The organism is Cryobacterium sp. Y11 (genome assembly GCF_002929535.1).
Taxonomy (GTDB): Bacteria; Actinomycetota; Actinomycetes; order Actinomycetales; family Microbacteriaceae; genus Cryobacterium.
In genome coordinates this window covers 56,314-113,984 of record NZ_PJJO01000056.1, presented here as the reverse complement: position 1 = coordinate 113,984, position 57,671 = coordinate 56,314, and the positions used below count along the sequence as shown (strand labels likewise).

At 63.7% G+C, this 57,671-nt stretch carries 47 protein-coding genes and 1 tRNA gene (2 of these 48 only partly in view); 9 read left to right on the top strand and 39 right to left on the bottom strand.

What is annotated here, in order from left to right; genetic code table 11:
• Positions 1-412 carry the 5' portion of a heme o synthase gene (locus tag CXY75_RS09825; protein WP_104082644.1) on the bottom strand. Its footprint begins 506 nt before the window's first position, so the window shows 412 of its 918 coding nt (coding positions 1-412); the start codon lies at positions 410-412; its stop codon lies beyond the left edge, outside the window.
• A 324-nt stretch (positions 413-736) separates the two neighbouring features.
• On the opposite strand from CXY75_RS09825, the gene tkt reads away from it, so the two are divergent.
• From tkt to pgl, 6 genes are all read left to right on the top strand, one after another.
• A complete protein-coding gene (tkt, locus tag CXY75_RS09820; protein ID WP_104082643.1) occupies positions 737-2,830 on the top strand; it encodes a transketolase in 2,094 nt (697 codons plus the stop codon).
• Positions 2,831-2,946: 116 nt separating this feature from the next.
• Positions 2,947-4,074 carry a transaldolase gene (tal, locus tag CXY75_RS09815; protein ID WP_104082642.1) on the top strand — a complete coding sequence of 376 codons (1,128 nt, stop codon included), beginning with the start codon at positions 2,947-2,949 and terminating at the stop codon, positions 4,072-4,074.
• A complete protein-coding gene (locus tag CXY75_RS09810; RefSeq protein ID WP_104082641.1) occupies positions 4,074-5,690 on the top strand; it encodes a glucose-6-phosphate isomerase in 1,617 nt (538 codons plus the stop codon). Before tal ends, CXY75_RS09810 begins: the two co-directional genes overlap by 1 nt.
• Before the next feature lie 120 nt (positions 5,691-5,810).
• On the top strand, positions 5,811-7,352 hold the full coding sequence (gene zwf / locus CXY75_RS09805; protein ID WP_104082640.1) for a glucose-6-phosphate dehydrogenase: 1,542 nt from the start codon (positions 5,811-5,813) through the stop codon (positions 7,350-7,352).
• Positions 7,349-8,311, top strand: coding sequence for a glucose-6-phosphate dehydrogenase assembly protein OpcA (locus tag CXY75_RS09800; protein ID WP_104082639.1), 963 nt, complete (start codon positions 7,349-7,351; stop codon positions 8,309-8,311). The genes zwf and CXY75_RS09800 overlap by 4 nt, the downstream gene beginning before the upstream one ends.
• An 8-nt stretch (positions 8,312-8,319) precedes the next feature.
• On the top strand, positions 8,320-9,102 hold the full coding sequence (pgl, locus tag CXY75_RS09795) for a 6-phosphogluconolactonase (protein ID WP_104082638.1): 783 nt from the start codon (positions 8,320-8,322) through the stop codon (positions 9,100-9,102).
• A gap of 116 nt (positions 9,103-9,218) precedes the next feature.
• On the opposite strand, the gene CXY75_RS09790 is transcribed toward pgl, so the two are convergent.
• From CXY75_RS09790 to polA, 17 genes are all read right to left on the bottom strand, one after another.
• Complete coding sequence (locus CXY75_RS09790; protein WP_092107849.1) at positions 9,219-9,587, bottom strand: RNA polymerase-binding protein RbpA; 369 nt, start codon at positions 9,585-9,587, stop codon at positions 9,219-9,221.
• A 154-nt stretch (positions 9,588-9,741) separates the two neighbouring features.
• Entirely contained in the window at positions 9,742-9,993 is a 252-nt protein-coding gene (gene secG / locus CXY75_RS09785) for a preprotein translocase subunit SecG (RefSeq protein WP_092340102.1), read from the bottom strand.
• A gap of 130 nt (positions 9,994-10,123) precedes the next feature.
• The gene (gene tpiA / locus CXY75_RS09780; RefSeq protein ID WP_104082637.1) at positions 10,124-10,924 is read right to left on the bottom strand and encodes a triose-phosphate isomerase; all 801 of its coding nucleotides are present in this window, start codon (positions 10,922-10,924) and stop codon (positions 10,124-10,126) included.
• Positions 10,915-12,129: a phosphoglycerate kinase gene (gene pgk / locus CXY75_RS09775; RefSeq protein ID WP_104082636.1), complete on the bottom strand. Its 1,215-nt coding sequence runs from the start codon at positions 12,127-12,129 to the stop codon at positions 10,915-10,917. Before pgk ends, tpiA begins: the two co-directional genes overlap by 10 nt.
• 10 nt (positions 12,130-12,139) lie before the next feature.
• On the bottom strand, positions 12,140-13,147 hold the full coding sequence (gene gap / locus CXY75_RS09770; protein ID WP_104082635.1) for a type I glyceraldehyde-3-phosphate dehydrogenase: 1,008 nt from the start codon (positions 13,145-13,147) through the stop codon (positions 12,140-12,142).
• Positions 13,148-13,261: 114 nt separating this feature from the next.
• Positions 13,262-13,888 (bottom strand): superoxide dismutase, encoded by a 627-nt coding sequence (locus CXY75_RS09765; RefSeq protein ID WP_104082634.1) that lies wholly within the window; start codon positions 13,886-13,888, stop codon positions 13,262-13,264.
• 100 nt (positions 13,889-13,988) lie between these two features.
• Positions 13,989-14,969, bottom strand: a complete 981-nt coding sequence (gene whiA / locus CXY75_RS09760; RefSeq protein WP_104082633.1) for a DNA-binding protein WhiA — start codon at positions 14,967-14,969, stop codon at positions 13,989-13,991.
• A gap of 93 nt (positions 14,970-15,062) precedes the next feature.
• A complete protein-coding gene (rapZ, locus tag CXY75_RS09755) occupies positions 15,063-15,938 on the bottom strand; it encodes an RNase adapter RapZ (protein ID WP_104082632.1) in 876 nt (291 codons plus the stop codon).
• An 88-nt stretch (positions 15,939-16,026) separates the two neighbouring features.
• Positions 16,027-17,928: an excinuclease ABC subunit UvrC gene (uvrC, locus tag CXY75_RS09750; RefSeq protein ID WP_104082631.1), complete on the bottom strand. Its 1,902-nt coding sequence runs from the start codon at positions 17,926-17,928 to the stop codon at positions 16,027-16,029.
• 14 nt (positions 17,929-17,942) lie between these two features.
• On the bottom strand, positions 17,943-20,810 hold the full coding sequence (gene uvrA, locus CXY75_RS09745) for an excinuclease ABC subunit UvrA (RefSeq protein ID WP_104082630.1): 2,868 nt from the start codon (positions 20,808-20,810) through the stop codon (positions 17,943-17,945).
• Between the two features lie 182 nt (positions 20,811-20,992).
• Positions 20,993-23,056 carry an excinuclease ABC subunit UvrB gene (gene uvrB / locus CXY75_RS09740; RefSeq protein ID WP_104082629.1) on the bottom strand — a complete coding sequence of 688 codons (2,064 nt, stop codon included), beginning with the start codon at positions 23,054-23,056 and terminating at the stop codon, positions 20,993-20,995.
• A gap of 29 nt (positions 23,057-23,085) precedes the next feature.
• Positions 23,086-23,751, bottom strand: a complete 666-nt coding sequence (gene coaE / locus CXY75_RS09735) for a dephospho-CoA kinase (RefSeq protein WP_104082628.1) — start codon at positions 23,749-23,751, stop codon at positions 23,086-23,088.
• A gap of 205 nt (positions 23,752-23,956) precedes the next feature.
• Positions 23,957-25,411, bottom strand: a complete 1,455-nt coding sequence (rpsA, locus tag CXY75_RS09730; protein WP_092107815.1) for a 30S ribosomal protein S1 — start codon at positions 25,409-25,411, stop codon at positions 23,957-23,959.
• A gap of 194 nt (positions 25,412-25,605) precedes the next feature.
• Complete coding sequence (locus CXY75_RS09725; RefSeq protein WP_104082627.1) at positions 25,606-28,269, bottom strand: multicopper oxidase domain-containing protein; 2,664 nt, start codon at positions 28,267-28,269, stop codon at positions 25,606-25,608.
• Positions 28,266-29,471, bottom strand: coding sequence for a hypothetical protein (locus tag CXY75_RS09720; protein ID WP_233201833.1), 1,206 nt, complete (start codon positions 29,469-29,471; stop codon positions 28,266-28,268). The genes CXY75_RS09725 and CXY75_RS09720 overlap by 4 nt, the downstream gene beginning before the upstream one ends.
• 78 nt (positions 29,472-29,549) lie before the next feature.
• Positions 29,550-31,223: a DUF885 domain-containing protein gene (locus tag CXY75_RS09715; protein ID WP_104082626.1), complete on the bottom strand. Its 1,674-nt coding sequence runs from the start codon at positions 31,221-31,223 to the stop codon at positions 29,550-29,552.
• A 141-nt stretch (positions 31,224-31,364) separates the two neighbouring features.
• A complete protein-coding gene (gene polA, locus CXY75_RS09710) occupies positions 31,365-34,043 on the bottom strand; it encodes a DNA polymerase I (protein ID WP_104082625.1) in 2,679 nt (892 codons plus the stop codon).
• 52 nt (positions 34,044-34,095) lie between these two features.
• On the opposite strand from polA, the gene CXY75_RS09705 reads away from it, so the two are divergent.
• Complete coding sequence (locus tag CXY75_RS09705; protein WP_104082624.1) at positions 34,096-34,521, top strand: hotdog fold thioesterase; 426 nt, start codon at positions 34,096-34,098, stop codon at positions 34,519-34,521.
• A gap of 428 nt (positions 34,522-34,949) precedes the next feature.
• Here CXY75_RS09705 and CXY75_RS09695 read toward each other — a convergent pair whose 3' ends face one another.
• Together CXY75_RS09695 and CXY75_RS09690 are read right to left on the bottom strand one after the other, a co-directional pair.
• On the bottom strand, positions 34,950-35,141 hold the full coding sequence (locus tag CXY75_RS09695) for a hypothetical protein (RefSeq protein ID WP_146069431.1): 192 nt from the start codon (positions 35,139-35,141) through the stop codon (positions 34,950-34,952).
• Positions 35,142-35,339: 198 nt separating this feature from the next.
• Positions 35,340-35,945, bottom strand: coding sequence for an ANTAR domain-containing response regulator (locus CXY75_RS09690; protein WP_035879545.1), 606 nt, complete (start codon positions 35,943-35,945; stop codon positions 35,340-35,342).
• Between the two features lie 38 nt (positions 35,946-35,983).
• Here CXY75_RS09690 and CXY75_RS09685 point away from each other — a divergent pair.
• Both CXY75_RS09685 and CXY75_RS19825 read left to right on the top strand, forming a co-directional pair.
• Positions 35,984-36,066, top strand: a tRNA-Leu gene (locus CXY75_RS09685).
• Positions 36,067-36,246: 180 nt separating this feature from the next.
• A complete protein-coding gene (locus tag CXY75_RS19825; protein ID WP_158251176.1) occupies positions 36,247-36,414 on the top strand; it encodes a hypothetical protein in 168 nt (55 codons plus the stop codon).
• A gap of 57 nt (positions 36,415-36,471) precedes the next feature.
• On the opposite strand, the gene pyk is transcribed toward CXY75_RS19825, so the two are convergent.
• From pyk to CXY75_RS09590, 19 genes are all read right to left on the bottom strand, one after another.
• Complete coding sequence (gene pyk, locus CXY75_RS09680; RefSeq protein ID WP_104082621.1) at positions 36,472-37,917, bottom strand: pyruvate kinase; 1,446 nt, start codon at positions 37,915-37,917, stop codon at positions 36,472-36,474.
• Positions 37,918-37,984: 67 nt separating this feature from the next.
• Positions 37,985-39,442, bottom strand: coding sequence for a glutamate synthase subunit beta (locus tag CXY75_RS09675; RefSeq protein WP_104082620.1), 1,458 nt, complete (start codon positions 39,440-39,442; stop codon positions 37,985-37,987).
• Positions 39,435-44,012, bottom strand: a complete 4,578-nt coding sequence (gltB, locus tag CXY75_RS09670; RefSeq protein WP_104082619.1) for a glutamate synthase large subunit — start codon at positions 44,010-44,012, stop codon at positions 39,435-39,437. The genes CXY75_RS09675 and gltB overlap by 8 nt, the downstream gene beginning before the upstream one ends.
• 161 nt (positions 44,013-44,173) lie before the next feature.
• Positions 44,174-45,190 carry a prolipoprotein diacylglyceryl transferase gene (lgt, locus tag CXY75_RS09665; protein WP_233201842.1) on the bottom strand — a complete coding sequence of 339 codons (1,017 nt, stop codon included), beginning with the start codon at positions 45,188-45,190 and terminating at the stop codon, positions 44,174-44,176.
• Positions 45,191-45,266: 76 nt separating this feature from the next.
• On the bottom strand, positions 45,267-46,088 hold the full coding sequence (gene trpA / locus CXY75_RS09660) for a tryptophan synthase subunit alpha (RefSeq protein WP_104082618.1): 822 nt from the start codon (positions 46,086-46,088) through the stop codon (positions 45,267-45,269).
• Positions 46,085-47,311, bottom strand: coding sequence for a tryptophan synthase subunit beta (gene trpB / locus CXY75_RS09655; RefSeq protein WP_104082617.1), 1,227 nt, complete (start codon positions 47,309-47,311; stop codon positions 46,085-46,087). Before trpB ends, trpA begins: the two co-directional genes overlap by 4 nt.
• Positions 47,312-48,082: an indole-3-glycerol phosphate synthase TrpC gene (trpC, locus tag CXY75_RS09650; RefSeq protein ID WP_199182426.1), complete on the bottom strand. Its 771-nt coding sequence runs from the start codon at positions 48,080-48,082 to the stop codon at positions 47,312-47,314.
• A 19-nt stretch (positions 48,083-48,101) separates the two neighbouring features.
• A complete protein-coding gene (locus CXY75_RS09645; RefSeq protein WP_104082615.1) occupies positions 48,102-48,332 on the bottom strand; it encodes a DUF6704 family protein in 231 nt (76 codons plus the stop codon).
• Positions 48,333-48,408: 76 nt separating this feature from the next.
• The gene (locus CXY75_RS09640) at positions 48,409-49,083 is read right to left on the bottom strand and encodes a Trp biosynthesis-associated membrane protein (RefSeq protein WP_104082614.1); all 675 of its coding nucleotides are present in this window, start codon (positions 49,081-49,083) and stop codon (positions 48,409-48,411) included.
• Positions 49,083-50,639 carry an anthranilate synthase component I gene (locus tag CXY75_RS09635; protein ID WP_104082613.1) on the bottom strand — a complete coding sequence of 519 codons (1,557 nt, stop codon included), beginning with the start codon at positions 50,637-50,639 and terminating at the stop codon, positions 49,083-49,085. The genes CXY75_RS09640 and CXY75_RS09635 overlap by 1 nt, the downstream gene beginning before the upstream one ends.
• Positions 50,636-51,001: a phosphoribosyl-AMP cyclohydrolase gene (gene hisI, locus CXY75_RS09630; protein WP_104082612.1), complete on the bottom strand. Its 366-nt coding sequence runs from the start codon at positions 50,999-51,001 to the stop codon at positions 50,636-50,638. The genes CXY75_RS09635 and hisI overlap by 4 nt, the downstream gene beginning before the upstream one ends.
• A complete protein-coding gene (gene hisF / locus CXY75_RS09625) occupies positions 51,001-51,762 on the bottom strand; it encodes an imidazole glycerol phosphate synthase subunit HisF (protein ID WP_104082611.1) in 762 nt (253 codons plus the stop codon). The genes hisI and hisF overlap by 1 nt, the downstream gene beginning before the upstream one ends.
• Positions 51,763-51,779: 17 nt before the next feature.
• Entirely contained in the window at positions 51,780-52,619 is an 840-nt protein-coding gene (gene hisG, locus CXY75_RS09620) for an ATP phosphoribosyltransferase (RefSeq protein ID WP_104082610.1), read from the bottom strand.
• 72 nt (positions 52,620-52,691) lie between these two features.
• On the bottom strand, positions 52,692-52,955 hold the full coding sequence (locus CXY75_RS09615; RefSeq protein ID WP_104082609.1) for a phosphoribosyl-ATP diphosphatase: 264 nt from the start codon (positions 52,953-52,955) through the stop codon (positions 52,692-52,694).
• Entirely contained in the window at positions 52,952-53,635 is a 684-nt protein-coding gene (gene rpe / locus CXY75_RS09610) for a ribulose-phosphate 3-epimerase (protein WP_104082608.1), read from the bottom strand. Before rpe ends, CXY75_RS09615 begins: the two co-directional genes overlap by 4 nt.
• A 33-nt stretch (positions 53,636-53,668) precedes the next feature.
• Entirely contained in the window at positions 53,669-53,815 is a 147-nt protein-coding gene (locus tag CXY75_RS19820) for a hypothetical protein (RefSeq protein WP_158251175.1), read from the bottom strand.
• 912 nt (positions 53,816-54,727) lie between these two features.
• On the bottom strand, positions 54,728-56,269 hold the full coding sequence (locus CXY75_RS09600; protein ID WP_104082790.1) for an RsmB/NOP family class I SAM-dependent RNA methyltransferase: 1,542 nt from the start codon (positions 56,267-56,269) through the stop codon (positions 54,728-54,730).
• Positions 56,266-57,183, bottom strand: coding sequence for a methionyl-tRNA formyltransferase (gene fmt / locus CXY75_RS09595; protein ID WP_104082606.1), 918 nt, complete (start codon positions 57,181-57,183; stop codon positions 56,266-56,268). Before fmt ends, CXY75_RS09600 begins: the two co-directional genes overlap by 4 nt.
• Positions 57,184-57,671: the 3' end of a hypothetical protein gene (locus tag CXY75_RS09590; protein WP_104082605.1), read on the bottom strand. Its footprint extends 1,624 nt past the window's final position; 488 of the gene's 2,112 nt are visible here — the last part of the coding sequence; its start codon lies beyond the right edge, outside the window — the gene reads right to left on this strand; the stop codon is at positions 57,184-57,186.

The following is a 57,671-nucleotide window of genomic DNA, read 5'->3' as shown; positions in this document are numbered from 1 at the left end:
CAACGTAGAGAAGAATGGCACCGAATGACAGCGCGGCGGCGAGCCAGTTGGTCAGCAATCCCAACCACACAATGGATGCTGCGCCGAGCGCCCATGCAAAAATCAAGGCTTCCCGGTCGCTCAGCTCACCGGTCACGAGCGGACGATTCTTCGTACGCTTCATCAGGCGATCGATATCGCGATCGAGGTAGCAGTTGAACGCCCCGGCCGACCCAGCGCTCAGTGCTCCTCCGACAAGCGTCGCGAGGATCAACCAGAGGCTGGGGATCCCCCGTTCCGCGAGCAGCATCGTCGGTGCGGTGATCACGAGGAGCAACTCGACGACTCGCGGTTTAGTCAGGGAGACGTAGGCCGTGAGCGTGCGCTTCAGCGTACGCGGAGTTCTCACGATGGTCTGAAGTGCGACGTCCATTAATCCTCGAATGCTAGGCAGTTCTTCTAATTCTAGATCACCGAACGACCCTGCCCTACAAATGACATGTTCCATCATTGAGCCCATCCGGGCGCATTCGTCTCTATACTTAACGTGCTCCCCACAGTGAATCAGTAGTTCGGTGAGCCCCCGGGTGGGAGATGGCCAGCTCAGCAGGCCAACTCGCTGGGGGTGACATTTCGCTTGTAGTTGTCGCGTGAAAAATGCGCCACACCGCCGGTGAGATGGCTACCGACACTTGCACAACTATAAAAGGATGGGTTGAGCTCAACCCGCCTTCGCTTCTATGAAGGGTTACGTGACGTGGCAGCTTTCCAATGGGATTCCGTTGACGATCAGGCGGTTAACACCGCACGCATTCTGGCGGCTGACGCCGTTGAGAAGGTTGGGAATGGGCATCCGGGTACAGCGATGAGCCTCGCTCCCGCCGCCTACCTGTTGTTTCAGAAGGTCATGCGCCGGGACCCGGCCGACAATGAGTGGATCGGTCGTGACCGGTTTATTTTGTCGGTCGGCCACAGCTCGCTGACGCAGTACGTTCAGTTGTACCTCGGCGGCTACGGCCTCGAACTCGAGGACCTCAAGGCCCTGCGCACCTGGGGATCCAAGACTCCAGGCCACCCGGAATACGGCCACACCGATGGCGTCGAGATCACCACCGGGCCGCTCGGCCAGGGACTCGCCTCCGCTGTCGGCTTTGCCTACGCCTCACGCTTCGAGCGTGGCCTGTTCGATCCGGATGCCGCCACCGGCGCCAGCCCCTTCGATCACTTCGTCTATGTTATCGCCGGCGATGGTGACTTGCAGGAAGGTCTGACGAGCGAGGCATCCTCTCTCGCCGGCCATCAGCAGCTCGGTAACCTGATCGCGATTTACGACAGCAACCAGATTTCCATTGAAGACGACACCAACATTGCCTTCACCGAAGACGTTGCCGCGCGCTATGCCGCATACGACTGGCACGTGCAGACGGTGGACTGGAAGAAGACCGGCTCCTACGTCGAAGACGTCGCCGAGCTAAATGCGGCCATCGAAGCGGCCCAACTCGAGACCGGCAAGCCGAGCCTGATCATTCTCAAGACGATCATCGGCTGGCCAAGCCCGAAGAAGCAGAACACCGGTAAGATTCATGGATCAGCTCTCGGCGCCGAAGAACTGGCCGGCGTGAAGACCGTTCTGGGCTTCGACCCGGAAAAGACCTTCGACGTAGCCCCCGAGGTCATCGCTCACACCCGCCAGGCCCTTGAGCGTGGCGCGGCACAGCACGCCGAATGGACCGTGCAGTTCGATGCCTGGGCCGCTGCAAACCCCGACCGCAAGGTTTTGCTTGACCGCGTTCTCTCCGGCGACCTGCCGGAGGGCGTCGATGAAGCCCTTCCGGTCTTCCCCGGCGGCACCGCAGTCTCGACCCGCGCGGCGTCCGGCAAGGTGCTCACCGCCCTCGGCGGCGTTATCCCCGAACTCTGGGGCGGCTCGGCTGACCTGGCAGAGTCGAACAACACCACCATCGGCGGTGCCGCTTCGTTCATTCCGAGCGAGCACTCCACCGGTGAATGGAGCGGCAACTCGTACGGCCGTGTGCTGCACTTCGGTATTCGCGAGCACGCCATGGCCGCTATTCTCAACGGCATCGTGCTGCACGGCAACACGCGCCCCTTCGGCGGCACCTTTCTCATCTTTAGCGACTACATGCGTCCAGCGGTGCGGTTGGCCGCGCTGATGAAGGCACCGTCGATCTTCGTCTGGACCCACGACTCCGTCGCACTCGGCGAAGACGGACCCACGCACCAGCCAATCGAACAGCTCGCCACCCTGCGTGCCATTCCGGGCCTCGACGTCGTTCGTCCCGGTGACGCCAACGAGACAGCTTGGGCCTGGAAGACCATTTTGGAACGCCGAAACGGCCCGGCCGGGATCGCTTTGACCCGCCAGAACATCCCGGTGTACGAGCGCGGCGAGGGCGCAGCATCCGCTGAAATCTTCGCCTCGGCCAAGAATGTCGCTCGCGGCGCCTACGTGCTGGCCGAAGCGGCCGGTGGAACGCCGGACGTCATTCTGATCGGTACCGGCTCCGAGGTGCAGCTTGCCGTTGACGCACGCGCCCAGCTCGCCCTGGAAGGCATCAACGCCCGCGTAGTGAGCGCTCCCTGCCTGGAATGGTTTGTAGAGCAGAGCAGTGAATACCGCGAATCCGTGCTTCCAGCTGCAATCACCGCCCGAGTATCGGTTGAGGCCGGCCTCGCGCTGACCTGGCGCGGCTACGTCGGCGACGCGGGCCGGAGCATTTCGATCGAGCACTTCGGCGCATCGGCTGACTACCAGACGCTGTTCCGCGAATTCGGGATCACCACCGAAGCCGTGGTTGCCGCAGCCCGGGAATCAATCAGCGCAGCCTGACGTTGTACCCCACGTACCGATCAGTACGGCGGGTAAGCGCAGCACTTCACCTTGTCTCTCCACTAGACCGCTACAGCATTGCCGCCTTCCGGTGGCACAATTAGGAGATTTTAACAATGACAACTCCCTCCCCCCTCGCTTCGCTGTCCGCCGCTGGCGTCAGTATCTGGCTAGACGACCTGTCCCGTGAGCGCATCAATTCCGGTGGGCTGCAGGATCTGATCGAGAACAGCAACGTCGTTGGCGTGACCACCAACCCCACCATCTTCGCCGGCGCCCTCGCCAACGGCGAGGCGTACACCGAGCAGGTGGCGACCCTCGCCGCTGCCGGTACGAACGTGGTCGACTCTGTCTTCGCCATCACGACCGACGACGTCGCAGCCGCCTGTGACATCTTCCGCCCCGTCTACGACTCGACCAACGGTCAGGACGGACGCGTCTCTATTGAAGTCGAACCGAGCCTCGCCCGTAACGCGGCAGGAACGGTCGCCGAAGCTCAGAAGCTGTGGGCCAAGGTCAACCGTCCCAACGCCATGATCAAGATTCCCGCGACCGTTGAAGGCCTCGAAGCCATCACTGCGACGACTGCCCTCGGCATCAGCGTGAACGTCACCCTGATCTTCAGCCTCGAACGTCACCGTCAGGTCATCAACGCCTACCTGGCCGGACTCGAACAGGCCAAGGCTGCCGGCATCGACCTCTCTACCATTCACTCCGTCGCCTCGTTCTTCGTCTCGCGGGTCGACTCTGAGATCAACACCCGCCTCGAAGCCATCGGAACCCCCGAAGCCCTCGCCCTGAAGAGCAAGGCTGGCGTCGCCAACGCCCAGCTCGCCTACCAGGTCTACGAGCAGGCCTTCAGTAGCGAACGTGCCCTCGGTCTGATCAAGTCCGGCGCCACCAAGCAGCGTCCGCTCTGGGCGTCAACCGGCGTCAAGGATGCCAGTCTTCCCGACACCCTCTACGTGACCGAACTGGTCGCCCCCGAGGTCGTGAACACCATGCCGGAGAAAACCATGAAGGCTACAGCCGACCACGGCGTCATCCCGGCCGACTCCGTCACCGGCTCCTACGCCGCCGCCAACACCGTGCTCGACGCGCTGTCCGCGCAGGGCGTCTCCTATGACGACGTCACGCGCGTACTTGAAGAAGAAGGCCTCGCCAAGTTTGAGGTGTCTTGGAACGAACTTCTTGACACCGTGCAGACGGCTCTCACCGCAGCCTCAACCACCTCGGTGGGCTGATGAGTTTTCGTATATCCGTCAGTGGCGCAGCTGCGGATGCTGTGCGCACCACGGTACCCACCCTCGTCACGGACCTCGTCGCCTCGGGTATCACCGGTCTCAATCCAGCCCTGTGGGGGCCGGAGGTTGAGGCCGAGGCCACACTTCGGCTCGGTTGGACCGAGTCCGTCGCCGTGTCTCGCCCGCTCGTTGCTGAAATCGTGGAGCTGCGAGCCATACTGCAGGCTCGCGGCGTCACCCAGATCGCTCTCGCGGGCATGGGTGGTTCGTCACTGGCCCCCGAGGTCATCACCCGTACGGCCGGCGTGAACCTCACCGTTCTTGACTCCACTGATCCCGGTCAGGTGCTTGCCGCGCTCAACGACAACCTCGCAGGCACCGCTCTTGTGGTCTCCTCGAAGAGTGGTTCAACGGTCGAAACCGACAGCCAGCGTCGTGTGTTTGAGCGCGCGTTCCGGGCAATTGGCATCGATCCGGTCGAGCGTATCGTCGTGGTGACCGATCCGGGGTCGCCGCTGGAAGCATCCGCTCGGGATGCGGGTTATCGCGTCTTCAACGCCGACCCCAACGTCGGTGGACGCTACTCAGCATTGACGGCGTTCGGCCTCGTGCCGTCCGGCCTGGCCGGCGTCGATGTTGGCGCGCTGCTCGACGAGGCTGACACCATCGCTTTGGCCTTGGCCGTTGACTCCCCCGAGAACCCGGGCCTCGTGCTCGGGGCCGCGATTGCCGCCACCAACCCGCGCCGCGACAAGCTCGCCATCGTCTCGGATGGCACCCACATTGTGGGCTTCGCCGACTGGGTCGAACAGCTCATAGCGGAATCGACCGGCAAGCTCGGCACCGGCATTCTGCCCGTCGTGCTCGAACTCGATGCTCCCGAGCTTGCCGCTCTGGAACACGGTAACGCGCTGCCCGACGTTCAGCTCGTGCGGGTCGTCGCTGACGCCGGTACCGAGCCGTTCGCAGAGACGGGCGATGAGATCCGCGTCAGCGGAACCCTCGGCGCGCAGTTCCTGGTCTGGGAATACGCGACCGCTGTCGCCGGGCGTCTGCTCGGCATCAACCCGTTCGATCAGCCCGACGTGGAGTCCGCCAAGATCGCAACCCGCGGCTTGCTCGACGCCCGCCCGGCGCCGGAGCCAGCCGCGTTCATTGCGGACGGCATCGAAGTACGCGGCACGCCGCACGTCATTGGCGCGGCGAGCGACCTTACCTCGGCCATCGATGCGCTTCTCGAAGAGCTTGGTCCGGACGGCTACGTGGCCGTGCAAGCCTACGTCGACCGGCTGGCTCTGCCGGAGCTGGCGGAGGTTCGCACCAAGCTCGCCACGCTCTCCGAACGCCCAGTCACCTTCGGCTGGGGTCCGCGTTTTCTGCACTCGACCGGTCAGTTCCACAAGGGCGGAACAGCAACAGCCGTTTTCCTGCAAATTCTGGCCACGCCGGCGGAGGACCTCGATATTCCCGAGCGTCCGTTCACCTTTGGCGAGCTCATTCAAGCGCAGGCTAGCGGCGACGCGAGCGTGCTCGCTGAGCACGGTCGACCCGTTCTGACCCTGACCCTGACCGACCCGAAGGTGAACATCAGCGCCCTGTTTAACGCGCTGGGCTAGGCCCAACCGGGGTTTCTCGTAGCCCCCCGCAGCGAGAAACCCCAACTTCAGCAACTATTCTTCCTTCCAACCCTCTTCCGTTGCAGTGTTCCGTCTGCACTTGTTCTTTAAAGGAGCCGCATGTCCCCGGTGGAAATCACCCCGGAGTTTAATCCGCTCAGGTCGCCTTCCGACTATCGCTTGAATCGCATCGCCGGGCCCTCTAGCCTCGTGATCTTCGGCGTCACTGGTGACCTCGCGCGCAAGAAACTCATGCCCGCGGTTTACGACCTCGCCAATCGCGGCCTATTACCGCCCGGCTTCGCACTGGTCGGCTTCGCCCGCCGCGACTGGGACAATCAAGACTTTATGCAAATCGTGCATGATTCCGTCAAGGAATACGCTCGCACCGAATTTCACGAGGACGTCTGGGCTCAGCTGGCCGAAGGTATTCGCTTCGTCTCCGGCACTTTTGACGACGACGAGTCCTTCGTCCGGTTGACCCAGACTATTGATGACCTCGACCGGGAGCGCGGAACCATGGGCAACCACGCGTTCTACCTCGCCATTCCGCCAAAGGCATTCCCACAAGTGACCGAGCAGTTACGTCGCTCGGGACTGGCCGAGCAAAAGAACGGCCAGTGGCGACGTGTCGTCATTGAGAAGCCGTTCGGGAGCGACCTGAAAACGGCTCGTGAGCTGAATGACGTTGTCGAATCGGTCTTTCCGCCCGACTCCGTTTTTCGTATCGACCACTACCTGGGTAAGGAGACGGTGCAAAACATTTTGGCACTGCGCTTCGCCAACCAGATGTTCGAACCGCTGTGGAACGCCAACCACGTCGAACACGTGCAAATCACCATGGCCGAAGACATCGGTGTTGGTGGCCGTGCTGGCTACTACGACGGTATCGGCGCCGCTCGCGACGTCATTCAGAACCATCTTCTGCAGTTGCTCGCGCTGACGGCAATGGAGGAGCCCATCTCCTTCGACGCTGCCTCTCTTCGAACCGAGAAGGAAAAAGTACTCGCCTCGGTGCGGTTGCCCGATGACCTCGGCCTGGGCACAGCGCGCGGCCAGTACGCCGGCGGATGGCAGGGCGGCGAGCGGGTAACTGGTTTTCTTGATGAAGATGGCATGGACCCAGAGTCGGTTACCGAGACCTACGCCGCTATGCGATTAACGATTGACACCCGGCGCTGGGCTGGAGTGCCGTTCTATCTGCGCGCTGGCAAACGTCTCGGTCGCCGTGTCACCGAAATTGCCGTTGTCTTCAAACGGGCCCCGCAGTACCTGTTTGCCCCCGGTCAGACGGCCGAACTAGGCCACAACGCGCTGGTTATCCGGGTTCAGCCCGACGAGGGTGTCACCATTCGTTTCGGCTCCAAGGTTCCTGGAGATGTCATGCAGGTGCGCGACGTAACTATGGACTTCGGTTACGGCCACGCCTTCACGGAGGCAAGCCCCGAAGCCTATGAACGACTCATTCTTGACGTACTTCTCGGCGACCCGCCGTTGTTCCCCCGGCACGAAGAGGTCGAGCTGTCCTGGAAGATTCTGGATCCGGTGGAAGAATACTGGGCGACCCAGGGTCAGCCTGAGCAGTACCGCCCCGGCACCTGGGGACCAACATCCGCTGATGAACTATTGGCCCGCGACGGCCGTACCTGGAGGCGACCATGATCGTCGATCTGCCCAATACAAGCACCGCCAAGATCTCCAAGGCGCTCGTGCGCATTCGAGAGGAGGGCGGTGCAGTCGCCCTCGGCCGCGTGCTGACCCTGATCATCGCGTCCACCCTCGGGCACGAAGAGGAGGCCATTGAGGCCGCGAATGATGCGTCGAGAGAACACCCGATGCGCGTCATTGTTGTCTCGACCCAGGATCCATCCGAGGGTCCCGCGAAGCTCGACGCGCGCGTCGACGCTGAAATTCGGGTTGGCGGCGACGCCGGCGCGAGTGAGGTCATTGTGCTGCGCGTCTACGGCGACGCTGCGGATGATCCGGAGAGCCTGGTCACCGGCCTGCTGCTGTCAGATGCTCCAGTGGTGGCCTGGTGGCCCGGTACGGCGCCGGCTGTCCCTGCTGACTCTCCGCTTGGTCGGATTGCTTATCGGCGCATTACGGATGCTTCCACCCAGCCCGACCCGCAGGCGGCATTGCACCAGCTGTCCAGTAGCTATCGCCCTGGCGACACGGACTTCGCCTGGACACGACTGACGATTTGGCGGGCCCAGCTCGCCGCTGTGCTGGACCAGCCGCCGTACGAGCCGGTCATCGGTATTCAGGTCAACGGTGCTGCTGCTTCACCGTCAACGACTTTGCTCGCCGCCTGGCTGCAGATGCAGCTGCAGGTACCCGTGCAGTGCGAGCTGACCGCGGGGCCGCAGACCAACCACGTACACGGTGTACGCCTTACGCGAGCCTCGGGAACGATTTCCCTGGAACGCGAGACACCGGACATTGCCACGCTCAGCCAGCCGGGGCAGCCCACGCAGGATCTGACGCTCAAGCGTCGCAGCCTGCGCGACTGTCTGGCAGACGAACTGCGCAGACTCGATCCTGATGAGCTGTATGGTGAGGTAATCACGCGCGGCCTGCCGCAACTTGATGACGTGGTGGCCCAACGAACCGGAGCGTGACTGTGACAGTGACCAACGAACGACGCGTACTGGTGCATCAGAATAAGAAGGCACTTGCGGGGTCGGTTGCTGCCCGGTTTCTGACGAACATGGTTGATGTTCTGCAGGAGCAAGATGAAGCGAACGTGGTGCTGACCGGTGGTTCGGTCGGGATCGCCGTGTTGGTGGCCATCAATGAATCAGCGGCACGCGACAGCATCGATTGGACCAGGGTCAATTTTTGGTGGGGTGACGAACGCTGGGTGCCCCGTGGCGACCCGGAACGCAATGAGGTACAGGCGCGCGAAGCGCTCCTCGACCACATTGACGTACCGCAACGGAACATTCACGCGTTCGGTGCATCTGATGACCCGAGCGACGAGACCGACGCGCTGACAGCCGCGGCGGAGCAGTACACGGCAGAACTACTCGCGCATGCCCCTGCGGGTGCTCAATACCCCCGTTTCGACGTAACGTTCCTCGGAGTCGGCCCCGACGGACATATCGCGTCGCTGTTTCCGCACGGGTCCGGCATTCGCGAGAGTGCGGCTAGTGTGATCGCAGTGCGCGACTCCCCCAAGCCACCGGCCGGCCGGTTGTCGCTCACCCGCCCCGTGCTGAATTCGTCAGACCGTGTCTGGTTGGTTCTGGCTGGCTCAGACAAGGCATCGGCCCTCGGGCTCGCTCTGGCCGGGGCTAGCCGTGACGAGGTCCCCGCTGCCGGAATCAAGGGACGCTATCGCACGATGTTCTTCGTTGACAGCGACGCGGCCGCGCAGGTTCCGGAAAGCCTCATTACTTCTGCGTACTAGTGGCAGCATCCGCTTAGCTCGTGCCCGTGATCGGGCGTAACGAGTGACAAAAAGTACCGGCTTTCGATTTCTTGAGAGCCGGTATTTTTTTACAACAGATGAGGTTGCGAGCTTGATCAGTTGGTCGGTGACAGCTTGCCACGGCGAACGCGCAACTGGTTGAGCGCTTCTTCAAGAAGCGACTCTGCTTCTTCTTCGGTGCGACGCTCCTTCACGTAGGCCAGGTGCGTCTTGTAGGGCTCCAGCTTCACAACCGACGGAGGATTCTCCTTGTCGCGACCTGCCGGCAGCCCGGACGACGGGCAGTCGATGGTCACGGGGATCTCTTCGTCGGGAAGGCTCGCGGCAAAGTACCGAACGGTCTCATTGCCCAGCGCGTCCCAGTAGGAGACCTTGATGCGGTCCGCATGAAAACCGCGGTCCTGCTCGCCCATGGGGCCCGCGCCTACACGCGAGCCACGAATTGCGCTACCGCCTGATGCCATCTTGTTCCTCCATTGCCTGGTGTCCATTGCCTGGTACAAATGTACTGTCACAAATACGTACGGCAGTACGTGCTGCGACTACTGCTGTGATTGCTTATGCCGCCGCATGTGGTCGTACCGCTACATCAAGGGTAACTCTCACCGGAGCGAAAAGTCAGGCCCCGGTGTCAAACTTAGTGATCAACCCGAGAACGACGATGCAGGAGATCCACAACAGTCCCAGAATGACGGTGATGCGATTAAGGTTACGTTCGGCAACCCCCGAAGCGCCGAGGTTGGAAGTCACACCGCCGCCGAACATATCGGACAGCCCACCACCCCGGCCCTTGTGCAACAGAATGAGCATGGTGAGCAGGAGACTCGTAATTCCGACGAGTACCTGCATGACGACCTGGAGAATCTCCACACGAAACCTTTCACAAACACGGTTGGCGCAACTCTGGCGCCCAGACCATCGTAATTATACCCTGCACACACGAGCGAGGCAGTTGCCGATGGGCAACCGCCTCGCTCGTCGAAGTCAGGTTCGCGCCGGTTTAGAGACCGACGTGCTTCTGATACCGGATGATGCTGGAGAACTCTGGAATATCCAGACTCGCGCCACCGACGAGGGCCCCGTCAACGTTGGGCTCACGCATGAACGCGGCAATGTTGCCGCTTTTGACCGATCCGCCATAGAGAATGCGCGTCTTGTCGGCCACGTCCTGCCCGAGGGTTTCGGTGAGAACACCACGCAGGGCTGCAGCTACCTGTTCGGCCTGCTCCGGCGTGGCCGCCTGGCCGGAGCCAATGGCCCAAACCGGTTCGTACGCGACCACGATATCGGCTGCGTTGGTGACACCAGCAAGGGCGGCACGCAGCTGGGCGACGGGAACAGCGCTCGGACCGTGTACAGCCAGGTCGTCAGCACTCTCACCGACGCAGATGAGCGGCACCAGGTTGTGCTTTAACGCTGCTGCCACCTTCGCGGCGACCTGCTCATCGGACTCGTTGTGCAGGGTACGTCGTTCGGAGTGACCGATGATGACGTACTGGCACTCCAACTGGGCCAGGAACGCACCCGAGATCTCACCGGTGTAGGCGCCGGAATCGTGCGCGGAGAGGTCTTGTGCACCAAAGGCCAGCGGCAGCTTGTCGGCCGAGACCAGGGTCTGCACGCTGCGCAGGTCGGTGAACGGCGGAAACACTGCCACTTCTACTGCGGTGAAGTCGTGGTCGGCGTCCTTGAGATTCCACGCGAGCTTCTGCACGAAGGCGATGGTCTGGAGGTGATCCAGGTTCATCTTCCAGTTACCCGCAATCAGCGGTGTGCGCCGAGGGTTGATGTTCACTGCCATCCGAGGACCTCCAGTCCTGGTAGACGTTTGCCCTCGAGAAATTCGAGGCTTGCGCCACCGCCGGTTGAAATGTGACCGAATTGGTCATCGTTGAATCCGAGAATGCGCACGGCCGCGGCTGAATCGCCACCGCCGACCACGCTGAGGCCGGTTACCTCGGTTAGTGCTGATGCGACCGTGCGGGTGCCTTCCGCAAACGGTGCCAGTTCGAAGACGCCCATAGGGCCGTTCCAGAACACGGTGTTCGACGCCCGAATAGTCTCCGCGAACGCTTTTGCGGTGTCCGGTCCGATGTCGAGTCCGAGTCCGGCCGCGCCGAACGGCGTATTCTCGATGCTGTCAGCCGGCGTGATCACGTGCTCGGCATCTGCACCAAACTTCGAGGCTACAACGACGTCGGTGGGGAGCACGATCTTGACGCCGAGGCGGTCCGCCTCAGCCAGGTAGCCGCGTACCGTCTCGATCTGATCGCTTTCCAGCAAGCTTGCGCCAACCTTGTGTCCTTGGGCGGCCAGAAAAGTGAAAAGCATGCCTCCACCGATCAGAAGCGAATTCACACGGGGTAGCAAGTGGCCGATGACGCCGAGCTTGTCGCTCACCTTGGAACCGCCGAGGATGACGGTATACGGCGCCTCCGGCTTTTCGGTGAGGCGATCCAGCACGTCGAGCTCGGCTGCGATAAGCAGGCCGGCCGCGCTCGGCAGGAGCGATGCGAGATCGAACACGCTGGCCTGCTTGCGGTGAACCACGCCGAAGCCGTCGGAGACGAGTGCGTCCCCGAGGCCGGCGAGCTGCTGGGCGAACGCGAGGCGGTCGGCATCCACTTTGCTGGTCTCGCCGGCGTTGAAGCGCAGGTTTTCTAAGACGACGATTTCGCCGTTGTGCAGTGCTGCGACTGCCGCAGTAGCGGAGGGGCCAACGGTGTCGGTGGCGAAGGCGATCGGAAGATTCACCAGTTCGCTGAGTCGAGTCGCCACCGCCTTGAGGCTGAACTGTGAGTCAACGGCTCCGTCAGGGCGCCCGAGGTGAGAAACAATCACCACACGGGCGCCCTGTGCGACGAGGGCGTTCAGAGTGGGCAGTGACGCCCGCACTCGTCCGTCGTCGGTGATCTGCCCGTTTTTCAGCGGAACATTCAGGTCGAAGCGGACAATTACCCGCTTCCCGGTGAGCGGGCCGAGCGAGTCAATCGTGCGTAACGTCACCGCGCGGCCGTTAGAGTTTCTCGGCGACGAACTCGGTGAGGTCGACGAGGCGGTTGGAGTAGCCCCACTCGTTGTCGTACCAGGAAGCAATCTTCACCTGGTCACCGATCACCTTGGTGAGGCCGGAATCAAAGATCGAGGAGTGCGGGTCGCCGACGATGTCGCTCGAGACGATCGGGTCCTCGGTGTAGCTGAGAATGCCCTTGAGCGGGCCCTCTGCTGCGGCCTTGAATGCAGCGTTCACTTCTTCCACGGTGACCGGGCGTGATGCCGTCACGGTGAGGTCGGTGATTGAACCGGTTGGAACCGGAACGCGCAGTGCGTAACCGTCGAGCTTGCCTACCATCTCCGGGATGACCAGGCCGAGCGCCTTGGCGGCGCCGGTGGATGCCGGGATGATGTTCAACGCTGCTGCGCGGGCACGGCGGAGGTCGGCGTGCGGGCCGTCCTGCAGGTTCTGGTCTGCGGTGTAGGCGTGGATCGTGGTCATGAGGCCACGCTCGATGCCGAAGTTGTCGAGGAACACCTTGACGAGCGGCGCGAGGCAGTTCGTGGTGCAGGACGCGTTCGAGATGATGTTGTGGATCGCGGAGTCATAGGTGTTTTCGTTCACACCGAGCACAAGCGTGGCCACATCGGCGCCGGTTGCCGGAGCGGAAACGATGACCTTCTTGGCGCCGGCTTCGATGTGCTTTTGCGCGTCGACGGACTTGGTGAAACGTCCCGTGGACTCGATGACGATCTCGACGCCCAGAGCGGCCCAGGGCAGGTTGGCCGGGTCGCGCTCGGCGAGAACCTTGATGGGCTTACCGTTGACGACGATGCTGTCACCGTCGACCTCGACAGTTGCGTTCAGTCGGCCAGCGACGGAGTCGTACTTGAGCAGGTGAGCGAGCGACGCGGGGTCGCTGAGGTCGTTGACGGCGACGATTTCGATGTCGCTGCCCTTCGCGAGGGCTGCGCGAAAATAGTTACGGCCAATACGGCCGAATCCGTTGATGCCGATCTTTACGGACACAAAAAACTCCTGTTAGAAAAGGGCGCTGTAAGGCGCGATGACAAATATGCGGGTGTGCAGCAGCGAGCGGTGCCCCGCCCGTGCACGGAAACGCAGGGGCGGGGCACCGACAGGCTATGAGAGTAGCAGCAACCCGTTAGTCTTCTCGCGTGCCACAGTGAAGCGCTCCTGAACGTTCGCCCAGTTGGCGATGTTCCAGAATGCCTTCACGTAGTCGGCACGCACGTTGCGGTAGTCGAGGTAGTAAGCGTGCTCCCAAACATCGAGCATGAGTACCGGAACGGTACCAGCTGCGAAGTTGGACTGCTGATCGAAGAACTGCTGGATGATTAGTCGTGCACCGATCGAGTCCCAGGCCAGGACAGCCCAGCCGGAACCCTGCACGCCTAGCGCGGCAGCGGTGAAGTGTGCTTGGAACTTGTCGAATGAGCCGAAGTTGTCATCGATCGCAGCTGCGAGCTCGCCGACAGGCTTGTCTCCGCCGTTCGGGGAGAGGTTGGTCCAGAAGATGGAGTGGTTGACATGGCCGCCGAGGTTGAAGGCGAGGTCCTTCTCCAGTTTGTTCACGTTGGCAAGGCTCCCGCTGTCGCGGGCCTCAGCGAGCTGGGCGAGCGCGGTGTTCGCGCCGGTAACGTACGCCTGGTGGTGCTTGCCATGGTGAAGTTCCATGATGGTGCCGCTAATGCTGGGCTCGAGGGCCGAGTAGTCATAGTCAAGGGTGGGCAGGGTATATTCAGCCATTACTTATCTCCTCTTCGATGGTGTCACCACAACGGACGCGGTGGCGATGTGAGCACATTCCAGTCTACCTGCGGGGTTCCCGCGTACAGAATCGACGGACTCAGGCGTCATCCGGGTGCACCGGGTACGGTACATCGGTCCCCTCGACGCCAAGTTCGACCGCTTTTTTGTCTGCCATGGCGAGGAGGCGGCGGATCCTGCCGGCGACGGCATCCTTGGTCATGGGCGGGTCGGCATGGTGGCCGAGCTCGTCGAGGCTGGAATCGCGAAAGTTGAGGCGTAGGTCGCCGGCATAGCGGAGGTGTTTGGGGATATCCTCGCCGAGAATGTCCATGGCTCGCTGCACCCGCGCGCAGGCCGCGACGGCGGCCTCGGCCGACCGGCGCAGGTTGGCGTCGTCGAAGTTGACCAGGCGGTTGGCGGTGGCGCGTACTTCCCGGCGCTGGCGGAGCGTCTCCCAGTTGAGCACGGTATTGGCGGCACCCATGTGTACGAGCATTGCTCCGATGGCGTCGCCATCCCGGATGACGACCCGGTGAACCCCGCGCACCTCGCGCGCCTTGGCGGCGACGCCGAGGCGTCCGGCCGCTCCAACCAGTGCCATGGCCGCTTCGTTGCCGGGGCAGACGACCTCGAGGGCCGCCGATCGACCCGGATCGGTCAGTGTGCCGTTGGCCAGGAATGCTCCACGCCAAACTGCGCAAATTTCTTCCTTGGACCCGGTGGTGAGTCGGTTCGGCAGGCCGCGAATCGGTCGGCGGCGAGCATCCAGCAGACCGGTCTGGCGCGCCAGGGTCTCGCCACCCTCGATGACCTGAACGAGGTAGTGGCTCGACTGACGCAGGCCTGTAGCGGCGATGACTTGCAGGGCGCTCCGCACCCCGTAGAGCTCGGCGAGGTCCTTGCGCACCCGACGCGCCAGGATGGCGGTGTCGAGCTCGGATTCGATCGCGATGCGGCTGCTGATCATGTGCAATCCTCCGGAGAACCGGAGAATAGTGGCCAGTTCGGCCGCGCGCACGGTGGTCTTGGGGACCTCCACGCGCGAAAGTTCATCTTTAACGTCGGCGGTGAGTGCCAATCGCTTTTCCATTCTGTTGATCAGTTGCGTTGGGTCTGAATAGTGAAGGCGGGAAGAACGCGGTAAAACAGCGGATGCTATACGCGGCCGCTTCTATTCGCGTCCGAGGTCGCGGTCCTTGATATTGATCGCGACTCCCGGAAGTTTTTCGAGTCGGGCGGCAAGTTCTCGTGCCATGGCGACGGAGCGATGTTTGCCTCCAGTGCAGCCAATGCCGATGGTCGCATGACGCTTGTTTTCGCGCTGATAGCCGGCTAGAACCGGCGCCATTGCGGCCGCATAGTGATCGATGAATTCGAGGGCACCAGTTTGGGCAAGTACAAAGTCTCTCACCTCCGGGTCGACACCGGTGTGCGCGCGCAGCTCTGGAATCCAAAACGGATTGGGCAGAAAACGAGCATCGACGACCAAATCAACATCCGTCGGCAACCCGTATTTGAATCCAAAACTCATAATGGTCAACTGCACGCCCGCGGTGCCCTCGGCGGCGAACCGCTCGGTGATGGTCGTCGCGAGCTGGTGAACGTTGAGGTCTGAGGTGTCAATGACCAGGTCACTCGACTCGCGCACTGCCAGTAACCGGGAACGCTCGGCGGCAATACCGTCGAGCAGAGTGCCATCACCCTGCAGCGGATGCGGGCGGCGCACGGATTCAAACCGGCGCACGAGGGCATCGTCGCGGGCTTCGAGGAATATCACCTGCACCGTGGTTCCGCTACGCAGCTGTTGCACGGTTTCGAGAAAATCGCCAAACAGGTCTCGGCCGCGAATATCGACAACGGCAGCGATCTTGGGCAGGTTGGTTCCGGCTCGTTCCACCAGATCCACCAGCGGCCGAAGCATCTGGGGCGGAAGATTGTCGACCACGTACCAGGCGAGGTCCTCGAGGGCATTGGCGACGGTAGAGCGACCCGCCCCGGACATTCCCGTGACGATCAGCACTTCCTGCTTGTCGGGGTCCGTAGTCATACGTTGAAAGCCCCTTAATAAGAAGTTGGTGGTCTATCAAGCCTACCCAGCGCTGGGAGGTTGCGGTTTCGTTCGAGCATTTAGACGATCACGCGCGCAGGTGGGCGTAGATCGATTCGGCCAGCACCGGCCCGATACCGCGGACATCCGCTATTTCCGACGCCGAAGCAATCTTGAGCCGTGCTACCGACCCGAAATGCTGCAGCAGAACCTTAACGCGGGCCGGGCCGAGCCCGGCAATTTCTCCCAAAACCGACGAGATGTCCTTCTTGCGCCGGATTCGCTGGTGGGTGATGGCGAACCGGTGCGCCTCGTCGCGAATGCGCTGGATCAGAAACAGCGCGTCACTGTTGCGGGGCAAAATGACTGGATAGTCGGAGTCGGGCAGCCAGATTTCCTCGAGTCGTTTAGCGATTCCACAGAGTTGAATACCGGTGACGCCCGATTCGGCGAGGGCACGCTTGGCCGCAGCTACCTGCGGTTGGCCGCCGTCAACGATGAGCAGGTTTGGCTGATATTTGAACTTGGCACGCTTCTGTTCACCCGACACGGCGTCGATAGGGTTGGTGTCGATGTCGGCGTCGGATGTCGCATCCGCTGCCCCGGAATCGGGTTTCAGGTAGGCGAGCCGTCGCGTGAGAATCTGGTAAATCGAGTCGGTATCGTCGGTCGTGACCGGAATGTTAAAGCGGCGGTATTCATCTTTGCGGGGCAGGCCGTCTTCGAAGACCACCATGGATGCGACAACGTTGGTGCCGCTGAGGTGGGACACGTCGTAGCATTCCATCCGCAGCGGGGCGGCTGGCATCTCGAGCGCCTCCTGGATGTCTTCGAGCGCCTGGGACCGTGCAACAAAGTCGGAGCTTCGCCGGGTCTTGTAGAGCATCAGCGCCTGCTTGGCGTTATTGGTAGCCGTCACGAGCAAGGCTGCCTTTTCACCGCGCTGGGCCGCTACGAGGCGCACCCTGCGCCCGGCGACGTCGGCGAGCCAGGTTTGAAGGGCCTCGGCATCATCGGGGAGCTCGGGCAGCACGATCTCACGTGGCGGTTTGGAATCGTTGTTGTAGGCCGTTTGCATCATGGAGTCGATGAGTTCACTCATCGTGACGTCGAGCTCCTTGTCGACCATCCAGCCACGCACACCACGGATGCGACCGCCTCGCACGATGAACAGCTGCACGGCCGCAGCGAGTTCGTCTTGCTCGATGGCGAACAGGTCAATGTCGACGTTATCGCGCAGCACGACCGCGCTTTTCTCGAGCACCGCGTTGAGCGCACGCACCTGATCGCGCCGTTTGCCCGCGATTTCGTACTGCTGCGCGGCCGCTGCGTCCTTCATCTCCTGGGTGAGTACGTTGATGAGCTTCTTATCGTGGCTGCCCATGAAACTGACAAACTCGTTGACAACCTTGCGGTGCTCTTCCATCGAGACCAGACCGGAGCACGGTCCGAAGCAGCGTCCGATTTGGCCGGCAAAACACGGTTTGCCGCTCTGCATCGCGCGCTTGTAATTAGCGTTATTGCAGGTGCGGATGGGAAAAGCCTTGAGCATGAGTTCAATGGTTTCGTGCACGGCCCACACCTTGGGATACGGCCCGAAATAGCGAGCGCCCTTGATTCCCTCTGTGCGAGTCACGAGCGCCCGCGGCGCTTCGTCGGCGAGGGTTACGGCGAGGTACGGGTAGGACTTGTCGTCCTTGAACTGCACATTGAAGGGCGGATCGAACTCGTTGATCCACATCCATTCGAGCTGCAGGGCCTCGACCTCTGTACCAACAACCGTCCACTCCACTCCGGCTGCGCTGGTCACCATGCGCCGGGTACGCTCGTGCAGGCTGTGCAGCGGTGCGAAGTAGTTGCTCAGTCGGGCTCGCAGGTTCTTGGCCTTGCCGACATAGAGGATGCGCCCGGTCGCGTCCCGAAACCGGTACACGCCGGGGGTCGTGGGAATCTCGCCCGTTTTTGGGCGATAGCTTAGGGCATCAGACATGGTTGTCCGGTCGCCTAGCCGGCAGCCAGGACCTCCTTCAGGAAGGAACCGGTGAAGCTTTTCTTGACCGTGGCAAGGTGCTCTGGCGTTCCGGTCGCGAGCACCTTGCCGCCGCCGGAGCCGCCCTCTGGCCCGAGGTCGATCACCCAGTCGGCGGACTTGATGACGTCGAGGTTGTGCTCGATCACGATGACGGTGTTGCCCTTGTCGACCAGACTGTTGAGCACGAGCAGCAACTTGCGCACGTCTTCAAAGTGCAGGCCGGTGGTGGGCTCGTCGAGCACATACACGCTGCGACCGTTGGAACGTCGCTGCAGCTCCGTGGCAAGCTTCACCCGCTGGGCCTCGCCGCCGGACAGGGTCGTAGCGCTCTGGCCGAGGCGAACATAGCCGAGGCCGACCTCAACGAGCGTCTTCAAAAACCGATGGATCGACGAGATCGGCTCGAAGAAATCGGCCGCTTCACTGATCGGCATGTTGAGCACTTCGGCGATGTTCTTGCCCTTGTAGTGCACGGTGAGGGTGTCGCGGTTGTACCGGTCTCCCCCGCAGACCTCGCAGGCCACGTACACGTCGGGCAGAAAGTTCATCTCGATCTTGATCGTGCCATCACCGGAGCACGCTTCGCAGCGTCCACCCTTGACGTTGAAGCTGAATCGACCGGGAAGATAGCCGCGAGTCTTGGACTCGATGGTTTCGGAGAACAGAATACGGATCTTATCGAACACCCCGGTGTACGTAGCCGGGTTGGAGCGCGGAGTGCGCCCAATCGGCGCCTGATCAACGTGGATAACCTTGTCGAGTTGCTCGAGGCCGGTCACTCGGGTGTGCTTGCCAGGCAGCTTACGGGCGCCATTGAGCCGGTTGGCGAGCACCCGATAGAGAATGTCGTTGACCAGTGACGATTTGCCGGAGCCGCTGACCCCGGTGACGGCCGTGAACGTGCCCAGCGGGAAGGTCACCGATACCTTCTGCAGGTTGTTCGCCTCGGCACCGGTGACGCCGATCAAACGCTCAGGATCGACCTTGCGGCGGGTCTTTGGGGTGGCGATGGACTTACGCCCGGCCAGATAATCGCCGGTCAGGGAGTTGGTATTGGCCAGCAGCTCTTGATAGGAGCCGGAGTGCACGACGTGCCCGCCGTTGACGCCGGCACCGGGGCCGATATCGACGATCCAGTCGGCGGTCTTAATGGTGTCTTCGTCGTGTTCAACCACGATGAGCGTGTTGCCGAGGTCACGCAGGGTGACCAGCGTCTCAATCAGGCGGCGATTGTCGCGCTGGTGCAGCCCGATGCTCGGTTCGTCGAGCACGTAGAGTACCCCGGTCAGTCCGGAACCAATCTGAGTCGCCAAGCGGATGCGCTGCGCCTCACCGCCCGACAGTGTCGCCGCGGCGCGCGCGAGGTTGAGGTAGTTCAGGCCGACCCGAATGAGGAAGTCGAGCCGCGCCCGAATCTCGCGCAGTACCTGGGCCGCGATGGCTGCCTCGCGATCGGTCAGGGTCAGCGTGTCCATGAACTCGCGGGCGTCGCTCAAGCTGAGCGCGCAGACATCCGCAATGCTGGCGTCGTGCACGAGCACGGCGAGCACCTCGGGCTTGAGCCGGGTGCCACCGCACTCTTGGCAGTTGACCTCGCGCAGGTATTCAGACCAGCGCTGGCGTTGAGTGTCACTCTCGGCCTGCAGGTACTGACGCTCGATGTAGGGCACGACACCCTCAAAGCCCGAGGTGTAGCTCATTTCACGGCCATAGCGGTTCTTCCACTTGACCCTCACCTCGAAGTTGTCACCGCGCATGACAGCGTTTTGTACCTCACTGCTCAGCTGACTCCAGGGGGTGTCGAGCGAGAAGTCGAGGTCGCGGGCCAGACCGTCGAGCAGCTTCTCGTAGTACTGAAACAGGCCCTTGCCCTGGGTGGTCCAGGGCAGCACGACGCCCTCAGCGATGCTCAGATCCGGGTCGCCGAGCAGCAGGTCTTCGTCAACGGACATGCGGGTACCGAGGCCTGAACACACGGGACAGGCACCGAAAGGAGCGTTGAACGAAAAGGTGCGCGGTTCGATCTCGGTCAACTGCACCGGATGGTTGTTGGGGCAGGACAGCTTCTCGGAGTAACTCTGCCAGGCTTTATCGCCTTCTTCATCGAGAAAGTTGATCTGCACGACGCCGTCGGTAAGCTTGAGGGCCGTCTCGAGGGAATCGGTGAGACGGGACAGCAGTTCGGGACCAGCCACCAGCCGGTCGACGATCACGGAGATGTCGTGCTTCTGCTGCTTTTTTAGCGTTGGCGGTTCGCTCAGCTGAATTTGAGCGCCATCGACGATCGCGCGGGAATACCCACCGCCGGCGAGTTCCTGGAAGAGGTCGACGAACTCGCCCTTCTTCTGCGAGACGACCGGGCTGACCACCTGATAACGGATGCCCGCCGTCAGTTCCATCAGCTGATCGGCGATCTGCTGCACGGTCTGCGACTGGATGATCTCGCCGCAGATGGCGCAGTGTGGCACCCCGATGCGGGCCCAGAGCAGCCGCATGTAGTCGTAGATTTCGGTGATGGTGCCGACCGTGGAGCGCGGGTTGCGGTTGGTCGACTTCTGGTCGATGGAGACCGCGGGGCTGAGGCCCTCGATGAAGTCGACGTCTGGACGGTCGACCTGGCCGAGAAACTGCCGGGCATAGGCCGAGAGTGACTCGACATAGCGGCGCTGGCCTTCGGCAAAAATGGTGTCAAAGGCGAGCGACGATTTGCCCGAGCCGGAAAGCCCGGTGAAGACCACGAGCGAGTCTCGGGGAATCTCCAGATCTACGTTGTGGAGGTTGTGCACGCGGGCCCCGCGCACACTGAGTTTCGGACCGTTTTCTACCTTCGTAATCGACACCTATCGAGTCTATGCAACGCCGCTGACAGTCTCGTACAGGTAAGGCGCCGCGCGGGGCATCCGCTCTCGTGGCACTCGTTGGGGATGGCGGCACCGGTTGCAACGAGTGCTGCGAGCTCAAACGAGTGCCGCGACGCTCAGGGTCGGCGGAGGTACCCTGCACGGAGGCGTGCGACCGTCGGCTACTGCAGGTGGCCGGCCTTCTCCATCTGGCGTAGCTCGCGCTTGAGCTCGGAGAGCTCGTCGCGCAGGCGCGCGGCAAGCTCGAACTTGAGCTCGCCAGCAGCCTCAAGCATCTGCGAGTTGAGGTCGGCGATGATCGACTCGAGGTCGTTCGCACCGTTCGCGGCCAAGCCGACTCGACGGTTCGGCGTCGAAGTCTTACGCCGAGCGTCGCGGCCAGCGAGCAGCTCGGCCGTGTCGGCCTCCTCGCGGGCGAGGGCTTCGGTGATATCGCCGATGCGTTTGCGCAGCGGGGTCGGGTCGATGCCGTGCAGGGTGTTGTAGGCGACCTGCTTCTCGCGGCGGCGGTCGGTTTCGTCGATCGCCTTCTCCATCGAGGCAGTGAGCCGGTCGGCGTACATGTGGACCTCACCGGAGACGTTGCGAGCGGCCCGCCCAATGGTCTGAATGAGTGATGTGGCCGAGCGCAGGAACCCTTCCTTGTCGGCGTCGAGAATGGCGACCAGCGACACCTCGGGCAGGTCGAGCCCCTCACGCAGCAAGTTGATACCGACCAGTACGTCGTAGATGCCGGCGCGCAGTTCGGTGAGCAGCTCGACTCGGCGCAGGGTGTCGACGTCGGAGTGTAGATAGCGCACCCGCACCCCGGCCTCGGTGAGAAAGTCGGTAAGGTTCTCGGCCATTTTCTTGGTGAGGGTCGTGACGAGCACGCGTTCGTTGCGTTCGCTGCGCTTCTTGATCTCTTCGAGCAGGTCGTCGATCTGCCCCTTGCTCGGCTTGACGATGATTTGTGGGTCGATCAGGCCGGTCGGGCGGATGATCTGCTCGACGATGCCGTCCGCTATACCCATCTCGTACTTACCCGGGGTCGCCGAAAGATATACGGTCTGGCCGACCCGGTCCTTGAACTCGTTAAACTTGAGCGGTCGGTTGTCGAGCGCGCTCGGCAGCCGAAAGCCGTGATCGACCAGGGTGCGCTTGCGCGAGGAGTCCCCCTCATACATGGCGCCGATTTGCGGCACGGTCACGTGCGACTCATCGATGACCATGAGAAAGTCGTCGGGAAAATAGTCCAGCAGGCAGTGCGGCGCCTCCCCCGGCTCCCGCGCATCGATGTGACGCGAGTAGTTCTCGATGCCAGAGCAAAACCCGATCTGCTCCATCATTTCGAGGTCGAAGGTCGTGCGCATGCGCAACCGTTGGGCTTCGAGCAGTTTGCCCTCCCGTTCGAGTACCTGGAGACGCTCAGCCAGTTCGATCTCGATGGTGCCGATGGCACGCCGCATAACGTCGTCGCTCGCCACATAGTGCGACCCGGGAAAGACGGATACCGAATCAAGCTTCTTGACGATGTCGCCGGTCAGCGGATGCAGACTGTACAGACCCTCAATCTCGTCGCCGAACATCTCGATGCGAATAGCAAGCTCTTCGTACATGGGGATGATTTCAATGGTGTCGCCACGCACCCGAAAGTTGCCTCGAGAGAAGTCGACGTCGTTGCGCTTATATTGCATCGCCACAAATTTGCGCACCAGCCAGTCGCGGCTGACCTTCTGGCCGATCTGCAGCGCGATCATCGCGTCAAGGTAGCCCTGCGGCGTGCCCAGCCCGTAGATGCACGACACCGTCGACACCACTATGACGTCGCGGCGGCTGAGTAGCGAGTTGGTGGTGGAATGCCGCAGTCGCTCAACCTCTTCGTTTATCGAGGAGTCCTTCTCGATGAAGGTGTCGGTCTGCGGAACGTAGGCCTCTGGCTGGTAATAGTCGTAGTACGAGACGAAGTACTCGACCGCGTTATTGGGCATGAGGTCACGGAATTCGTTGACCAGCTGGGCCGCGAGGGTCTTGTTGTGGGCCAGAACGAGCGTCGGGCGCTGCACCTGCTCGATCAGCCAGGCCGTCGTGGCCGACTTGCCGGTGCCGGTCGCACCCAGCAGCACGATGTCGGTTTCCCCAGCGTTGATGCGGGCAGTCAGGTCGGCGATTGCCGCCGGCTGATCGCCGCTCGGCGTGTACTCACTGACCACTTCAAACGGGTTCACAGAGCGCGTTGGTTCCATGCCTCCATTCTACAAACTGGGTCTGACAGTCAGCCCTCGTGAGCGGAGTTGGCAGAGCGGATGCCGGCAATCGCTTCGGCCGTACCAGCTTCGGCCACCCGTACGCGCTCCCAGAGCGCATCAACCTGGGCCAGCGTCTCTTCGACGGTGCCCGTGTTGTCGATCACGACGTCGGCCAGGGCGAGACGCTCCGCATCGCTCGCCTGCGCGCCAATCCGCGAAGTGGCCTCCGACTCGGTCAGCCCGCGGAGCTCGATCATGCGTTGAATCCGGGTCGAGGCATCGGCGTGCACGACGACAATCAGATCGAAAGTAACCAGGCCTCCAGCGATGGCCTCGGCCAAGAGCGGAACGTCATACACCACGATGGCATGCGGGTCGGCGGCGCCCGCTTCCGCAACCCGATCGCGGGTGAGCCGGCGCACTGCAGGATGGGTGATGGCGTTAAGCCGTTCACGTTGCACCGAGTCAGTGAAGATGATGGTGCCGAGCGCGGCGCGGTTGAGGCTGCCGTCCGGTAGCAGAAGGTCATTGCCAAATTCCGCAGCAATGGCAGCCAGTGCCGGGGTACCGGGTGCAACGACCTCACGCGCTAGTTGATCGGCGTCCACACCGACGGCACCGTGCGAGGTGAGGCGTTTGGCCACGGTACTTTTGCCAGAGGCGATTCCGCCGGTCAGCCCAATTAGATACATCCCGCCAGACTATCTGCTGCGTCAGTCTACGAGGTGACCCGGAACATCCCGCCCCCACACGGGAGGGGACGCTGCCTTGTCGCGGTACGGTCGCATCCGCTATCAAGAATCTGACCGAGCCCAGTTGCACGTGATTTTAAACACGGCGGGCCGTATCCCGAAGGATACGGCCCGCCGTGTGCTTTTTAGCTATGCTACTTTATTGCTAGTTGCCGCCGGAGAGCTTCTCGCGGAGAGCCGCGAGTGCTTCGTCGTCGGCGAGCGTGCCGGCGCCAGCCGACTCGCTCGAGAAGGCAGAGCCGGCCGGTGCGACGTCGCTGGGGGCAGCGATCTCGTCGTTCGCGGTCGAAACCTGCTTCTTGTGGGCTTCCCAACGTGCCTGGGCTGCAGCGTAGTCCTGCTCCCACTTTTCGCGCTGCTCGTCAAAGCCTTCGCGCCACTCGTTGGTCTCGGAATCGAAGCCTTCGGGGTACTTGTACTGGCCCTTGTCGTCGTACTCGGTGAGCATTCCGTAGAGCGCCGGGTCGAACTCGGTGCCGTCGGGGTCGACGCCATCGTTGGCCTGCTTGAGGCTGAGCGAAATGCGGCGACGCTCGAGGTCGATGTCGATGACCTTGACGAAGACCTCGTCGCCGACCGAGACAACCTGCTCGGCGAGCTCAACGTGCTTGCCGGACAGCTCGGAGATGTGCACGAGACCCTCGATGCCCTCGGCAACGCGAACGAACGCGCCGAACGGAACGAGCTTGGTGACCTTACCCGGTGCAACCTGGCCGATGGCGTGGGTGCGGGCGAATACCTGCCACGGGTCTTCCTGCGTTGCCTTCAACGACAGCGAGACACGCTCGCGGTCGAGGTCAACTTCGAGGATCTCGACGGTGACTTCCTGGCCAACTTCAACGACCTCGCTGGCGTGCTCAATGTGCTTCCAGCTGAGCTCGGAAACGTGAACCAGACCATCGACGCCGCCGAGGTCGACGAACGCACCGAAGTTGACGATCGAGGAGACGACGCCCTTGCGGACCTGTCCCTTCTGGAGGTTGTTGAGGAACGTGGTGCGGCTTTCGCTCTGGGTCTGCTCGAGCAGGGCGCGACGCGACAGCACAACGTTGTTGCGGTTCTTGTCGAGTTCGAGAATCTTCGCTTCGATTTCCTGGCCCAGGTACGGGGTCAGGTCGCGAACGCGACGAAGTTCGATGAGCGATGCCGGCAGGAAGCCACGCAGGCCGATGTCGACGATGAGTCCACCCTTGACGACCTCGATAACCGAACCGGTGACAACACCGTCGGACTCCTTGATCTTCTCAACATCGCCCCATGCACGCTCGTACTGAGCGCGCTTCTTGGAGAGAATGAGGCGGCCTTCTTTGTCTTCTTTCTGAAGAACGAGGGCCTCGACCAGGTCGCCGACCTTGACAACCTCGGAGGGGTCAACGTCGTGCTTGATGGAAAGTTCGCGCGAGGGAATGACACCCTCAGTCTTGTACCCAACGTCGAGGAGAACCTCGTCGCGGTCGATCTTCACAACGGTGCCCTCGATGAGGTCTCCGTCGTTGAAGAATTTCAGAGTCTTTTCGACCGCGGCAAGAAAGTCTTCAGCAGATCCAATGTCGTTGATGGCGACCTGCTTGGGTGCCCGTTCGGTCGTTGCGATTGTCATGTAGTAGTTGCTCCAGGATGGACATAATCAGGCCACACGCGAAAAATCGTTCTAGCGTTTAGCTGCTCCGCGGTTATGAAAGACCGGGGAACACTCCGCGCATGGCAGCGGATGGGTGTCACAAATGTGACACTCCATACTAGCTACCTGAGAAGGCGAGGAGCAACTCGACATTCGGCTGCCCGCAACTGGTTCTATGGAACGATCACGATCGTGCCGGCGGCGCCGTGCTCGGCATCCGTCATGGCGTGCGTCACGAACGAATAGGTTCCAGCTTCGGGAAAGCTCAGCTCGACAAACCCGCCCTGTGCCGGAGCAAGACCGAGCGTTTGACTCCCGCCGGTACCCGTGCTGCCGCCGTTTCGCAGCAGATAGTCGCCCTCGGCGTAGACCGTGTCGAATTGCCCGCCCACGATGTGGAAGGAACTGCCCAGGTTCGGCCCGGCATCGAGCACCCACAAGCGGATGCGCTCCCCCACCTTCGCGCGGAGCGGCTGTTCCTGATACTGGTTGGCGTAGCCGTTGAAGACGACGAGGTCTGGGGTGGCGGCGGCGATCTTGTCGGAGTTCGCGATGCCGCCCTGGGGTCCCAGGTAGAACTCGGACTGCACGAGCAGGTATTCCGAGTCGACCGGGTCGAGGCCGGCGGGGTCGATGACGACAGCCCCGAACATGCCGTTGGCAATGTGCAGCGACATCGGCATGGTCGAGCAGTGGTAAAGCCAAATGCCCGACCGCGTGGCGGTGAAGGAATACTCGAGCGTTTCGCCCGGCTCGATTGTGCGCATCGGACCATCGGGGGCGAGCGCCCCGGCGTGGAAGTCGAGGGAATGGCCGGTCGTGGCCTCGTTGATCAGGGTGATCGTGAAGGTATCGTCGACCTTTCCGCGCAGGGTGGGGCCGGGCGCGGTGCCGTTGAACGGCCACAGGGTTTGGGTCACGCCGGGGGCGACCTCGATCTCGGTGTCACCGACCCGGAAGGTGTACTCGTGGTGGGTGTCATTGGACGCAGGCGGTAGGGCAGCATCGCGCGCCACGAATCCGGACGAGGGGTCGGTATGCACGCCGAGGTCGTCGGCGGCGGACGCTGCGGAGGTTGCGCCGGAACTGGCGTGGCCTGTGTGCGCGGCCGCGGCATCCGTTGAATCGGTATTCGCCCCGCCGGTGACGACAATCTGCAGCACCATGCCCATCTGGCGGTGGCCGGCGATGGAGCACCAGCCTTCGCTGCTGGCGGCCATGATTCCGGCGTCGAGCGTGATGGTCTCCCCCGGGGCTACCCGTCCAGAGGTAAGGCCGCTTTCGAGGGTGAGGTCGTGCACGGCCGTGTCGTTGTTCGTGACGGTCAGTTCAAGCCGGTTGCCGGCGGGAACGGTCAGGCTCGACGGTGAGAACCGCATGTCGAGCATGGTCACGCTCGCCGCGGTGACTTCACCCGAGGCGACGGTCGCGGCGTCTGGAGCAGTCACCGATGCCGAACCGACCCCGGCCGAAACTGGGTCAAGGGCGACACCAGCGGTGACGGCCAGCACGAGCACCCCAACCGCTGCGGCGGCCATTCCGCTGCGTGTGCGGCGCGGGCTGGCCGTACCCAGCGGCACGGCTATGACCCTGGCCATCGGCGCGGATCCGGCACGAGAACGGATGCGCCCACCGGCAACGACCGCGCGCAGCAGCAGCACCAGAAAGCTCAGCAACACCCCGAACACCACCAGGGACAGCACCACCTTGACCAGGCTCGGCACCGGAAGCAGGTAGAGCACAATGCCGCCGTTGACGACGAGTAGGCGAAACAGCGGCGCTCGATCGAGTTCGGCCGCTGCTGCCTTGCCGGCCTGCGGTCCGCCGCCGGAGACCATCGGAACCAGGTAGCTCAGGGCCCCGAGCAGTAGTTGCAGGGCGAAGCCGGCCAGCAGGGGAATCAGCAGCCAGCCGAGTCGGGTGACGGCGTCGGCCAGGGTTGCCGCGGTCGCGACGAGCAGGCCGAGCGCCGCGACGCTGAACGCCAACCAGGCCACCGATGCTGCCAAACTCCAGCTGGCAAAGGTGGTCGGCGGTGCCTGCCTGGCCTGCCGCACGGCCTCCAGCACGACGGGCACGAGACCGAGCAGGTAGACCAGGGCGCCGGCTCCGACGCCGAGCGGCAGGCCGGCCACGCTGGCGCCGGCGATGACGGCTACGCCCGCGACGAGCAGGGGCAGGGCTGTACGGACTGCGGCATCCGTTCCATCGCCGAGGTGGGTGCGCAGCACCGTTGGCCAGAGCAACAGCAGGGTGCCGACGGCGGTCAGGCCGACCCAGCCGAGCACGTTGAGGGCGATGTGCGCGACGTACAGCCCGGCGAAGAGATCGGCGCCGGTCGCTGGGTTCGCCATCGCGATGCCGAGGTAGACCCCGACAGCGAGGCTCGCAGCGGCCGCAATGTAGTAGCGCACCAGCGAGCCGAAGCGGGTGGGTTTCGCCCGGCGGAGCTCACTTCCCAGAAGAACACCGTGCAGCACCGCCACGGCGCCGACCAGAACAGCACCGACGAGCAGCACGAGGAACAGGTTCAGGGTCATGCCAACCATGACCAGAATCGCCCCGAGCGTGTGCCCGGCCAGGCGAATGATCAGCGACCGGCGCCCACTGAGCGCCGGCCGCCGTACCAAAGTATCGGCGAAATGCTGGCTCCAAATGAGAATCGCGGTACTGACGGCGCCGAGCAGTAGCAGATGCACCATGAGCCAGTCGGCACCCGGAATGCCCTGATGCGACAGAACGACGCCGCCCAGCACGACCAACCAGGCGGCAACGACGGCGTTGGTCTGCAGATACCAGGTGCGTCGGGCATGAACGCGGGCGGTGATGGGACTCATGGGCGTTCTTTTCTGGCGGGGCTGGCGGGCCTGACGTTTGGCACCGGCCCGCGCACGGCCGACATCGCAGCGATGACAATGAACAGCACGAGTGCGGCGATGTTCAGCGATCCGCCGAGCTGGAGCAGATCGGTCAGACCGTGGGCATCGCCGAACAGTACCCGCAGCACGAGGGATGCGTGCAGCAGCGCGACGGGCAGGTACATGATCGATCGGTACGGCAGTGGGCGGCGCAGCACAGCGGGCAGAATGACGGGGGCGTGGGCCATGATCATCGACAGGGTGAACCCCAGCAACACAGCGTGAATGACCGCATCGTAGGCGGGGCCACTCGTTGCGGCGCCGACGACGAGCCAGATACCACCGGCGACGACCAACCAGGCGTACCCGCTGAGCAGGCAGATGGCCATGTACCGGGGCAGCCCGGCTGAGCGGATGGTCCGGCGCGCGACATCGTGTAGGAACAGCCAGGACACTACCCAGAGCAGGGCCAGGCCGAAGAAGGGATAGCCGATTGCCGGCACGCAGAGGGCGAGCGAGACACCTCCGGTCAGGGACAGCGACGCCCACAGCAGGCCGCGCCCTGGATGGGTGCCGCACAGCGAGAGCCGCGCGAGTTCGAGGCGTTCGCCCGCGATGGTCAGCACCACGAAGGCGCCAAACGCCGGTATGAGGTGGGCGACCGGAACGTTGGCGAGCCAGAGAATCGCAGCGACGACGAGATTGACCCCACCGAGGAACTGGATCGCGGTGGCCGTCATTGCTTGCCGGCGCCAAATGCTGCGATAGATCAGCAGCAGGCCGATCGCGCCGGCGGCGATCGCGGTGCGGCCGATCCAGATCGGCAGCGGCGCCAGCACGAGCAGGCTGCCGAGGCCGAGCAGTGCCGGCGCGGTGAAGGCCCACCACTTCTTGATGGCGACGGCCCGTTCGAGCACGATCAGGGTACCGACAAAGCCGAATACCATCAGTGCGCCGTGCGAGGCGGCCAGGCGGTCGGCGAGCGGCGGAACGTCGAAGCCGAGCAGGGCCGTTGCCGCGTAGAGCCCCAGCAGGAGCGACACTCCGGCCGGAGCGAGAAACAGAAAGCGGATGCCCGGGCGATCGATCAGGGCACGGTTGGGCTGTGGCCGCGGCGCGGGACGCCTGCCGTTCGCGGGTACAGTTCCGGTGTCGGACGGGGACGGCTCGGCGGGACGCACCCTTTCAGTTTACCGAGCCGTATATTCCCGCCGAGGACTACGTCTCTCCTGCACGCCAGCCCGGGTGCGAGCCGCGTGCTAGGCCAGGGCCGACCGCAGGGTGTCGAGCCCGACGCCGCCGAGGTCGAGGGCACGGCGGTGAAACTCCTTGATTCTGAAGTTCGCCCCCTCACGGGCGGCGCACTCGTCACGCAGCTGCTCCCAGATGCGCTGGCCGACCTTGTAGGACGGAGCCTGACCGGGCCAGCCGAGGTAGCGGTTGACCTCAAACTTGACAAAGCTCGCGTTCATGTTGACGTTTTGGCCGAGAAAGTCAAAGGCGTAGTCGGCGGTCCACGGGCCGGAGCCATCTGGCAGCATTTTGCCGAGGTGCACTCCGATGTCGAGGACCACGCGCGCGGCGCGCATTCGCTGCCCGTCGAGCATGCCGAGACGATCGGCCGGGTCGTCGAGGTAACCCAGCTGTTCCATGAGACGTTCGGCATAGAGCGCCCAGCCCTCGGCGTGGCCAGATGTGCCGGCCAGTTGGCGGCGCCAGGTGTTGAGCTTGGCGCGGTTGTAGACGGCCTGCCCGATCTGCAGGTGGTGGCCGGGAACGCCCTCGTGATACACGGTGGTCAGTTCACGCCAGGTGTCGAATTCGGTCACACCGACCGGTACAGACCACCACATGCGCCCTGGCCGGGAGAAGTCGTCGGTCGGCCCGGTGTAATAGATGCCACCTTCCTGGGTGGGGGCGATCATGCACTCGATGGTCTTAATCTCGTCGGGAATGTCGAACTGGGTTTCGGCGAGATCGGCGACGGCCTTGTCGCTGGTTTTCTGCATCCACTCCTGCAACGCCTGGGTACCGTGCAGTTTGCGGGTCGGATCGGTGTCGAGGTAGGCGATGGCCCCTCGCACACCCGCGCCGGGTTTGATGTGGTCGGCGACTTTCTCTTGCTCGCGGGTCATGCGGGCGAGTTCTTCGATGCCCCATTCGTAGGTTTCGTCGAGGTCGATCGTGGCGCCGAGAAATCGGCGGGAGGCGAGGGTGTACAGCTCGCGGCCGATGGCGTCATCGTCGGTGGCTGTGCCCTCGAGTTCGGTGCTGAAGAAGGTGGCGAGCTTGTCGTAGGCGGTGGCCGAGCGGCGGGCGCCCAGGCCCAGGTCCGTGGCCAGCGATGCCGGAAGGGTGCCGGTGTTTAAGGTTGGGTTCGCGGCGAACTCGGCGAAGAATCCGTCGTTGGCGGCGTGGCGCTTGGCCTGGGCGAGTACCTCGCGTACCTGGCGGCGCGCCGGCGTCACGCCGCGTTCGATGCCGAGGCGAAGGGTCTCGATGTAGCCGTCGATGGCGGCGGGAAGATTGCCCAGCCGGCTGGAGATGTTGGCCCAGTCGTCGACGGTTTTGGTGGGCATGAGGTCGAAGATCTCGCGGATCTCCTGCGCGGGGGACGCAATCACGTTGAGGTCGCGCAGCTGCATCTCGGCCTCAGAGCTCTGCACGCTGAGCGCCAACTCGCTGCGAAGGTCGGTCTGGGTGACGTTGTCGATGCTGTCAACCGGGTACGCGGCATCGAGCTTGGCGATCGTCTTCTTTGCGGCCTCGACGAAGCGTTCGTGACCGGCCGGAGAGTAGTCGCCGTAGCGACCGTCTCCCTCGGTGCGGCCGATGTAGGTGCCCACGGTGGGGTCGAGGTCAACGAGGGTGTCCACCCACTCTTCGGCGATCTGATCGATGGCCGTTGGAGTGCGCTGGAGATCGGTTGTCATGCCTCGAGCCTAGAACAGCCCTGCCGGATGCGAACCCCCCAATGAGCGCGCTGTCCGGCCACGCCGCCCGAGCGAGGTGCGCATATCGACCGAAAACCGGGCTCGAAGGGTCGGTGTGGGCAGCTCAGCGTGAGATGCGCGCTAGTGCGCGGCGGCGTCCCAGTTGGCGCCGCGGCCGACCTGCACCTCAAGGGGAACGAGTAGATCTGCCGCGGATTCCATATTGTGGGTGACCACCTGGCGCAGGGCGTCCCACTCCCCCGGTGCGACGTCGAAGATCAATTCGTCATGAACTTGGAGCAGCATGCTGGAGTCCATCGAGGCATCCGTCATGTCGGCGGCGATGCCGTTCATGGCAATCTTCATGATGTCGGCGGCCGAACCCTGAATGGGCGCGTTGAGGGCTGCTCGTTCGGCGTTGTCGCGCAGCACCCGTTTGGGGCTGGCCAGGTCGGGGAAAGGCCGACGCCGACCGTAGATGGTCTCGGTGTAGCCGTCAACCTTGGCCTGCTCGACGACGTTCCGCAGGTAGTCCCGCACCGCGCCAAACCGTTCGAAGTAGTCGGTCATCAGCTGCTTGGCTTCTTTGGTGTCGATGCGCAACTGCTTCGACAATCCAAAGGCGCTGAGGCCGTAGGCGAGTCCGTAGCTCATGGCCTTGACCTTGCTGCGCATCTCGCCGGTGACCTCCTCTGGGGCGACGTGGAAGATACGCGATCCGACGAAACGATGCAGGTCTTCGCCGGCGTTGAAGGCCTCAATCAGCCCGGCGTCCTCGGACAGGTGCGCCATGATTCGCATCTCGATCTGCGAGTAGTCGGCGGTGAGCAGGCTCTCGCTGCCCTGGCCGGCCTGAAAGGCTGCTCGGATACGTCGGCCCTCCTCGGTGCGCACTGGAATGTTCTGCAGGTTCGGGTCGTTGGAGGAAATGCGGCCAGTGGCCGTGCCGATCTGCACATAGTTTGTGTGAATGCGGCCGTTGGTGTCGATGGCTTTATCGAGGGTTTCCACAATCTGACGGAGCTTGGTGGCATCGCGGTGCTTGAGCAAGAGATCGAGAAACGGATGCGGGTTGCTGGCCTGCAAGTCGGCCAGGGCGCCGGCATCCGTGGAAAAACCGGTCTTGTTGGCGCGCGTCTTGGGCATCTGAAGCTGCTCGAACAAGACGTCTTGCAGCTGCTTGGGCGAGCCGAGGTTCACCTCACGACCGATCTCGGCGAAGGCGGCAGCAGCCAGACTCGCTGCGCTGGCACCCAGCTCGGCGGAGAGCTCGGCGAGTTGCTCGTGCGAGACGCTCACTCCCGCCAACTCCATGTCGGCCAGGGCGAGCAGGGTCGGAAGCTCGATGTCGAGCAGAAGCTTGAGGGAGCCGGGATCAAGGGCTTTCTCGACGGCGGCGAACACTCGAAGGGTGAACCAGGCCTGTGCGGGCACGCCGGCCTGCTGGGTCTCGTCGGGCACCAGCTGATTGGGGTCGGCAACAGGCAGGGCCTCATCGAGGTAGCGGGACACAAGGTCGGCCAGGGTCTTGTCCGCGCCCCCGGGGCGAATGAGCCAGGCGCCGACCAGGGTGTCGAACGCGAGGCCAGCGAAGGGTAGACCGCTGCGGCGGAGCGCCTTCACCTGGTGCTTGGCGTCATTCATGATCTTCGGGGCGTCGCTGGCGAGCCACGCTTCGAGCGGCGCATAGTCCTTGCGGCCTGGCTGCCACGGTAGGTTGAGCGTTTCGGTCGGGCTGGCCAGCCCGAAGCCGATGGCCGTGCCGTCGTGGACCTCGACCGTGAAGCCGAGTCCGGTCGGGTTCGCACGGACCGCCCGATCAAGCCAGGACTGCAGCTCTTCGTCGAGCAGATCCTGCGCAATCGGGGCCCGCGGCGCTGGCACCTCGTCGACGAGGGCGGCGAGATTGGCCGCCGCTTTCGCCGGGTCTTCTCCAGCGAGTTTAAGCACGCGTTCGAGTAAGGACTTGAATTCGAGGCGGGTGAAAATATCGCGCACAGCGTCGGTGTCCATGGCACCGCGCTCAAGCGCGGCGACCTCGATGGGCAACTCGAGGTTGGTGACCAGGCGATTGAGTCGGCGGTTGCGAATCGCGTTCTCTTTCTGCTCACGCAGGTTGTTGCCGACGACGCCCTTGATCTCATCGGCGTGTTCCAGGATGCCGTCGAGGCTGCCGTACAGGCCGAGCCATTTCACGGCCGTTTTCTCGCCGACCTTGCTGATGCCGATCAGGTTGTCGCTGGTTTCGCCGACTAGGGCGGCGACATCGGGGTACTGCTCCGGTTCGATACCGTAGCGTTCGCGCACCCGAGCTGGGTCGTAGCGGGTCAGGGCCGACACGCCCTGGCTGGACGGGTAGAGCAGCGTGACGCTCTCGTTGACCAGCTGGATGGCATCACGGTCACCAGAGACAACGAGCACGTTGTAACCGGCGGTGGTGCCCTCGACGGACAGGGTCGCCAGAATATCGTCGGCCTCGAAGTCTTCCTTGGTGATGGTCGTGATCTTCATCGCGGCGAGGGCTTCTTGCAGAAGCGGAATCTGACCGAGAAATTCTGGCGGCGTCGCATTGCGGGTGCCCTTGTACTCGGGGTATTCCCGGGTGCGAAAGGAGGCCCGCGAAATATCGAACGCGACCGCGAGGTGCGTTGGCTTCTCGTTGCGCAGCAGGCTGAGCAGCATGGAGAGAAAGCCGTGGATGGCGTTCGTATGCTGCCCGGCCTGGGTCTGGAAGCTATCCACTGGCAGGGCGAAGAACGCCCGGAACGCCAGGGAATGGCCGTCGATGATCATCAGGGTAGGCTTTTCGGAGTCCAACACTCCCCTAGCCTACAAGTGTCTTCCTGCGTAGGCTCCCCGACCAAAGGTGATCATGTTCAATACGACTGACGATGCACTCGCCTGGGTTCAGCAGCGCGGCGGCGGAGACCTCGCCGACAAGATGGGGCTGGAGTTCACCGAGTTCACCGTTGACCGAGCCGTGGCACGGATGCCGGTGGCCGGCAACACCCAGCCCGCCATGCTCCTGCATGGCGGCGCCTACGTCGTGCTGGGTGAGTCCCTCGGCTCGATGGCCGCGAATCTGCACGCCGGACCGGGAAAACTTGCCGTCGGTATTGAGATCAACGCCTCGCACAACCGCTCAGCGACGTCAGGATACGTCACCGGCGTCTGCACGCCCATTCACCTGGGCCGCACGCTCACCACGCACGAAATCGTGGTCACTGACGATGCCGGGCGCCGCTGCTCGACGATTCGCATCACCAACATCATCAAGGACCTGCCGCCGCAGGGTTAGACCGCGTCTGGCTCGACCAGACCGATGAACGCCCTGAACTCAGCAACGCCGGCCGGTGTGACCGGCCGGTAGTGGGTCAGTGTCGGCTAATAGACCAGGTACGCGGCCCCCTCCGACGTGTCGGCGTTCTGGAAGGGGCGCGGGTAGTCGTAGAGCAGGTATGGACCGGCTTGGTCGCCGGGTTTGATGCTGCTGCCAGGTGTTAGCCGCCTCGGCAGCCACAGCTGACGCCGATCAACGCCTGCTGGCTCTCCCGCAACCAGTCCCGCTGAACGTCGACGCGTTCGACCACGAGCACGTCGCGCGTGTCGTGCCACTCGTCGATGTGCGGACGCCGCTGGCCGCAAGCCGGCCTCGCTGTGACAGCCGCAGCCCGGCAACCAGCAACGGGTCGTGGTGACAGCCAGGCGCGTGTCGTCGGCGGCGGCCTACAGGGCCGCGCGCGTCATCCGCTCAGTCCGGGCGATCTCCATCACTGAATAACCCTGCCGGTAGCGTTCGAGTACCCGATGCTCGTACTCGTCGCCCAGCCGCGAGGTGCGTTCGAGCATGGCGTCGACCGCGTCGGGCATGCTGTCGATGCGGCCAAGCTTCGCGTCGATGCGGCGCAAAAAATGCACACTCGCAGTCGGATGCCGCGCCCAGGCCACTCGCGCTGGTCACTCGCGCTGGTCACTGCGTTGCCGTCCAGCACGAACATGTGCCCGCCGGTGCTCATTATGAGGTTACCGGAGACCACCGACACGCAGCCTCGGCCACCCGCAACCGAGACGCAGAACGGCCCGGCAGAATCTGCCGGGCCGTTCTCTGGAACGTTTCTACTTCTTGGCGCTGAGCTGCTCGATAATCGCCTGCGACACATCGTGCATGGTCAGGCGACGATCCATGGAGGCCTTCTGAATCCAGCGGAAGGCTTCCGGCTCGGTCAGGCCCATCTTCTCGTTGAGCAGGCCCTTGGCCCGGTCGACGAGCTTGCGGGTCTCGAATCGCTCAACCAGGTCGGCGACCTCGGCCTCGAGGGTGATGATCTGGCTGTAGCGCGACAGGGCAATTTCGATCGCCGGCAGCAGGTCGTTGGGAGTGAAGGGCTTGACGACGTAGGCAAGGGCACCGGCTTCGGTAGCACGCTCGACTAGTTCTTTTTGGCTGAACGCTGTCAGCAGAACAACCGGGGCGATGTGCTCCTTGGAGAGACGTTCGGCCGCGCTGATTCCGTCGAGCTGGGGCATCTTGACGTCCATGATGACCAGGTCGGGGCGGAGTTCCCGTGCCAAGGCGACCGCAGTTTCTCCGTCACCGGCTTCGCCGACGACTTCAAAGCCGTTGTCGCGCAGAATCTCGACGATGTCGAGGCGGATGAGGGATTCATCCTCAGCGACGACAACGCGGCGCGGAGGGGTGGGGGTGCTGTCTTGGTCGGTCACGGGTAAAAGCCTACGGTATTCTGAACGAGTAGTTGTAAGCCGGTGTGGCGGAATGGCAGACGCGGAGCACTCAAAATGCTTTGTTCGCAAGGACGTGTGGGTTCGAGTCCCACCACCGGTACAGATCTGGAAAAAGAAAAACCCCTGGTTAAACAGGGGTTTTTTTATTTTCCCAACCACGCAACTAGGGTCCAAGCCACAGAAGCATGGCACAGGTGCCGCAACCACGGTAGAAAATCGCTCCCTCGCCGGTTTCTGAGGCGGCTTGTGTTGGCCCGCTCGTACCTGTCAGGCTGACTCGATGATGAATAACATTGCGCCCTGGGGCTATCTCGCGTTACTGATCTATCCGGCGCTGATCGCACTCGGGTTTTGGATGGCCTTTTTCGTTATTCGAAACGCCATCCGTTCGGCACTGCGGCAGCATCAGGAATGGCTCGACACCCGCGCGCAGCCTCCCGTTCTCTGACAGCACATACCAAAAGCCCCGCCCGAGACGACTCGGGCGGGGCTTTTGGCGTAAGCGCTACTTCTTGACGTATGCCGGTGCAACCTCGTTGTGAGCGTCGCCCACGCGGTGCACGCGGATGTCGTTGGTCGAGCCCACGATTCCGGGAGGGGAACCGGAGATAACGACGACCTTGTCACCGATTTCGGCGAGGCCCTGGCCGAGGAGAATATCATCGACCTGACCGAACATGGCGTCGGTGTGGGTCACCGGCTCCACCAGGTAGGTCTGAATGCCCCAGGTGAGGGCCAGACGACGACGGATGCCCGCCTCCGGCGTGAAGGCCAGCATCGGAATCTTCGACCGCAGACGCGACATGCGCCGCGCTGAATCGCCGGATTCGGTGAAGATGCAGAGGAACTTGGCGTCGACGAACTCGGCAACCTCGATGGCAGCCAGCGTGATCGCGCCGCCCTGCGTGCGCGGCTTGTTGGTGAGCTTGCCGATGCGCTCGAGCCCGTGAATCTCGGTGGATTCGATGATGCGAGCCATGGTCTGCACCGTGACGACGGGGTATTCTCCAACGCTGGTCTCACCGCTGAGCATGACGGCATCCGCGCCGTCGAGCACGGCGTTGGCGACGTCGCTGGTCTCGGCGCGGGTGGGAACCGGGCTCAGAATCATGGATTCCAGCATCTGCGTTGCGACGATGACCGGCTTCGCCATGCGACGAGCGATTTCAACGGCCTGCTTCTGCACGATCGGCACGGCCTCGAGCGGAAGCTCAACGCCGAGGTCGCCACGAGCGACCATGATCGCATCGAAGGCGTCGACGATGCCTTCGAGGTTATCGACGGCCTGCGGCTTCTCAATCTTGGCGATCACCGGAACGCGACGGCCTTCCTCGGCCATGATCTCGTGCACGCGGGTAATGTCCTCTGCACTTCGTACGAAAGACAGCGCGATCAGGTCGGTACCGAGGCGAAGGCCCCAGCGCAGGTCGGCTTCGTCCTTCTCCGACAGTGCCGGAACGTTGACGGCTACACCGGGCAAGTTGATGCCCTTGTTGTTGGAAACCGGGCCGGCGACGATGACCTTGGTGGTCACGACCGTGCCATCCGTTTCGACGACCTGCACCTTGACCTTGCCGTCGTCAATGAGCAGAAAGTCGCCGGGGTGCACGTCTTGTGGGAGCCCCTTGAAGGTGGTGCCGGAGAGCTCCTTGGTGCCAAGCACGTCTTCGGTGGTGATCTTGAAAATATCGCCGGCGGCGAGGTCGTACGGACCACCCTCGAACTTGCCGAGGCGAATCTTGGGGCCCTGCAGGTCAACCATGACGGCGACGGCGCGACCGGAATCGTTGGCGGCCTTGCGCACGTTGGCATACACGCTTTCGTGCACCTGGTAGTTACCGTGGCTCAGGTTCATGCGACAGACGTCAACGCCCGCGTCAATGAGCGCCCGGATCTGCTCGTAGCTGGCCGCCGCCGGCCCGAGGGTGGCAACGATTTTTGCGCGTCTCATACTGGTGAATCTCCGATTTCCGCGCCCGGTGGGCGCAATAACAGCGTAGTGCGGAAAAAACTAGGTGTTAGAGGGCGAAGGACTGGTCCGTGGGCTTCACGGGAGACGGCAGTTGCGTCCTGCCTTCGAGGAACTGGTCGACGGCGGCCGCAGCTGCTCGCCCTTCGGCGATGGCCCAGACGATCAAGGACTGACCGCGGCCGGCATCCCCGGCCACGAAGACACCCTCGTGGCTGGTCTGGTAGCTGCCGTCGCGTTCGACGTTGCCACGATTATCGAACGGAAGCTTCAGCTGATGGCTGAGCTCGTCCGATTCAGGGCCGGTGAAACCCATCGCGAGCAGCACGAGGTCAGCGGGAATTTCCTTCTCGGTACCAGCCTTGGGAACGCGGCGTCCATCGAGATATTCGGTTTCGGCAATGCGAATGGCACGCACCTCGCCAAAGTCATTGGCCAGAAACTCCACTGTCGACGCGAGATACTGACGCGTTCCGCCCTCTTCGTGCGCACTCGACACCTCGAACAGGGTCGGCGACATCGGCCAGGGCTGGCTGTCCGGGCGGGTCGTTCCCGGCTGCTTGCCGATCGCAAGGTTCGTGACGGATGCCGCCAGCTGACGGTGCGCCGTGCCGATACAGTCGGCTCCGGTATCACCACCGCCGAGCACGACCACGTGCTTACCCTCGGCCGTGATCTGGGCTTCGAGGCTTCCTCCGGCACCGATCTTGTTCTGCTGCACGAGGTATTCCATAGCGAAGTGAACGCCGGGCAGGTCGCGCCCCGGAATGGGCAGGTCGCGGGGAACCATGGCTCCTGTCGCCACCACGACGGCGTCGTAGCGGGCACGCAGGTCATCCCAGGTGATGTCCACGCCAATGTTGACGTTGGCACGGAACCGGGTGCCCTCCGCCGTCATCTGCGCCAGGCGAAGTTCGAGGTGCTTCTTCTCCATCTTGAAGTCGGGGATGCCATAGCGCAGCAGCCCACCGATGCGGTCGTCGCGTTCAAACACGGCAACCGTGTGGCCGGCGCGGGTGAGCTGCTGGGCGGCGGCTAGTCCGGCCGGGCCGGATCCAACAACGGCAACAGTTTTGCCGGTCAGGCGCCCGGGTGGCTGCGGCTGCACCCAGCCCTTGGCGAACGCCTGGTCGATGATGGACACCTCGACCTGCTTGATCGTGACCGCGGGCTGGTTGATGCCCAGCACACACGACGATTCACACGGAGCCGGGCAAAGCCGTCCGGTGAATTCGGGGAAGTTGTTGGTCGAGTGCAGGCGTTCGATGGCCGCTCGGCCCTCGTCGCGCCAGACCAGGTCGTTCCACTCGGGAATGAGGTTGCCGAGAGGGCAGCCCTGGTGGCAGAACGGTACGCCGCAATCCATGCAGCGACCGGCCTGCCGTTTGAGTACGGCACTGTCACCCTGCTCGTAGACCTCTTTCCAGTCCATCAAGCGGATGGCCACCGGGCGCCTCGCGGGAAGCTCACGTTCCGTGCTCTTCAGAAATCCATTGGGATCAGCCATTGGTTACCTCCAGAATTCGATTCCAAACAACGAGGCCGTCGGGGTCGAGCCCTTCGTCGACGGCCGTTTGCCTGGTCTCTAGTACGGCCGCGTAGTCTCGCGGCAGCACCTTGACAAAAGCGTTCATGGTTTCTTCCGGGTTCTCCAGCATGCGCCCGGCAAGTGCCGAGTCGGTCTGGTCCCGGTGTTGTACGAGCAGGTCGCGCACAATCTCACGGTCGACGCTGTCGAGGGCGAGCAGGCGCAGTTCGCCGGAGGTGAGCGCGTCGCGGTTGACCCGTTCGGCGGTGAGTGCGTAGACGTAGGCGGTGCCGCCACTCATGCCGGCACCGAGGTTGCGCCCGGTCTCACCGAGAATAACGGCGAGCCCGCCGGTCATGTACTCGAGGGCGTGGTCGCCAACACCCTCGACGACGGCGATCGCACCGGAGTTGCGCACCAAGAATCGTTCGCCGACGATGCCGCGAATGAACATGCTGCCCTGGGTGGCTCCGTAGCCGATCACGTTACCGGCAATGACATTGTCTTCGGCTGGAAACTGGCTGGCCCGGTCGGGGCGCACAATGATCTGCCCGCCCGATAGACCCTTGCCGACATAGTCGTTGGAATCACCTTCGAGCCGCAGGGTGATGCCGCTTGGTAGGAACGCACCGAACGACTGCCCGGCCGACCCGGTGAGGGTCACCTCGATCGATCCGGTTGGCAGCCCGTTTTCACCGTGCCGCAGGGTGACCTCGTGACCGAGCATGGTGCCGACGGCGCGTTCGGTGTTGCGGATCGGCAGGTCGATACTGATCGTGCCGCCGTGTTCGAGCACGCTCTGGCTGCGACGAATGAGTTCGTTGTCGAAGTGCTTCTCGAGTTCGTGTTCCTGAGCCCGCGCCCACTTGCGCGGTTCTGCCTCTGCAAAGTCCGGGCCGCTCAGAATCGGTGAGAGGTCAAGCCCCTGCGCCTTCCAGTGGCTGATGGCACGGTTCATGCTCAGCACCTCGCGGTGCCCGATGGCCTCGTCGAGGCTACGGAATCCGAGTTCGGCCAGGTACTCGCGTACCTCCTGCGCGATGAACTCGAAGAAATTCACGACGTGGTCGGCCTGACCGGCATAGCGCTTACGCAGTTCCGGGTTTTGGGTGGCGACACCGACCGGGCAGGTGTCGAGGTGGCAAACGCGCATCATGATGCAGCCAGAGACAATCAGCGGTGCCGTGGCAAAGCCGAATTCTTCAGCGCCGAGCAGGGCGCCGATGAGCACGTCACGCCCCGTTTTCAGCTGACCGTCGACCTGCACCACCACGCGGTCGCGCATGCCGTTGAGCATGAGGGTCTGTTGGGTCTCGGCGAGGCCGAGTTCCCACGGCGTTCCAGCGTGCTTGAGCGAGTTGACCGGGCTGGCGCCCGTTCCGCCGTCGTGACCGCTGATCAGGATCACATCGGAGAGCGCCTTCGCGACACCCGCCGCGACGGCACCAATACCGGACTGGCTGACCAGTTTGGTGTGAATGCGTGCCTTCGGGTTAGCCCGTTTCAGGTCGAAGATGAGCTGCTTGAGGTCTTCGATCGAGTAGATATCGTGGTGTGGCGGCGGCGAGATGAGGCCGACGCCGGCCGTGGCGTGCCTCGTCCGAGCGATCCACGGGTACACCTTGGTGGGCGGCAGCTGACCGCCTTCGCCGGGCTTAGCGCCCTGCGCGAGCTTGATCTGAATGTCGTCTGCGTGGGTGAGATACATGCTCGTCACGCCGAACCGGCCGGAGGCTACCTGCTTGACAGCGCTGCGCCGGGTCGGGTCGAGGAGCCGGTCGAGGTCTTCGCCGCCCTCACCGGTGTTCGACTTGCCACCGAGCCGGTTCATGGCGATCGCGAGCGTTTCGTGCGCCTCTTGCGAGATGGAGCCGTAGCTCATCGCGCCGGTGGAGAACCGCTTCACGATCTGCGAGACCGATTCGACCTCGTCGAGCGGAACGGGCGTGCGCTGGCCGGGGCTCAACGTGAACATGCCGCGCAGCGTCATGAGTGACTTTGCCTGGTCATCGACCATCTTCGTGTATTCGCGGAAAATGTCGTACCGGCGTGTGCGGGTCGCGTGCTGCAGCCGGAAAATGGTCTCCGGGTTGAACAGGTGCGGGGCACCGTCCCGGCGCCACTGGTACTCCCCGCCGGTCGCGAGGCGCTCGTGTGCGGTCACCGCGGCATCCATCGGATAAGCGGATGCGTGCCTGGCCAGATTCTCGACACCGATCACGTCGATGCCGACACCGCCGAGCTTGCTCGTAGTGCCGGTGAAATACTGGTCGACGAATGACTGGGCCAGGCCGACGGCTTCGAACGCCTGGGCGCCAGCGTAGGACGACACGGTGGAGATGCCCATCTTGGACATGATCTTCAGCACGCCCTTGCCGAGCGCCTTGATCACATTGCGCACCGCCTTTTCGGGCGTCACGTTGGTGATGATGCCACTGCGAACGAGGTCTTCGCAGGTTTCCATGGCGAGGTACGGGTTCACGGCAGACGCACCGTAGCCGATCAGCGTGGCCACGTGGTGCACCTCACGCACGTCGCCGGCCTCAACGACGATGCCGACCTTCATACGGTTTTCGGTGCGAATCAGGTGGTGGTGAACAGCGGCGATCATGAGCAGCGATGGAATTGGCGCGAGGTCCTGGTTGGAATCGCGGTCGCTGAGCACGATGAACAGTGCGCCGCATTCAATGGCCTCGTCAACCTCAACGCAAATCGCGGCGAGTCGCCTCGCGAGGGCGTCAGGGCCCTCCTCAAACCGGTATAGGCCACGAATGGTCGTGGTGGTCCGGCTGCCAAGGGCAGGATCGATGTGCTGAATCTTGGCCAGCTCATCGTTATCGATGACGGGGAAGTCCAAAATGACTTGGCGGGCATGCTCAGGCCCAGCGGAGAGCAGGTTGCGCTCCGGGCCGAGAGCGAGCTTGAGGCTGGTAACCACTTCCTCGCGAATCGAGTCGAGCGGTGGGTTGGTGACCTGCGCGAACTGCTGGGTGAAGTAATCGAACATGAGGCGCGGGCGGTCGCTCAGCACGGCTATGGGCGTGTCACTGCCCATGGCGCCGAGCGGTTCAGCTCCGGTGCGCGCCATCGGGGTGAGCAGGATGCGCACCTCTTCCTCGGTGTAGCCGAAGGTGCGCTGACGACGCACAACGGATGCCGGCGGGTGCACGATATGCTCCCGCTCCGGCAGATCCTTGAGGTTGATGCGCCCCTTCTGGAGCCAGTCTCCCCACGGTTCGCTCGCCGAGAGTTCGGCCTTGATCTCACGGTCGTCGATGATGCGGCCGGCCTTGGTATCGACCAAAAACATCTGGCCCGGGCGCAGGCGGCCCTTGCGCACGACGCGGGCCGGGTCAATACCGAGCACCCCGATTTCGCTCGCGAGCACGACGAGGCCGTCATCGGTGATCAGGTATCGTCCCGGGCGCAGGCCGTTGCGGTCCAGGGTGGCACCGACGAGGGAGCCGTCGGTGAACACGATCGCGGCCGGGCCGTCCCACGGCTCCATCAGCATGGAGTGGTACTCGTAGAAGTCGCGACGTTCGTCGTCGAGATCGGTCTGGTTCTCCCAGGCTTCCGGCACCATCATCATGATGGCGTGCGGCAGGGACCGACCGGACAGGCTGAGCAGTTCGACGACCTCATCGAAGGATGCCGAGTCGCTGGCGCCGGGGGTGACGATGGGCAACAGCGGTGACAGGTCACCGAGCAGCTCGGATTCGAGCTGGGACTGGCGGGCGCGCATCCAGTTGCGGTTGCCCTGCACCGTGTTGATCTCGCCGTTGTGCGCGATCATGCGAAACGGCTGGGCCAGCGGCCAGGACGGGAAGGTGTTGGTGGAGTACCGCGAGTGCACAAGCGCGAGGGTCGACACAAAACGCTCGTCCGACAGGTCGGGGTAGAACGGTTCGAGCTGCAAGGTGGTGACCATACCCTTGTAGACGAGGGTGCGGCAGGACAACGACACGAAGTAGATCTCGAGTTCACGTTCGGCGCGCTTGCGCAGTCGAAACGTCTGCCGATCGAGTGCAATGTCGGAGAACGGGTCTCCAGACTCGGTAATGCGGGTGCTCTGCACGAACAGCTGCTGAATGGCCGGCATGTTGGCCCTGGCCTGGTTGCCCAGGTCTTCCGGGTGCACCGGAACCTCGCGCCAACCGAGGATGGTCAGGCTTTCCTCGTCCGCGATCAAGCTGATGGCCCGTTTAATGGCCGTGCGCTTGCTGGGGTCGGTCGGCAGAAAAACGTTACCGACGGCGTACTGACCCACCGGGGGCAGCGCAAAATCCGTCACGGCGCGGAGGAAATCATCCGGTATCTGGGTGATGATGCCGGCGCCATCACCGGTTCCGGCATCGGAGCCCACGGCCCCACGGTGTTCAAGGTTGCGCAGGGCGTCCAGTGCCTGGGTGATGATGTCGTGCCCCGCGGTTCCCCGCAGGGTAGCCACCATGGCGAGGCCGCAGGCGTCGCGTTCGGCAGCTGGATCGTACAAACCGGATGCTTCGGGCATGTTGCTGAAGCGAGAATACAGAGGTTTCTGCGCCATGGAGACCGTCCTCACGAAATGACTGGCAGTAAGGGACGACGCTGGCCCGAAGGGGATGTGTGCATGAACACGTGCAGGGAAACTGTCACGAGCGCCCGGTGCGGGTCTGCCCGCACCGCGTAGCGGCGAGTGTGTCGGCGGGGATGGCGTCGACGTGGAAGCTACAAACGCGAACCGCTCGTGCTTGTGGCTGCGGGCTCGGATGATTCGGTCTGATCGTCGGCAACATCGCTCTGATCGTCGGAGTCTAAATCAACATCATCCGAATCGCTATCGTCAAATTGTACCTCAGCGTTCGGGGCAATCCATTCCCTCCCGGGAACATACGGGCTGACTTCAAGTCCAGGGTGACGGCGGCGCTGCACGAGCACGATGATCACTCCGAGCGCGATTGCTGCCAGGGCCGCCCACACATTGGTGCGGATTCCGAAGTAGATCTCGCTCGGGTCAATACGAATCGACTCGAAAAAGCTGCGACCCAGTCCATACCAGATGAGGTAGACGCCGAGGGTCTGACCGAAGCGCAGACGGAATTTGCGTTCCAGGTAGAGGATGACGGCGACGCCGAGCAGGTTCCAGATGATTTCGTAGAGAAAAGTTGGGTGAAACAGGGTGTCAGCTGGCAGACCGAGCGGGAACGCTACGTTACTCGGCTCGATTTCAAGGCCCCAGGGCAGGGTCGTCGGCAGGCCGAACAGTTCGTGATTGAACCAGTTACCGAGCCGTCCGGTGGCCTGGGCGACGAGCAGCGCCGGGGCGACAGCATCCGCAAAGGCCCAGAAACGGATGCCGGACATCCGGCAGCCGATGTAAGCGCCGACGGCGCCACCGATCAGCGACCCGAAGATGGCGTTGCCGCCCTCCCAGATATACAGGGTGCGGAGCAGGTCGGCTCCGTCAAAAAAGTAATCGCCCGGGTGGGTGAGCACGTGGTAGATCCGCGCTCCGACGATGCCAAGCGGCACGGCCCAGAGGATGATGTCGAGCACAACTCCCGGCTCGGCACCGCGCTTGCTGAGTCGGCGGGAGGTGATGATGGTCGCCAGGATGATCCCGGCGAGGATGCACAGCGCGTAAGCGTGAATGCGGAACGGACCGATATCGAAGAAGCTCCAGCCGGGGCTGGGGATACTCGTATGGATCAAACTGCTCGCGCTGGTCAGAACGCTCAGAGGCAAAGACACCTAGGTACTACCTTTCATCGTGACTGTCGTCACATGGGGCGAATCGGTCGACCGCCTCGTACAATTGAGTCTAGAGCGCGCCCGCAGTGGCCGGGCGAATATCGCGCGCGCCAGCGGCCAAGTCGAGGGCGAGGCGGGCCACGGCAGACACTCCGCCATCGGTGAGCGCCTTGACCAGCGCGGATCCGACGATAGCGCCGTCGGCGTAGCCGAGAATTTCCCGCACCTGTTCGGCGGTGGAAATGCCCAGGCCAACACAGGCGCTGGTGCAGCCGACTGCCCGGAGGCGTTCGACCAGGATGCGCGCGGCAGCGTCAACGCCGGCGCGGGCTCCCGTGGTACCCATCGTTGACACGGTGTAGACGAAGCCACGGCTGGCCTCGATGGCCTGCACCAGGCGGGCGTCGGAGGAGGATGGTGCAGCCAGGAAGACTCGGTCGAGGCCGGCGCGTTCGCTCGCCGCCATCCAATCGGCCGCTTCGTCCGGGATCAGATCTGGCGTGATCAGCCCGGCACCGCCGGCCGCGCGCAGGTCGTCGGAGAAGCGTTCAACGCCGTATTGCACGACCGGGTTCCAGTACGTCATGACCAGAATGGGAGCGTCAACCTGGGCGGTGATGGCCTTGACGGCGTCAAAACCGTGACGCAGTTTGAACCCGTTGGCCAGTGCCCGCTGGGTGGCGGCCTGAATGACGGGGCCATCCATGACCGGGTCGGAGTATGGCAGGCCGAGTTCGATGATGTCCACGCCGTTAGCGACAAGCGCCACGGCAGCGTCAATGCTCTCGGTCAGGGTGGGGAAACCGACCGGGAGATAGCCGATGAGGGCGCCTCCACCCTCGGAACGTCGGCGAATGATGGTGTGTTCGACGGTGCTGTCGATGGTGGTCATGACTGTTCCGCCCCGTTGTCGAGCAGGTCGAAGTATCGGCCGGCCGTTTCCATGTCTTTGTCGCCGCGCCCACTGAGGTTGACCAGAATGGTCGCATCCGGTCCGAGCTTGCGCCCCAGTTCGAGCGTGCCAGCGAGGGCGTGCGAGGATTCAATCGCGGGAATGATGCCCTCGGTGCGACTGAGCAACCGCAGGGCGTTCATTGCATCATCATCGGTGACCGGCAGGTAGCTAGCCCGGCCGATGCTCGCCAGCCAGGCGTGCTCCGGGCCAACGCCCGGATAGTCGAGTCCGGCCGAAATCGAGTGGGATTCGACGGTCTGCCCATCTTCGTCTTGCAGCAGCATGCTGCGGGCGCCGTGCAGCACTCCCGGACGCCCCTTGGTCAGGGTGGCAGCGTGCCGCGGCGTATCGACGCCGTCCCCTGCCGCTTCATAGCCGTACAACGCAACATCGGCATCGTCCAGAAAAGCGTGAAAAATGCCCATCGCGTTCGAGCCGCCGCCGACACACGCGGTGACGGCATCCGGAAGACTGCCGGTCAGGGCGAGTACCTGCGCACGGGCCTCCTCGCCGATGATTTTCTGGAAGTCGCGCACCATGGCGGGGAACGGATGCGGGCCGGCCACGGTTCCAAAGATGTAGTTGGTCGTCTCGACGTTGGTGACCCAATCACGCATGGCGTCGTTGATCGCGTCCTTGAGGGTGCGCGATCCCGTCTTGACCGGAACGACTTCGGCGCCGAGCAGGCGCATGCGCGCCACGTTCAGGGCCTGCCGCTCGGTGTCGACCTCGCCCATATACACCACGCACTCGAGGCCGAACAGGGCAGCGACGGTGGCCGTAGCTACTCCGTGCTGGCCGGCGCCGGTTTCGGCGATGACTCGAGTCTTGCCGATTCGCTGGGTAAGCAGTGCCTGGCCGAGGGCGTTGTTGATCTTGTGCGAGCCGGTGTGGTTGAGGTCTTCACGCTTGAGAATGATGCGGGCGCCGCCGGCATGCTCGGCGAAGCGAGGCACCTCGGTGATGATCGAGGGTCGGCCGGTGTAGTTGATGTGTAGGTCCATCAGGGCCGCAGCGAACGCTGGATCCTTCTTAGCGAGTTCGTACTCCGCCGTGAGTTCGTCGAGCGCCGCAACGAGGGACTCGGGCACGAACCGACCGCCGAACGCACCGAAATACGGACCGGACTCTGAACGTAAGGACTCTTTTCGCACAGACATTTATACCGCCAAAAACTCAGAAAGGGTTCGGATGGGATCATTCGTCACAAGCGCTTCGCCAACCAGGACGACATCGGCGCCGGCCGCGCGGTAATGCGCAACATCGGCGGCCGTTTTCACGGCAGATTCGGCGATACGAACCACGCCGGAGGGAATTCTGTCGGCGAGAGTGCCGAAGAGGTTCGGATCGAGTTCAAAGGTGGACAGGTTGCGGGCGTTCACCCCGACCAGGCTCGCACCGATGTCGAGGGCGCGACTGACTTCATCCGCATTGTGGGTTTCGACCAGCGCGCTCATGCCGAGCTCACGAATAAGGTCGTGCAGGGAAACCAGGGTTGACTGATCCAGCGCAGCGACGATGAGGAGCACCAGGTCGGCTCCCGCCGCGCGGGCCTCGAGCACCTGGTACGGCGTTCCAATAAAGTCCTTGCGCAGTAGGGGAATACTCACCGCTGCGCGCACCTGCTCGAGGTCGGTGAGCGACCCGTGAAAACGTCGACCTTCGGTGAGCACGCTGATCGCGCTCGCACCACCAGCCTCATAAGAGACGGCCAGCGCGGCCGGGTCGGTAATGGCGGCGAGGGCACCGCGGCTCGGGCTCGCCCGTTTAATCTCGGCGAGGATCTTTACCCGGGACGCAGGAGCGAGCGCCTGCAGCGCGTCGAGGGCCGGCTCACGGTTAAGGGCAGCGGCCTCCACGGTCGCGAACGGGCGGATGAGTAGGCGTTCTTCGGCGTCGGAAACCGCGCCAGCGAGAAGTTCTTCGAGCACCGGGTGGCAGCGCAGTCGGTCAGTGGCCGTGCGGCGCGGCGGGCATGGTGCTAACGCCATAACCGACCTTGCTCATCACATAGCCCACGATGAGCCCGACAATCAGCAGGCCGAAGGAGGCCCACACGAGCCAGGGCAGGGCGAAGAAGAATGCGGTGGTGCCGATGATGAAGGCCGTCAGCATGATAATGACAGCGGTCCAGGCCGCTGGGGAGTGGCCGTGTCCGGGATCTGAAGGATCGATGCTCATGGTTCTCCTCGTTACTGCATGGGTACTTTATACGTTTGACAAGCGGGTTAAGTCTAGCGGAGCGGATGCCCGCCGCTCAGCGAGCGGTCGGGTCTTCCCCGCGGCTGAGGTCGTCCCAGTCGCCGACGGAGTCACTGGGAGCCACCTCGGCTGCCGTTGGCGTGCTCGTGGCGGGTGCGGCATCCGTTTCGGTGTCGACCGGCTCGAAGCGCACGGCCTGATACTTTCGTGTCGGGCCCGGCCAGCGGCCACTGGTGACAATAATGGCCACACCGGCGGCGGCCATGATGACAGCAGCTCCCATGGCCACGTATGGCCACGGAGTAATGGCGGTGCCGAGCACGCTCAGTTGAATCGATTCATGACCGGCGATTCCGGTGGCGGCCGTGACAGCGGCCGCGCTCGCGTCGGAGGGGTCCTTTACGGCGAGGAGCGCAGAGAGGAACACCGAGAACCCGAGGAGCACCTGCAAGGCGCCAAGCACAATGCGAATCAGTCGCCCCGCGATGGTCAGTGCCGCGGCCAGGGCGAATCCGGAGAGCGCAAGAGCGGTCAACGCCGGTGCGGCGATGGCGCCATCAATCTGCAGCACCTGGGTTCCGGCATCGGGCAGACCGACCTCGGCCTGCACCCAGACCCGGGTCCAGGCGAGCAACGCGAGCGCGCTCGAGCCCAGAACAAGGAGGATAAGCACGAGTTTCAGCCGGCGCGGGGACATCCGCTTGCGTTCGGTCAGCGGCACATCCGGCACTAGAACACGCGCCGCATCGCGTTGGCGATGGCGACGGCGCGCAGCGGGGCTGCCGCCTTGTTCTGCGACTCCTGATACTCGGAAGCCGGGTCCGAATCGGTCACGACGCCGCCACCGGCCTGCACTCGGGCGACGCCGTCCTTGATGGTGGCGGTACGGATGGCGATCGCCAGGTCCGCGTCGCCGGCGAAGCCGAAGTAGCCGACCACTCCCCCATAGACGCCACGCTGGGCCGGTTCGAGGGCATCGATGATCTCGAGCGCGCGCGGCTTCGGGGCGCCAGACAGGGTACCGGCCGGGAACGTGGCGCGGAACACGTCGATCGCGGTTTTACCGTCAATCAGATTGCCCTCGACCGACGAGACGAGGTGCATGATGTGGCTGAACCGTTCGATGCGCATGAACTCGGTCACCTCGACCGATCCGGCCGTGCAGACCTTGAGCAGGTCGTTGCGGGCCAGGTCGACGAGCATGAGGTGTTCCGCGCGTTCCTTGGGGTCTTCGGCGAGCTCGATCGCGTAGTCGGCGTCGGCATCCGGTGTCGTTCCCCGCGGCTTGGAGCCGGCGATCGGATGGGTGAAGACGCGTTTGTCCTGCACCTTGACCAGTGCCTCTGGTGAAGAGCCGACGATCCAATACGGGTCACCATCGGGTGTTTCGAGGCTGAGCAGGTACATGTACGGGCTCGGGTTCAGGCTGCGCAACACCCGGTAGACATCGATGGGGTGAGCGGTGCAGACCTGGTCGAAGCGCTGCGAGATGACGACCTGAAACACGTCACCCTCGACGATGTGCTCCTTGCCGATGTTGACGGCGGTGAGAAAGTCGTCGCGGCTGGTGCGATTGGTCGGTGAGCTCGGAGCGTCCAGATCAACCTCCGCCAGCCAGGCTTCGCCAGCAACCGCGAGGCGGGTCTGTAGCGAATCCAGGCGGATGGTGGCCGCCGCCCACAGCTGATCGGATGTATCTGTACCGTCGTTGAGCACGTTGGCGATCAGCTGCACGGTGCCGTACTTATGATCGAGCACGACCAGGTCGGCGACGAAGCTGAAGGACTGGCCCGGAACGTCGTAGTCGGCCGGCGGTTGGTTTGGCAGTCGCTCAATCTGGCGAATTGCTTCCCAGCCGATGAAGCCGACCAGCCCGCCGGTCAGCGGCGGGTGTTCGGGCAGCCGCGGCGTCTGCCAGCGGTCGAACAGATAGGCCAGCGCGGCGAGCGGGCCGAGAGCTGCCGCAGATCCGAGGGCGCGTTCGGCCGACAACCCGTAGTCGATCCAGCGGGTGTCGTCGCCCTCTTGGGTGAGCACACCGAAGGAGGAGACCCCGACGAAGGAGAATCGCGACCAGATGCCGCCCTGTTCGGCGGATTCCAGCAGAAAGGTGCCCGGAAGCCCGTTGGCGAGCTTGCGGTAGATGCCGACCGGGGTCTCACCGTCGGCGAAGAGTTCACGAATCACCGGAATCACCCGGTGCTCACCGATCAGCGCGTCGAACTGCGTGCGCGTTGTCGACCCGGCGGTGCTGCCCCCGATGGAGGCCGTGGCGCTCTCGCTCATTCCATTGGCCTTTCTTGGGCGGTGGCGCCGAGGTCGCGTCCGTCGAAGCAGGTGCGGCTGCCGGTGTGGCAGGCAGCTCCGACCTGGTCGACCTGCACGAGCAGCGTGTCGTTGTCGCAGTCGAAGGCGGCAGAGTGCACGTATTGGGCGTGGCCGGAGGTGTCCCCCTTGCGCCAGAATTCCTGGCGGCTGCGCGACCAGAACGTAACACGCCCCTCCGATAGGGTGCGGCGCAACGCTTCCCGGTTCATCCAGCCGAGCATGAGCACCTCGTGGGTGTCCCACTGCTGAATGACGGCGGGCAGCAGCCCGTCGGCATTGAAGACGGCGGCATCGAGCTGTTCAGTGAGTTCTGCGCTCATCAGCGCACCAGCAATCCGGCGTCGGTAAGCTCGCGCTTCACGTCGCCTACGGTCAGTATTGCATTGTGAAAAACGGATGCCGCCAGCACGGCATCCGCGCCGGCTCGGATCGCCGGGGGAAAGTCTTCAACCCGCCCGGCACCGCCCGAAGCGATCACCGGAACCCGGCTGATGGCACGCATCAGCGCGATGAGATCGGTATCGAAACCGGTCTTGGTGCCATCAGCGTCGATCGAGTTGACCAAGAGCTCCCCCGCACCGAGTTCAATCGCCTGCTGGGCCCACGCCACGGCATCCAGCGCGGTTTCGGTGCGGCCGCCGTGGGTCGTCACGATGAAGCCGCTCTCGGTGCGATCGGATCGTTTCACGTCGAGGCTCAACACCAGCACCTGCGCGCCGAACCGGTCGGCGATTTCAGCGATCAGGGCCGGTCGGGCAATGGCTGCACTGTTGACGCCGACCTTGTCAGCGCCGCTCGCCTGCAGCCGGGACACATCGTCGACACTGCGGATGCCGCCACCGACGGTGAGCGGGATGAAGACCTGTTCAGCGGTGGCACGAACCACGTCGTAGGTGGTCGAGCGGTTATCGACGGTGGCCGTGACGTCGAGAAAGGTGAGCTCATCGGCGCCCTGCTCGTAGTAGCGGCGCGCGAGTTCAACCGGATCCCCGGCATCACGCAAATTTTGAAAGTTGACACCCTTCACGACGCGACCGTTGGCCACGTCGAGACAGGCAATGACGCGCACACTCAGGCTCATGCAGGTCTCCTCTCGTTTTAAAGGCGGGCGTTGTGAATGGTGGTGACGAGGATGGCTCTGGCCCCGATGGCGTACAGCGCGTCCATCACGTTGTTCATGTCGAGCCGGGCGATCATGACCCGCACGGCCGCCCACTCGGGGTCGTGCAGGGAGGAGACCGTCGGCGACTCGATGCCGGGCGCGAGGGCAGCCGCGGCGTCCAGCAGCGCGACCGGAATGTCATAGTCGAGTAGCACGTACTGGCGGGCCACGAGCACTCCCTGCAGGCGGCGCAGCAGGGTGTCGATTCCGGCCTTGTCGCTGGTGGAGCTGATCAGCACGGCGGTGGATTCGAGGATCACCGGTCCGAAGATTTCGAGGCCGGCCTTGCGCAAAGTGGTGCCGGTGGACACGACGTCGGCAACGGCATCCGCTACCCCGAGCTGAACGGCCGATTCGACGGCTCCATCGAGCTCGACCAGGTCAACGGTCACCGAGTGGGTGGCGAGGAAACGTTCGACCAGTCCCGGGTAGCTCGTAGCAACGCGCAGGCCGTTGAGGTCTTTCAGCTCGGTAAAGCGACCGGCCGGCCCGGCAAAGCGAAAGGTGGAGTCGCCAAAGTCGAGGCTGGCGATCTCCACGGCCTTGGAGTGCGAGTCGAGCAGCAGGTCGCGGCCGGTGATGCCGACATCGAGGGCGCCGGAACCGACGTAGGTGGCAATGTCGCGGGGGCGCAGGTAGAAAAATTCGACGCCGTTGCGCGGGTCGGCAGTGACGAGGTCGCGCGGGTCGCGGCGACCGGTATAGCCGGCTTCGGCGAGCATCTGCGCGGCGGTTTCAGACAACGAACCCTTGTTGGGCACGGCAATTCTCAGCATGGGAACACTCTCTCGGTTGTATTTCATACGACTAGTCAATGAATTCGGGCCAGCATCGGGCGCTGGCGCGCGTCACAGATGTCGGTAGATGTCGGCCGGAGAGAGGCCCTTGGCGATCATCATGACCTGCAGGTGGTACAGCAGCTGGGAGATTTCGGCGGATGTTTCGTCATCGCTCTGAAACTCGGCAGCCATCCAGACTTCGGCCGCTTCCTCAACAATTTTCTTGCCAATGGCGTGCACACCGGCATCGAGTTCACGAACGGTGCCGGAACCCTCCGGGCGTGTGCGAGCCTTGTCGCTCAATTCTGCGAACAGCTCATCGAAAGTTTTCACGACTCTAGGTTACCCGCCCCATGACGGTGGCTGGCCGCGCCCTGACGCAGCAAGTCGATTTGAGCGGCCGGATTCTCGGCCCCGAACACGCTCGAACCAGCCACGAAGGTGTCCGCACCGGCCGCGGCGGCAATCTCGATGGTCTGCGCGGTGATGCCGCCATCGACTTGCAGCCAGACGTCGAGACCGGTGCTGTGCACTTTTGCGCGGAGCTGGGCAAGTTTTGGCATCGTCTCGTGCATGAAGCTCTGGCCGCCGAAACCGGGCTCAACGGTCATCACGAGCACCTGGTCGAACTCGTCGAGCAGGTCGAGATAGGGCGTGACGTCGGTGCCAGGCTTGAGCGCGATACCCGCGCGGGCGCCGATCTGCCGCAGCCGACGGGCCAGCGCGACGGGCTCGGTCGTGGCCTCGGCATGAAAAGTGACCGAATAGGCCCCGGCCTCGGCGTAACCTGGCGCCCACCGCTCGGGATTATCGATCATCAAGTGGATGTCCAACGGCAGCGGCGACACCTGCTGCAGGCGCTCGACCATGCCGAGTCCGAAGGTGAGGTTGGGCACGAAGTGGTTGTCCATAATGTCGACATGCACAAGGTCGGCGGAGCGGATGCGCGACAGCTCGCTTTCGAAGTTGGCGAAATCGGCGGCGAGGATGCTCGGATTGATGCGGGTAACCATCCGTTTAGCCTATCGAGCCCGCGGACCAGCCGGTCACGAGCGAGCGGGGATGATGGCGCCAGGCGTCAGGCCGAGTTCGACGTCGTGGTCGTAGCTGGTCTGCCAGCTCGGAGCGGATGCACCGTGCGAGCCATCACTGTGATGACTGGCCAAGTGCACGTCGAGCTGGGCCAGGCACACGTCCGAGCCGGCGGCGTTGCGCGGCCTCGTTCGCGGCGGTGAGGGTGTCGGTGAGAACCAGCACGCAGTCGAACGGGTTTGTGACCGTCAGTTCGAAGCGGAGTTCGTTGCTGCTCCAGGAAAACGACAGGAGCTGCTGCTCGGCAAACGCCAGCACCGTTCCGCGGCTGTCTGCCGCGTTGGGGTCACCGGCACAGGTGACCGTTCGCCGAGCCGAGGCTCACTGGTCAGCGTGCTGGGAAACCGCCGCGCCGACTCGTCTGGCACGGTCAGTGCCGATCAGACTCGTTCAACGGGAGACGGGAAAGTTCGCGTCAGCCGCACAGCGGGGCGTCCGTCGAGTTGGATTCATGTTGCGTTCATCCATGCCACGGTACGCCGGGTCGTCTGCGAGGTATGGGTGCGACCCCTGCCCAAGTGCGAAACGCCGCCCACGCCCCGCCCTCGATCTCCCGCCCCCGCACAACGCCTCAACCAGCTATTACCCGCAGCATAAAACCCCGGCGTTGCCCAGACCGCTTGGCTTTGCCGCCGTTGAAACGTTCAAAACTCACGGCGCAACGAACCGGTGGGGTGGACGGGACGTTTTCGAGACGTCGTCGGGCGCTGTGCGGGACCTACGCCGCTGCGCGGTAGTTACGGTCTGGCCGAAAGTCCCGCGCCACGCGCCACGCGCGGGCTGCGCCAGTGCGCGGGAGTTGGGCCTCCCGCGCAGCGGCGCAGCCCCCGCGCACCGTGAACGTGGAGCGGTCTCGCCGGAGATCCACGAAATTCGATCAGGTTCACCACCGCGCCGTGCTCCCGTACCGGGCCCATGATCAGCACGTGGGCCTACGTTCCGGGCCAGAAACCGGAACGTGATCGGCCCGGCGGTGATGGTCCCGAACGTGATGGGCCGAGGGGGGCGCCGGACTACAGGGCTCGCTGCAGCAGGGTGATGAACATGGCATCGGTGCCGTGGCGGTGTGGCCACAGCTGCACACTCCCGGTGTCGGCGGGCAGGTCGAGGTTTGCAGCACTGAACGACTGCACGACGGCAGCCGTGTCAAGCGCCGTCACCGCACCATCGGCCTTGCGCACGGCCAGGGCGACGATGGCTCGGGTCTCGGCGGTGTGCGGCGAACACGTGACATAGGCGAGGATGCCGCCGGGCTTGAGCGCGAGCAGGGCCGCGTCGATGAGTCCGGACTGCAGCCCGGCGAGGTCGGCGACGTCCTTGGGCTGCTTGCGCCAGCGCGCCTCTGGCCGGCGCCTCAGAGCGCCGAGGCCGGTGCAGGGGGCGTCGAGCAGGATGCGATCGAAGGTCTCTGGATGCGTCTGACCAATGGTGGTTCCGTCGATTTCCCAGACCGGAACTGTTTCGGGCAGTGCCGCGAGGGCCGTGCGCACGAGGGTCGCTCGGGCGGGGACGAGCTCGTTCGCGACGAGCTCAGCTCCCCCGGCACGTGCTTCGGAGGCAAGCAGGGCTGCCTTGCCACCCGGACCCGCGCAGAGGTCGAGCCAGCGCTCCCCTGCAACGATCGGCCGAGCCCGGCTGAGCGCGAGGGCTGCTATCTGCGAGCCTTCATCTTGCACCCGAACGCGACCATCCGTTGCGGTCACAAGGTGGTATGGGTCACCGGAGTCCAGCACGTAACCAACCGGTGAAAATTCGTCGGCGAGGCCCAGGCGTTCCCGGTCAGCGTCGGTCGCGAGCCCGGGCAACGCGACCATGTTGACCTTGGCCGCCATATTGTCGGCGGCAAGCAGGTCGGCGAGTTCGCCTTCGTGGCCTTCGGCGCGGAGCGACTGCCGAAAGGCCCGCACGATCCAGGCGGGGTGCGAGAATTCGGCCGCGAGCCGGTCATCGACATTGACCGCGCCTTCCAGCACCAGGTCGCGCCATTCCTTGGCGCTGGAGCGGGAGATGGTGCGCAGCACGCCGTTGGTGAATCCGGTCGCGGAGCGCGAGCCGACCTGCTTGGCCAGCGACACCGACTCGTTGACCGCCGCATGGGTGGCGACACGGGTGGCGAGCAGCTGGTGCGCGCCGAGGCGCAACACGTCGAGAATTGCGGGATCAATCGCGGTGACAGGACGGTTCGCAGCGAGGGCGATCACCCGGTCGTAGAAGCCCTGCATGCGCAGGGTGCCGTAGGTGAGCTCGGTCGCGAGGGCGGCATCCGCTGTATTGAGGGCGGCGCGCTGGATGCGGGTCGGCAGCAGAAGGTTGGCGTAGGCGTCGGATTCGCGCACGGCGGCAATCACCTCGTAGGCGATGCGACGCGCGGGCTGCACGAAATCGGCCGGGGCGTGTCCGGTGCGTGCGCCAGCGCCCGACGACGCCGACGCGGAACGAGCCGCCCCAGTCGGCGACCCGCCCGAACGAGCTGTACCGGAACGGACATCACCAGTGGGTACCGCGCCGGAACCGGCTGCTTCGGAGCGATCTCCCCGGGTGTGATCGTCGCTCATGAGGCCGTCACCGATTCCGCTGCCACTCCGCGCCACCAGTCGTTTGCTGTCATTGCTGTCTTTCCGGCCGGTTGCACGCGCAGCAGAACCAGAGGTTCGGTCTGCGTGCCCACGAGCACTGATTTTTCACGCTGCAGAATCATTCCAGCAGGCAGGGTGGGCTCGTCGACGCTCGGGGCGACCTCGAGAAGTTTGAGAACGGCGTCGTTCACCGTGGTGAACGCGCCCGGCTCGGGAGTGACTCCGCGAATGCGACTGTAAATGGATGCCGCTGGCTGATCGAAATCGATCCGCGCGTCGTCCCTGGTCAGCTTGGGGGCGAGGGTGACGTCGCCGGTCTGCGGCACGGCCAGGGCGGTACCAGCATCGAGCTCGGCAACAACGCGCAGGAGCAACTCGGCGCCGCTGTGACTGAGCTCGCTAAGAAGTATTCCCGATGTGGAATGTGCGCCGAGGGCCTGAGAAAAGCTGCCGAACACGGCCCCGGCGTCAAGCTCCGGCACCAGTTGGAACACGGCGGCTCCGGTGAATTCATCGCCAGCGATGACCGCCCGCTGCACCGGCGACGCACCGCGCCAGCGCGGCAGCAGCGAGAAGTGCAGGTTGATCCAGCCGAGGCGGGGCACAGAGAGCAAGGGTTCGCGCACAATGCCGCCGTAAGCGACGATGACTCCAAGGTCGGGCTGCAGCGCTCTGATAATCTCTGTTGCTTCACCATCGAGCCGGTTGGTCTTCAGTACCGGGTACCCTCGTTCGGCGGCAGCGTGCGCGACCGGTGACGGGGTGAGGGTGCGTTTACGACCGAGCGGGGCATCCGCTCGGGTGATCACGGAGACAATCTCGTGATCGGTGCCGGCTAGGGCCGTGAGGCTGGGCAGCGCGACCTCGGGCGTGCCGGCAAAGACGAGTTTCATTTAGAGCAGCTCCGGGTCATCGAATCGAACTTTAAGTGTAGGTGCCGGTTGGAACGAACCGGACTTCGGTTTGCGGCGCTTGGCGGCGTTGCGCACGACCGCAGTTTTGAGGGCGTGGGCAACCTCATCACCGCGGGCGTAGGCGAACCGCACGACGGCGCGTACCAGGGGCGACTCGGTGTCGACCGGACCGAGCACGTCGAGGCCGGCGACCGCGCCGAGGTCGGCGAGGGCCGCGTCGACGTCGGCGGCGGTTCCGGTGACCGAGGCGACCCGCACTGCCGGTGGAAAACGCAGCTGGCGACGGTCGGCGAGCTCGCTGGCAGCGAAGATATCGGGGTGCCAGGCGTTGAGCGCCCGGGCGAGGGCGCCGCCGACTCCGGCGAGAAGCACGGGCGCGCCGGGGGCTGCAAGCGCAGCCGCGTTGGCCCACCAGCGCAGGCAGTCTTCGGCAACCCGCAGTGATTCGCGGGCCAGCATGCGTTCGC

Excerpts from the sequence above, each read along its gene's own strand:
- uvrB (WP_104082629.1), bottom strand. The coding sequence starts at position 23,056 with ATGGAACCAACGCGCTCTGTGAACCCGTTTGAAGTGGTCAGTGAGTAC.
- CXY75_RS09705 (WP_104082624.1), top strand. The coding sequence starts at position 34,096 with ATGTTCAATACGACTGACGATGCACTCGCCTGGGTTCAGCAGCGCGGC.
- tpiA (WP_104082637.1), bottom strand. The coding sequence starts at position 10,924 with ATGGCAGTGAACATCAACCCTCGGCGCACACCGCTGATTGCGGGTAAC.
- CXY75_RS09790 (WP_092107849.1), bottom strand. The coding sequence starts at position 9,587 with ATGGCATCAGGCGGTAGCGCAATTCGTGGCTCGCGTGTAGGCGCGGGC.
- rpe (WP_104082608.1), bottom strand. The coding sequence starts at position 53,635 with ATGGTTACCCGCATCAATCCGAGCATCCTCGCCGCCGATTTCGCCAAC.
- hisI (WP_104082612.1), bottom strand. The coding sequence starts at position 51,001 with ATGAGCGCAGAACTCACTGAACAGCTCGATGCCGCCGTCTTCAATGCC.
- rpsA (WP_092107815.1), bottom strand. The coding sequence starts at position 25,411 with ATGACAATCGCAACGACCGAACGGGCACCCAAGCAGGTCGCCATCAAC.
- CXY75_RS09635 (WP_104082613.1), bottom strand. The coding sequence starts at position 50,639 with ATGAGCGAGAGCGCCACGGCCTCCATCGGGGGCAGCACCGCCGGGTCG.
- hisG (WP_104082610.1), bottom strand. The coding sequence starts at position 52,619 with ATGCTGAGAATTGCCGTGCCCAACAAGGGTTCGTTGTCTGAAACCGCC.
- gltB (WP_104082619.1), bottom strand. The coding sequence starts at position 44,012 with ATGGCGCAGAAACCTCTGTATTCTCGCTTCAGCAACATGCCCGAAGCA.
- rapZ (WP_104082632.1), bottom strand. The coding sequence starts at position 15,938 with ATGACTACGGACCCCGACAAGCAGGAAGTGCTGATCGTCACGGGAATG.
- pyk (WP_104082621.1), bottom strand. The coding sequence starts at position 37,917 with ATGAGACGCGCAAAAATCGTTGCCACCCTCGGGCCGGCGGCGGCCAGC.
- CXY75_RS09675 (WP_104082620.1), bottom strand. The coding sequence starts at position 39,442 with ATGGCTGATCCCAATGGATTTCTGAAGAGCACGGAACGTGAGCTTCCC.
- trpB (WP_104082617.1), bottom strand. The coding sequence starts at position 47,311 with ATGTCTGTGCGAAAAGAGTCCTTACGTTCAGAGTCCGGTCCGTATTTC.
- zwf (WP_104082640.1), top strand. The coding sequence starts at position 5,811 with ATGTCCCCGGTGGAAATCACCCCGGAGTTTAATCCGCTCAGGTCGCCT.
- CXY75_RS09600 (WP_104082790.1), bottom strand. The coding sequence starts at position 56,269 with ATGAGCGACGATCACACCCGGGGAGATCGCTCCGAAGCAGCCGGTTCC.
- trpA (WP_104082618.1), bottom strand. The coding sequence starts at position 46,088 with ATGACCACCATCGACAGCACCGTCGAACACACCATCATTCGCCGACGT.
- coaE (WP_104082628.1), bottom strand. The coding sequence starts at position 23,751 with ATGTATCTAATTGGGCTGACCGGCGGAATCGCCTCTGGCAAAAGTACC.
- CXY75_RS09810 (WP_104082641.1), top strand. The coding sequence starts at position 4,074 with ATGAGTTTTCGTATATCCGTCAGTGGCGCAGCTGCGGATGCTGTGCGC.
- CXY75_RS09765 (WP_104082634.1), bottom strand. The coding sequence starts at position 13,888 with ATGGCTGAATATACCCTGCCCACCCTTGACTATGACTACTCGGCCCTC.
- CXY75_RS09800 (WP_104082639.1), top strand. The coding sequence starts at position 7,349 with ATGATCGTCGATCTGCCCAATACAAGCACCGCCAAGATCTCCAAGGCG.
- CXY75_RS09715 (WP_104082626.1), bottom strand. The coding sequence starts at position 31,223 with ATGACAACCGATCTCCAGCGCACTCCAACGGCCATCGATCAGATCGCC.
- uvrC (WP_104082631.1), bottom strand. The coding sequence starts at position 17,928 with ATGTCTGATGCCCTAAGCTATCGCCCAAAAACGGGCGAGATTCCCACG.
- hisF (WP_104082611.1), bottom strand. The coding sequence starts at position 51,762 with ATGAGCCTGAGTGTGCGCGTCATTGCCTGTCTCGACGTGGCCAACGGT.
- CXY75_RS09645 (WP_104082615.1), bottom strand. The coding sequence starts at position 48,332 with ATGAGCATCGATCCTTCAGATCCCGGACACGGCCACTCCCCAGCGGCC.
- tal (WP_104082642.1), top strand. The coding sequence starts at position 2,947 with ATGACAACTCCCTCCCCCCTCGCTTCGCTGTCCGCCGCTGGCGTCAGT.
- CXY75_RS19825 (WP_158251176.1), top strand. The coding sequence starts at position 36,247 with ATGATGAATAACATTGCGCCCTGGGGCTATCTCGCGTTACTGATCTAT.
- fmt (WP_104082606.1), bottom strand. The coding sequence starts at position 57,183 with ATGAAACTCGTCTTTGCCGGCACGCCCGAGGTCGCGCTGCCCAGCCTC.
- CXY75_RS09725 (WP_104082627.1), bottom strand. The coding sequence starts at position 28,269 with ATGAGTCCCATCACCGCCCGCGTTCATGCCCGACGCACCTGGTATCTG.